This is a genomic window from Tardiphaga sp. 215_C5_N2_1, assembly GCF_052076055.1.
In the GTDB taxonomy this organism is placed as follows: domain Bacteria; phylum Pseudomonadota; class Alphaproteobacteria; order Rhizobiales; family Xanthobacteraceae; genus Tardiphaga; species Tardiphaga robiniae.
This window is the reverse complement of record NZ_CP197240.1, coordinates 3,692,012-3,737,500: the sequence shown is the minus strand read 5'-3', so window position 1 is coordinate 3,737,500 and position 45,489 is coordinate 3,692,012. Positions and strand designations below refer to the sequence as shown.

Annotated in this window: 46 protein-coding genes, 1 tRNA gene and 1 pseudogene (2 of these 48 only partly in view); 27 read left to right on the top strand and 21 right to left on the bottom strand. The window is 61.1% G+C overall.

Annotated features, from left to right (window positions below; translation table 11 throughout):
* The 4 genes from AB7828_RS17810 to AB7828_RS17795 all read left to right on the top strand — a co-directional run.
* Window positions 1-408, top strand: the 3' portion of a protein-coding gene (locus AB7828_RS17810) for a hypothetical protein (RefSeq protein ID WP_441230773.1). The gene continues 132 nt to the left of window position 1, outside the view; the window shows 408 of its 540 coding nt (coding positions 133-540); its start codon lies off the left edge, out of view; the stop codon is at window positions 406-408.
* A 222-nt stretch (window positions 409-630) separates the two neighbouring features.
* Entirely contained in the window at window positions 631-1,239 is a 609-nt protein-coding gene (locus AB7828_RS17805; protein WP_441230772.1) for a hypothetical protein, read from the top strand.
* A 177-nt stretch (window positions 1,240-1,416) separates the two neighbouring features.
* Window positions 1,417-1,620: a hypothetical protein gene (locus AB7828_RS17800; protein WP_068729147.1), complete on the top strand. Its 204-nt coding sequence runs from the start codon at window positions 1,417-1,419 to the stop codon at window positions 1,618-1,620.
* A 105-nt stretch (window positions 1,621-1,725) separates the two neighbouring features.
* Window positions 1,726-2,268 (top strand): methylated-DNA--[protein]-cysteine S-methyltransferase, encoded by a 543-nt coding sequence (locus AB7828_RS17795; protein ID WP_093757381.1) that lies wholly within the window; start codon window positions 1,726-1,728, stop codon window positions 2,266-2,268.
* Between the two features lie 79 nt (window positions 2,269-2,347).
* Here AB7828_RS17795 and AB7828_RS17790 read toward each other — a convergent pair whose 3' ends face one another.
* From AB7828_RS17790 to AB7828_RS17780, 3 genes are all read right to left on the bottom strand, one after another.
* Complete coding sequence (locus tag AB7828_RS17790) at window positions 2,348-2,965, bottom strand: glutathione S-transferase family protein (RefSeq protein WP_441230771.1); 618 nt, start codon at window positions 2,963-2,965, stop codon at window positions 2,348-2,350.
* Window positions 2,966-3,094: 129 nt separating this feature from the next.
* Entirely contained in the window at window positions 3,095-3,937 is an 843-nt protein-coding gene (locus AB7828_RS17785) for a fumarylacetoacetate hydrolase family protein (protein WP_441230770.1), read from the bottom strand.
* Window positions 3,938-4,026: 89 nt separating this feature from the next.
* Complete coding sequence (locus AB7828_RS17780) at window positions 4,027-4,878, bottom strand: MBL fold metallo-hydrolase (protein ID WP_175367644.1); 852 nt, start codon at window positions 4,876-4,878, stop codon at window positions 4,027-4,029.
* Between the two features lie 127 nt (window positions 4,879-5,005).
* Between AB7828_RS17780 and AB7828_RS17775 the strand changes: the two genes are divergently transcribed.
* Window positions 5,006-5,419 (top strand): DUF3775 domain-containing protein, encoded by a 414-nt coding sequence (locus AB7828_RS17775; RefSeq protein ID WP_175367645.1) that lies wholly within the window; start codon window positions 5,006-5,008, stop codon window positions 5,417-5,419.
* A 72-nt stretch (window positions 5,420-5,491) separates the two neighbouring features.
* Here AB7828_RS17775 and AB7828_RS17770 read toward each other — a convergent pair whose 3' ends face one another.
* Together AB7828_RS17770 and AB7828_RS17765 are read right to left on the bottom strand one after the other, a co-directional pair.
* The gene (locus AB7828_RS17770; protein WP_441230769.1) at window positions 5,492-6,274 is read right to left on the bottom strand and encodes an SDR family oxidoreductase; all 783 of its coding nucleotides are present in this window, start codon (window positions 6,272-6,274) and stop codon (window positions 5,492-5,494) included.
* 85 nt (window positions 6,275-6,359) lie between these two features.
* Window positions 6,360-6,875 (bottom strand): CvpA family protein, encoded by a 516-nt coding sequence (locus tag AB7828_RS17765; RefSeq protein ID WP_441230768.1) that lies wholly within the window; start codon window positions 6,873-6,875, stop codon window positions 6,360-6,362.
* 111 nt (window positions 6,876-6,986) lie between these two features.
* On the opposite strand from AB7828_RS17765, the gene AB7828_RS17760 reads away from it, so the two are divergent.
* Window positions 6,987-7,748, top strand: coding sequence for an SDR family NAD(P)-dependent oxidoreductase (locus AB7828_RS17760; RefSeq protein WP_441230767.1), 762 nt, complete (start codon window positions 6,987-6,989; stop codon window positions 7,746-7,748).
* A 285-nt stretch (window positions 7,749-8,033) separates the two neighbouring features.
* Window positions 8,034-8,110 (top strand) — tRNA-Met (locus AB7828_RS17755).
* Between the two features lie 273 nt (window positions 8,111-8,383).
* On the opposite strand, the gene AB7828_RS17750 is transcribed toward AB7828_RS17755, so the two are convergent.
* The gene (locus tag AB7828_RS17750) at window positions 8,384-8,716 is read right to left on the bottom strand and encodes a hypothetical protein (RefSeq protein WP_441230766.1); all 333 of its coding nucleotides are present in this window, start codon (window positions 8,714-8,716) and stop codon (window positions 8,384-8,386) included.
* A gap of 428 nt (window positions 8,717-9,144) precedes the next feature.
* Here AB7828_RS17750 and AB7828_RS17745 point away from each other — a divergent pair, with 428 nt between their 5' ends.
* From AB7828_RS17745 to AB7828_RS17710, 8 genes and pseudogenes are all read left to right on the top strand, one after another.
* The gene (locus AB7828_RS17745) at window positions 9,145-10,182 is read left to right on the top strand and encodes a class 1 fructose-bisphosphatase (RefSeq protein ID WP_441230765.1); all 1,038 of its coding nucleotides are present in this window, start codon (window positions 9,145-9,147) and stop codon (window positions 10,180-10,182) included.
* Between the two features lie 18 nt (window positions 10,183-10,200).
* On the top strand, window positions 10,201-11,076 hold the full coding sequence (locus AB7828_RS17740; protein ID WP_441230764.1) for a phosphoribulokinase: 876 nt from the start codon (window positions 10,201-10,203) through the stop codon (window positions 11,074-11,076).
* The gene (gene tkt / locus AB7828_RS17735) at window positions 11,073-13,109 is read left to right on the top strand and encodes a transketolase (protein ID WP_441230763.1); all 2,037 of its coding nucleotides are present in this window, start codon (window positions 11,073-11,075) and stop codon (window positions 13,107-13,109) included. The genes AB7828_RS17740 and tkt overlap by 4 nt, the downstream gene beginning before the upstream one ends.
* A 34-nt stretch (window positions 13,110-13,143) precedes the next feature.
* Window positions 13,144-14,229 carry a class II fructose-bisphosphate aldolase gene (fba, locus tag AB7828_RS17730; protein WP_184511863.1) on the top strand — a complete coding sequence of 362 codons (1,086 nt, stop codon included), beginning with the start codon at window positions 13,144-13,146 and terminating at the stop codon, window positions 14,227-14,229.
* Window positions 14,230-14,278: 49 nt separating this feature from the next.
* Window positions 14,279-15,742 carry a form I ribulose bisphosphate carboxylase large subunit gene (locus tag AB7828_RS17725; RefSeq protein WP_089266271.1) on the top strand — a complete coding sequence of 488 codons (1,464 nt, stop codon included), beginning with the start codon at window positions 14,279-14,281 and terminating at the stop codon, window positions 15,740-15,742.
* Between the two features lie 11 nt (window positions 15,743-15,753).
* Window positions 15,754-16,179: a ribulose bisphosphate carboxylase small subunit gene (locus AB7828_RS17720; protein WP_115033522.1), complete on the top strand. Its 426-nt coding sequence runs from the start codon at window positions 15,754-15,756 to the stop codon at window positions 16,177-16,179.
* A 5-nt stretch (window positions 16,180-16,184) separates the two neighbouring features.
* Window positions 16,185-17,099: a CbbX protein gene (gene cbbX / locus AB7828_RS17715; RefSeq protein WP_441232262.1), complete on the top strand. Its 915-nt coding sequence runs from the start codon at window positions 16,185-16,187 to the stop codon at window positions 17,097-17,099.
* Window positions 17,100-17,141: 42 nt separating this feature from the next.
* Window positions 17,142-17,302: pseudogene (locus tag AB7828_RS17710) on the top strand (IS30 family transposase); the annotation flags it as partial.
* A 447-nt stretch (window positions 17,303-17,749) separates the two neighbouring features.
* On the opposite strand, the gene AB7828_RS17705 reads toward AB7828_RS17710, so the two are convergent.
* The 10 genes from AB7828_RS17705 to AB7828_RS17660 form a co-directional block, all read right to left on the bottom strand.
* Window positions 17,750-18,535, bottom strand: a complete 786-nt coding sequence (locus tag AB7828_RS17705) for an amino acid ABC transporter ATP-binding protein (RefSeq protein WP_199712029.1) — start codon at window positions 18,533-18,535, stop codon at window positions 17,750-17,752.
* Window positions 18,532-19,308 (bottom strand): SDR family NAD(P)-dependent oxidoreductase, encoded by a 777-nt coding sequence (locus tag AB7828_RS17700; protein WP_441230762.1) that lies wholly within the window; start codon window positions 19,306-19,308, stop codon window positions 18,532-18,534. The genes AB7828_RS17705 and AB7828_RS17700 overlap by 4 nt, the downstream gene beginning before the upstream one ends.
* Complete coding sequence (locus AB7828_RS17695; protein ID WP_441230761.1) at window positions 19,305-20,288, bottom strand: NAD-dependent epimerase/dehydratase family protein; 984 nt, start codon at window positions 20,286-20,288, stop codon at window positions 19,305-19,307. Before AB7828_RS17695 ends, AB7828_RS17700 begins: the two co-directional genes overlap by 4 nt.
* 1 nt (window position 20,289) lies before the next feature.
* Window positions 20,290-20,961 carry an amino acid ABC transporter permease gene (locus AB7828_RS17690; RefSeq protein WP_231077840.1) on the bottom strand — a complete coding sequence of 224 codons (672 nt, stop codon included), beginning with the start codon at window positions 20,959-20,961 and terminating at the stop codon, window positions 20,290-20,292.
* Window positions 20,962-20,970: 9 nt separating this feature from the next.
* Window positions 20,971-21,642, bottom strand: coding sequence for an amino acid ABC transporter permease (locus AB7828_RS17685; protein WP_441230760.1), 672 nt, complete (start codon window positions 21,640-21,642; stop codon window positions 20,971-20,973).
* 75 nt (window positions 21,643-21,717) lie between these two features.
* A complete protein-coding gene (locus AB7828_RS17680; protein ID WP_231077838.1) occupies window positions 21,718-22,581 on the bottom strand; it encodes a substrate-binding periplasmic protein in 864 nt (287 codons plus the stop codon).
* A gap of 34 nt (window positions 22,582-22,615) precedes the next feature.
* Complete coding sequence (locus AB7828_RS17675) at window positions 22,616-23,527, bottom strand: allantoinase PuuE (protein WP_231077837.1); 912 nt, start codon at window positions 23,525-23,527, stop codon at window positions 22,616-22,618.
* Between the two features lie 11 nt (window positions 23,528-23,538).
* Window positions 23,539-24,048 carry an ureidoglycolate lyase gene (locus tag AB7828_RS17670; RefSeq protein ID WP_439062522.1) on the bottom strand — a complete coding sequence of 170 codons (510 nt, stop codon included), beginning with the start codon at window positions 24,046-24,048 and terminating at the stop codon, window positions 23,539-23,541.
* A 199-nt stretch (window positions 24,049-24,247) separates the two neighbouring features.
* Window positions 24,248-24,868: a GntR family transcriptional regulator gene (locus tag AB7828_RS17665; RefSeq protein WP_439062523.1), complete on the bottom strand. Its 621-nt coding sequence runs from the start codon at window positions 24,866-24,868 to the stop codon at window positions 24,248-24,250.
* A 468-nt stretch (window positions 24,869-25,336) separates the two neighbouring features.
* Window positions 25,337-26,740 (bottom strand): hypothetical protein, encoded by a 1,404-nt coding sequence (locus AB7828_RS17660; RefSeq protein WP_441230759.1) that lies wholly within the window; start codon window positions 26,738-26,740, stop codon window positions 25,337-25,339.
* Between the two features lie 648 nt (window positions 26,741-27,388).
* Here AB7828_RS17660 and AB7828_RS17655 point away from each other — a divergent pair.
* The 11 genes from AB7828_RS17655 to AB7828_RS17605 all read left to right on the top strand — a co-directional run bounded on the left by AB7828_RS17655 (window position 27,389) and on the right by AB7828_RS17605 (window position 37,384).
* Entirely contained in the window at window positions 27,389-28,051 is a 663-nt protein-coding gene (locus AB7828_RS17655; protein WP_231078494.1) for an RNA polymerase sigma factor, read from the top strand.
* 136 nt (window positions 28,052-28,187) lie between these two features.
* Entirely contained in the window at window positions 28,188-29,012 is an 825-nt protein-coding gene (locus AB7828_RS17650; RefSeq protein WP_089266590.1) for a flagellin, read from the top strand.
* Between the two features lie 62 nt (window positions 29,013-29,074).
* Window positions 29,075-30,760, top strand: coding sequence for a flagellar filament capping protein FliD (gene fliD / locus AB7828_RS17645; protein WP_441230758.1), 1,686 nt, complete (start codon window positions 29,075-29,077; stop codon window positions 30,758-30,760).
* A 2-nt stretch (window positions 30,761-30,762) separates the two neighbouring features.
* Complete coding sequence (locus AB7828_RS17640) at window positions 30,763-31,158, top strand: flagellar export chaperone FliS (protein ID WP_120287833.1); 396 nt, start codon at window positions 30,763-30,765, stop codon at window positions 31,156-31,158.
* Window positions 31,159-31,351: 193 nt separating this feature from the next.
* A complete protein-coding gene (locus AB7828_RS17635; RefSeq protein ID WP_439065552.1) occupies window positions 31,352-31,618 on the top strand; it encodes a hypothetical protein in 267 nt (88 codons plus the stop codon).
* A gap of 346 nt (window positions 31,619-31,964) precedes the next feature.
* Window positions 31,965-32,627 (top strand): flagellar hook assembly protein FlgD, encoded by a 663-nt coding sequence (locus AB7828_RS17630; protein WP_441230757.1) that lies wholly within the window; start codon window positions 31,965-31,967, stop codon window positions 32,625-32,627.
* 21 nt (window positions 32,628-32,648) lie between these two features.
* Window positions 32,649-33,917: a flagellar hook protein FlgE gene (flgE, locus tag AB7828_RS17625; protein WP_441230756.1), complete on the top strand. Its 1,269-nt coding sequence runs from the start codon at window positions 32,649-32,651 to the stop codon at window positions 33,915-33,917.
* Entirely contained in the window at window positions 33,914-34,198 is a 285-nt protein-coding gene (locus tag AB7828_RS17620) for a hypothetical protein (RefSeq protein WP_439065555.1), read from the top strand. Before flgE ends, AB7828_RS17620 begins: the two co-directional genes overlap by 4 nt.
* A gap of 4 nt (window positions 34,199-34,202) precedes the next feature.
* Window positions 34,203-34,661 carry a flagellar protein FlgN gene (locus AB7828_RS17615; protein WP_441230755.1) on the top strand — a complete coding sequence of 153 codons (459 nt, stop codon included), beginning with the start codon at window positions 34,203-34,205 and terminating at the stop codon, window positions 34,659-34,661.
* A 27-nt stretch (window positions 34,662-34,688) separates the two neighbouring features.
* Entirely contained in the window at window positions 34,689-36,458 is a 1,770-nt protein-coding gene (gene flgK / locus AB7828_RS17610; protein ID WP_441230754.1) for a flagellar hook-associated protein FlgK, read from the top strand.
* Between the two features lie 14 nt (window positions 36,459-36,472).
* Window positions 36,473-37,384 (top strand): flagellin, encoded by a 912-nt coding sequence (locus tag AB7828_RS17605; RefSeq protein ID WP_441230753.1) that lies wholly within the window; start codon window positions 36,473-36,475, stop codon window positions 37,382-37,384.
* Window positions 37,385-37,585: 201 nt separating this feature from the next.
* Here AB7828_RS17605 and AB7828_RS17600 read toward each other — a convergent pair whose 3' ends face one another.
* The 5 genes from AB7828_RS17600 to AB7828_RS17580 form a co-directional block, all read right to left on the bottom strand.
* Window positions 37,586-39,304, bottom strand: coding sequence for a protein kinase domain-containing protein (locus AB7828_RS17600; RefSeq protein ID WP_441230752.1), 1,719 nt, complete (start codon window positions 39,302-39,304; stop codon window positions 37,586-37,588).
* Window positions 39,305-39,375: 71 nt separating this feature from the next.
* On the bottom strand, window positions 39,376-40,197 hold the full coding sequence (locus tag AB7828_RS17595; RefSeq protein WP_089265759.1) for a formate/nitrite transporter family protein: 822 nt from the start codon (window positions 40,195-40,197) through the stop codon (window positions 39,376-39,378).
* Between the two features lie 48 nt (window positions 40,198-40,245).
* Complete coding sequence (gene nirD / locus AB7828_RS17590) at window positions 40,246-40,590, bottom strand: nitrite reductase small subunit NirD (protein ID WP_374725601.1); 345 nt, start codon at window positions 40,588-40,590, stop codon at window positions 40,246-40,248.
* Between the two features lie 2 nt (window positions 40,591-40,592).
* Window positions 40,593-43,070, bottom strand: coding sequence for a nitrite reductase large subunit NirB (gene nirB, locus AB7828_RS17585; RefSeq protein ID WP_441230751.1), 2,478 nt, complete (start codon window positions 43,068-43,070; stop codon window positions 40,593-40,595).
* A 411-nt stretch (window positions 43,071-43,481) separates the two neighbouring features.
* Complete coding sequence (locus AB7828_RS17580) at window positions 43,482-45,032, bottom strand: methyltransferase domain-containing protein (protein WP_441230750.1); 1,551 nt, start codon at window positions 45,030-45,032, stop codon at window positions 43,482-43,484.
* Window positions 45,033-45,266: 234 nt separating this feature from the next.
* Here AB7828_RS17580 and AB7828_RS17575 point away from each other — a divergent pair, with 234 nt between their 5' ends.
* Window positions 45,267-45,489, top strand: partial view of a ribbon-helix-helix domain-containing protein gene (locus AB7828_RS17575; protein ID WP_089265762.1) — the 5' portion only. Its footprint extends 14 nt past the window's final position; the window shows 223 of its 237 coding nt (coding positions 1-223); it begins with the start codon at window positions 45,267-45,269; the stop codon falls past the right edge of the window.

The following is a 45,489-nucleotide window of genomic DNA, read 5'->3' as shown; positions in this document are numbered from 1 at the left end:
CTCAGTGAAAAGCAGGTGGTGGCGTTGCTCGCAGCGCAGAAAGATCTCGACGGCTTTGTCGCCACTCCCGGAACGAACGCAGCGGTCCTTGCCCAGATCGATGGTGTCGCCAAGAAGCATGGTTTTGCAAATTACGCCGAGTATACGATCCTTTTCGACAATATCGGTCTCGCAATGGCGGGCATCGATCCGAAGACGAAGACCTATGTGGGGCCGGTTGCCGTGATCAAGCAGAAGATCGCCACCGTTCAGGCGGACAAGAGCCTCTCAGCCGAAGACAGGAAGGAGGCGATCGACGATCTCAATGCCAAGATGGCGTCGCCACCGCCAGCTGTCGAAAACAAGGGCAATATCGATCTCGCGATCAAGTATTACGACAAGCTCGCCGTCGCGCTGAAGGACGACTGATCGTCGGAATGGCGACCTGCGTTGTTGGTCGTACATGCACCATAATCGGGTAATGGGCGGAAGATCGGCAACCGAGCAGCCGGGGAAGGGACGACCGGCCGCTGCGATCATTCAGCCACGATTCAGCTGCAGCATTCCATCCTCTGCCCACCGGGCTCGTTGAACCGGTTTCGCTCCGCGATCGACTTTCCCTGGTCGCTCCAATTTGCCGAGGAGATCTTCATGCGTTCCATCCTTCGCCCCGTCATCGCCGCCCTGACCATCGCAGGCTTTGCAACGATTCCCGTTGCTGGCGCTGCATATGCGCAGGCGCAGAAACAGCCCGCCGCAAAACAGACGCCGCCCACACCGGCACCCACCGCAGCTCCCGCGCAAAATGCGCCGGCGCCAAAGCAGATTGCGCTGACTGACAAGCAGATCGAGCAGGTGCTGGCTGCGCAGAAGGATCTTGATGCGGTGACCGCCAAGCTGCCGCAGCAGGAGCCTGACAAGCCGGATCCCAAAGTGGTCGCGCAGCTCGATGACGTCGCCAAGAAAAACGGCTTTGCGAACTACGGCGACTACAACGACGTCGTCGAAAACATCATGCTGGTGCTGGGCGGCTTCGATCCGCAGACCAAGAAATATGTCGGCCCCGAAGTGGTCTTCAAGCAGCAGATCGCGGCCGTGCAGGCCGATAAGAAAATGCCGGCCAAGGACAAGAAGGCCGCGCTCGCCGATCTCAACGCCGCGCTCAAATCGCCGCCGCCAGCAGTCGAGAACAAGGGCAATATCGACCTCGTCGGCAAATATTACGACAAGCTGGCCGCAGCGATGCAGAACGACGAGTAAGTCCGCCATTTCCATCGCGCGGCTTGGACTTCTGAAGATCGGGGCCGCTATGCGGTCCCGATTGTCGTTGGAGGCCTGGCCAACGCTACGAAATAACGCCTTGGCGTGCTCCGAATTGTTGTCTAAGCCCTCGTTGTTCCGGCTTTCACGAGCCTTTCATTGACGCGGGAGACCGACATGTCGAATCCGAAAGAAGTTCCCGCCCTCCCGCTGAAGGGCTACAGCCTGTTGGACTTCCAGCCCGATCCGACCGTGGTCGGCATCTCCTTCGACACCGAGGCGGGTGTGTTCATGTTCGTGGCCACCAAGGAAATCCTCGACATGCTCGGCCAGGCTTTTATCCACAAGGCCGCCTCAATGCCGTCGCGCGAGCAGAGTTGAGACAAAGCTGTTTGCCGCTCCGGAATCGGGTGGCGAATGGCTGAAGATCGTCGCAAACTCCGGACCTCACCACATCGGATGCTGATGCGATCGATGGAGGCTCATATGACCGACGTTCAGTTCACTCTCTTCGACACCGCCATCGGCCGCTGCGGCATCGCATGGGCCGATCGCGGCATCGTTGCTGTGCAATTGCCGCAGCCAGACGAAAAACAGACCCGTGTGCGCATCAAGCAGCGCCATGCGGAGGTCGTCGAGGCCGCGCCGCCGCCTGCGGTACAGGCAGCCATCGACGGTATCGTCGAACTGATGACCGGCAAGCCGGTCGATCTTCTCGATATCGATCTCGATCTCACCGACGTCCCCGAATTTAATCGCAACGTCTATGCGATTGCCCGCCAGATCCCGCCGGGCGCAACGCTGACTTATGGCGATATCGCCAAGAAGCTCGGCGGTGTCGAACTGTCACGCAATGTCGGGCAGGCGATGGGGCAAAATCCGTGTCCGGTGATCGTGCCGTGTCATCGGGTGCTGGCTGCCGGCGGTAAGCCGGGCGGATTTTCGGCCAATGGCGGCGTCGAGACCAAGCTCAAGATGCTCGCCATCGAGGGCGCGTATGTGAATCACACGCCCTCGCTGTTCGACTAGATCTGCCGCAAGATCGCCGCAGGCCTGACGCAGGATTTTCGCAAGCTGACGTGAAATTGCGTCAGGTCGCTTTTCGGTTCTAACCCTTTGGCGGAACGGAGATCTTCACCGATTCCCGCTGCAACATCTTGTTGTGGAAAGCGTCGAGTTTCGGAAACGCCTTGCGCCATCCGCAATCCGGGAAGCGGAAGTCGGCATAACCGAGCACGCAGACGAGCGCGATCTGCGCCGCATCCATCGGACGCGTCAGAATGTCCGGATGATTTTCGAAACGTGTGAGCCCCTGCCATGCGCGATCCCACTGATCGTCATACCAGGCCTGCCACAACAGCTCTTTCGGGCGCACGCCGACTTCGTAGCGGCACAGCAGCATCGCATCCGTCATGCCCTGCAGCATCGAATGCTCGCTCTTCACTTTCCAGCGCGCCGGACCCGCGGCCGGGATCAGCTTGTTGCCGCCGGCGAGCTCGTCGAGATATTCGGTGATGACATATGAATCCACGATGACATTGCCGTCATCGAGGATCAGCGCCGGCAATTTCCTGACTGGGCTGATGTCATGCGAATAGGCTTCGTTTTTCTGGGTGGGGGCGACAGCGGCAGGCGTCAGTTCGATCTTGTCGATCAGTCCGAGTTCGATCGCCGCGATGCGCACCTTGCGTGCAAAGGGCGAACCCGGAGAAAAAGTCAGCTTCATTTTTGGTCCTTTACTCAGTTCTATTGGTCGTCATTGCGAGCGCAGCGAAGCAATCCAGTCCTTGCTTTGTGGCCTTCTGGATTGCTTCGTCGCTTTCGCTCCTCGCAATGACGAGGAGAGTGATGCGCCTTAAGCCGCAACCACTTTCTGTTTCTGCTCGCCGAGCTTCTCGATGCCGAGCGTCATGACGTCGCCGACCTCGAGGAATTTCGGCGGCTTCATGCCGAGGCCGACGCCGGGTGGCGTGCCTGTGGTGATGATGTCGCCGGGCATCAGCGTCATCATGCCGGACAGATACGAGACGATCTGCGGCACATTGAAGATCATGGTCGCAGTCGAACCCGTCTGGCAGCGCTTGCCGTTGACGTCGAGATACATGCTGAGCTTGTGCACGTCGCCGACTTCGTCTGGCGTCACCAGCCACGGGCCGAGCGGGCCGAACGTGTCATGCGACTTGCCCTTGGTCCACTGGCCGCCGCGCTCGATCTGGAAGAAGCGTTCCGAGACGTCGTTGCAGACGCTGTAGCCGGCGACATATTTCAGCGCATCGGCTTCGGTCACATATTTGGCTTTGGTGCCGATGACGATGGCGAGTTCGACTTCCCAGTCGAGCTTGGTCGAGCCGCGGGGCTTTTCCACATCGTCATTGGGGCCGCACAGGCTGTTCAGCGCCTTCATGAAGACGATCGGCTCCGACGGAATCGGCATGCCGGATTCGGCGGCGTGGTCGGCATAGTTCAGGCCAATGGCGATGAATTTCGGCTTGCCGCCAACGGGCGAGCCAATGCGCGGCGAGCCGCTTACGGCAGGCAGCGACGCCGGGTCGAGCGCAGCGAGCTTGGCAAGATTGGCAGGCGCAAATGCATCGTCAGCCAGATCCTTCACCTGGCCGGAGAGGTCACGCAGCTTGCCGTCCTTGTCGATCAGTCCCGGCTTTTCGCTGCCGAACGCGCCGTATCTTACGAGCTTCATTGTCGTCTCCCTTGGGGCTTGCCTGAAAGGTTGTGGAACAGGGCGCGGGGAAATTCAACCGCGCGACAGAAAGGTCAGAGCCGCAAAAATCAGTGCTGCAGCGCGGCAAATCTGAAAGCATCGCCCTCGCGCATGATGTGGCCGGCGCCGAAGTGACCGCCGATCACCAGTGTCGGCGTATCTGTGAAACGTGAGAACAGTGCGCGCCGCGATACGGCGGATTGCAGGGGATCGGCATCCGCCGTGGACGACCAGTCCAGATGCGCCATCTGCACCGGATGATGTGCAGCGTCGCCCGTTAGCAGCGCTTCCTCGCCTGCGGATTTAATGTGCACGCTCATATGGCCGGGGCTGTGGCCTGGCGTCGGGATCAGCGAGATCTCGTCCGAGAGCTGTGCGTCACTGGCAACGAGATCCATCAGCCCGGCATCGGCGATCGGCTTTACGGAATCGTTGAACACGGCGAGATGCGACGCCGTATCGCTATGCGCCGCCCAGTAGTTGTATTCGTGCTGCCCGAACACATAGCGTGCATTAGGGAATGTCGGCGTCCATTGGCCAGCGACCAGTTTTGTATTCCAGCCGACGTGATCGACATGCAGATGCGTGCACAGCACCGTGTCGATACTGTCCGGCGCGAAGCCCGCCGCCGTCATGTTTTCGAGGAACGGCGTGTGCAGATTATTCCAGGTCGGCACCGAACGGCCCTGCTTGTCGTTGCCGAGACACGTATCGACTATGATCCTTTGCGTCGGCGTTTCCACCACCAGCGCATGGATCGACATTTTCAGCCGGCCTTCAGGAGTTGCAAATTCCGGCATCAGCCACGGCAGCGCATGGACCTCATCGGGGCCGACCTGCGGGAGAATGAAGCGTGTGCTGCCAATCGTCTCGCCTTCGATGATCTGCGTGATCCTGACTTTGCCGACCGTCCATTGCATCAGGCGTTCACCCTATTGTTTTTTCGGGCTGGAAGATGCGGGTTTCCGCCTTTGCGTGCAATGGATCATCTCGCGGGGCTGCGCGTTGTCTGGGTGGAACATCAAGCCCTGCAGGGAGGAGCATGCGATGCCAGAACTAGCGATTTCATCCGAGAAAGTGGGCTTCCTGATCGAGAAGGCCCGGCAGTTCGATGCCAAGGATATCGCCTCGGATCCCGATTCCGGCTCCAATGGTGCGGACGACGACATGATCGATGTGTTGGAGGACAATGGCGAAGATCCCGTGGCGCGGGAAATCGCGGGCTTCATCAGCGCGCTCACCGAGGACGAGCAGATCGACCTCGTCGCCCTGATGCGGCTGGGACGCGGCGACGCCACCATCGATGAATGGAGTGACTTGCGCCGCGAGGCCGCAGAGGGCCGCAACGGGCGCACAGCGCGCTATCTGCTCGGCGAGCCATTGCTCGGCGATCTCCTCGCCGAAGGCCTGGAAGAATTCGGCGTCGATTGGTCCAGCGAACGCACCACGCCGGTCCATTGAGCGCGTAACACAAAAGCAAAAGGCGGTCGGCATGCGAGCCGATCGCCTTTTCGCGTCTTGAGATATCGCCGCTTACATCGTGCCGGGGAAAGCGCCGCCATCGAGCACGATGTTCTGGCCGGTGATGAAGCCGGATTTAGCGCCGCACAGCCAGGCACATGCCTGACCGAATTCATCGGCTTCACCGAAGCGGCCCGACGGATTTTCAGCCGCGCGCTTGGTCAGGATCTCGTCGACCGAAAGACCTGTCGCCTTGACCTGACCGGCGGCAACGCCCTTCAGGCGATCGGTGTTGAACGGGCCGGGCAGCAGGCCGTTGATGGTGACATTCGCACGCACGGTCTTGCGCGACAGGCCGGCGATGAAGCCGGTCAGGCCGCTGCGTGCGCCGTTCGACAGGCCGAGCACATCGATCGGCGCCTTCACGGCGGCCGAGGTGATGTTGACGATGCGGCCGAACTTGCGCTCCATCATGCCGTCCACCGTCGCCTTGATCAGCTCGATCGGGGTCAGCATGTTGGCGTCGATGGCCTTGATCCAGTCGTCGCGGGTCCAGTTGCGGAAATCGCCGGGCGGCGGGCCGCCGGCATTGTTGATGAGGATGTCGATCTGGCCGGCTGCCTTCAGTGCAGCTTCGCGGCCTTCGACCGTGGTGATGTCACCGACGACTTCGGTGACCTCGACGCCCGGATAGGCCTTGCGGATATCGGCAGCGGCTGCCGCCAGCACGTCGCCGCCGCGTGCAGTCATCGTGACATGCACGCCTTCTGCGGCCAGCGCTTCGGCGCAGCCACGGCCGAGGCCCTTGCTGGATGCGCAGACAAGCGCGCGGCGGCCTTTGATTCCAAGATCCACGATATCACTCCTGAAGTTGTCGAATTGGCGAAGAAAAGAGGGGCCAGTCTAGCTCGTCGCAAGCGGCCTGATAAGGGCACCGACGTCAGAGCCGGTGCGCGCGTTTCCATTGCTCGATGGTGGCAGTCACGTCCGGCGGCAGCGATTTGACGCCCTTCTGCCCGGCCAGCGACAGCAGGGGCCGCAGCTGTGAGCCGGTCATATAGGCTGGCTGCCTGTCGGCCGGCACAAGCTGGTCGAAGATCAGCACCAGCGTCACCGCGATCAGGCCGACGCGAATGGCGCCGAGCAAAGCGCCGCCGAGCCTGTCGCCGATGCCGATCTCGTGGCCGATCATGTCGTTGATCGCCATGCGCAGCAGCGAGCCGAGCACGATGCCTGACACGAGAAAGATCGCGAAGAACAGCAGTGAATTTTGCGTGGTCGAAGCGGCGGCGGCGCCGGACAGTTGCGGAGCGATCAGCCCGGTGATCCAGACAGCCATCGGCATGGCGATCAGATAGCCCAGGATGGTGACCGCACTGCGCAACAATCCGGCGCGAAAGCCGATGACCATGGCGACGATCAGGCCGACATAAACGACGACATCGAAACTGTTCATCGCGGCTTCGTCCCCATGCGGCAATTCCGCGTCAAAGAAATCGGCGGAGCGCGGCGGTTTGCGATCGCGGCAAGGCCGGGTATCACTAGGGCAAAATCAAAGGGAAATGCCATGTCCGGGATATTCGACGTCAGTAAAGAAACCATCCTCATCACCGGAGCCTCGCAGGGCCTCGGCCGGCAATTTGCGCGCGTGCTGTCCGCGCATGGTGCAGCTGTGGTGCTCGCAGCGCGGCAGATGGGCAAGCTAGAGAGCCTGCAGAAGGAAATCACGGACAAGGGGGGCCGCGCTGTCGCGGTGTCGATGGATGTCACCGACAATGCCTCGATCGCAAGCGCGTTCGATGCCGCTGAAGCTGCGCTCGGGCCGGTCAGCGTGCTGATCAACAATGCCGGCATCGCGGTGGAGAAGATGGCCATCGATCAGACTGAGGCGGATTGGGACGCGGTCATCGGGGCCAATCTCAAGGGCGCCTATTTCGCGGCGACCGAAGCCGCGCGCCGCATGATCGCGCATAAAGTGGAGGGCAATATCGTCAATATCGCTTCGGTCCTCGGATTCGGGCTGACCAAGGCGGTGTCGCCTTATGCAATCTCGAAAGCCGGCATCGTGCAGGCGACCAGGGCACTGGCACTGGAACTCGCCGCTCACCGCATTCGCGTCAATGCGCTGGCGCCAGGCTACATCGATACCGACATCAACCACGCCGCCTGGGACACGCCCGTGGGCGAGAAGCTGATCAAGCGCATCGCGCAGCGCCGGGTCGGTCATGAGAGCGACCTCGACGGTGCCATTCTGTTGCTGGCCTCGCAGGCCTCGCGCTACATGACCGGCAGCACCGTGACTGTGGATGGTGGCTTTCTGCTGAACTAGGCCGCCAGAGGGCGTCCAGCGGGTCTTTGAAGGCTGTTTGGCTCTGTGCGGTCCGTCACTGGGTCGGACTGTGCCGAAACAAGGCAGATTGGCGCGTTTCCGGACCGTCATAAAAGCGCAAAAAGATCGCCGCAGCCCCTTTCCAAAGCAGGCTGGCATTGGTACATACCCCTCGCACCGAGGGCTTTGCCCCGGTTGCCTTCTCAGGAAGCCTCCGGACTGGGATCGATCGACGCCTTGGCGTTGGCCGACTTCGTTTCGTCTCTGGTTTTCCGAAAGGTTTGGCGCGGGGTGGAGCAGCCCGGTAGCTCGTCAGGCTCATAACCTGAAGGTCATAGGTTCAAATCCTATCCCCGCAACCAAACCAAAAAACAAAGCCCAGCAATCTCAATGGATTGCTGGGCTTTGTTTTTTGATGCTGGAATTGGCACCAGTAACATCAATCATTAGCCTGTAGGCTCAGGTCACCCCGCAACCAATTGCGGAATGCAAAAACGCTACGCGAACGGCGATGATGGCGTAGTCCTGCGTGTCAGGGAGGCGGGCTCGAGAAATGCTTGGCCTTACGGATCGTTGACGCGCAATCCGATCATCCCTGGCGTCGAACAGCGGGGGAGGCCACCCTCTGCTGATTATCATATGCGGCTTGAATATGGTCCTATGGCTTCGTCTTCCTCCAACGGTAGCGATCGTGAAGGTCGGCAAGCAGCTAGATTTCTGTGATCCCAGCGGTCGAGCTCCTCCATGTCGATGTCGGGCGGGCGGCCCATAATCGGAAAGTCGAGATTGTCGCCGCTGAGTGCGTTGCCGATTTCCTGCTGGTTGCTGGTTGCTGGTTGCTGGTTGCTGGTTGACAGCTTGACGCCGACGTTCGGGTAGAGCTTCGAAAATTCGGAGATCGTGAATGGTGCAGAATATTTCGAGGTGTTGACAGCGCCGATCGAGATCCGGCCGGCGATCTTGCCCATCATCATTTCCAGTGAGGTTTTGCAGTCCGCGATCGCGGCCTGGATACGCTCGGAGAGCGACTAGCACCTCGCGCCCGGCGTCGGTCAGTATGCCGTCGCTGCGGCGCTGAAATCAGCGGCAGGCCTTCCAATGCCGGCAGATTGCGCATTTGCGGCGTGACCGCGGCGGGCTGCGTCAGATGCAGTTTTGAGCCGCAGCCGTGACCGAGCGATCGCGGTGAACGGCGGTCAGCGCGCAACTGGCGAAGGGTCAATTCCCGCAGAAACCGGCCCACCATCGTCAACACCTCTATAAGGAAAACTTTGTCCCGGCCAAAGATAAGAATATTTTACTAATTTTGCAAACTGGGATGTTGTTGGTGCGCGGACGGCCGAACGGCACGACGCTTTGAAATGGCCCCGCAGAGGGCAGCGACGAGGGAACGGCCATGGATGAACGCGTGACATTGCGTTCGCATCTCGATTGTGCGGGGGCAAAGACGCCGAACCGGCTTGCGATTGCCGCCGTGATCGAGGGAATCGCCGCCGCATCCATCGACCTCGCCGACGTCATCGCCGACGGCCCGCTGGCCGGCATTACCGGTCGTCTCAGCGGCGTGAATTCCGACGGCGACGCGCAGAAGGACATCGATCTTGTCGCGGACAGGATGATGCGCCGCGCGCTGCTCGTGACCCCCGTCGCCGCGATTCTGTCGGAAGAGGCAGAATTGCCCGAAATCCTCGATGTCGCTGCGCCGCTCTGTGTCGCGATCGATCCGCTGGATGGCTCTGCCAATCTTGAGAACAACATTTCGGTCGGCACCATCTTCTCGATCCGCCCGCGCGGCAACGATGCGGTTTCCACCTTCTTCGAGCCCGGCACAGCCCAATGCGCCGCGGGCTTCGTGGTCTACGGTCCCCAGACCACGCTGGTGCTGGCGCACAACGGGCGTGTCGACATCTTCATCCTGGACCGCCGCGCGCGTGAATTCCTGCTCGTCGCACAAGGCGTCAGGATTGCGCCCAATACGCCGGAATTCGCCATCAACGCGTCGAACCGGCGGCACTGGCACGGTCCGGTGCGGACCTATATCGACGAATGCCTGGCCGGCATTGGCGGCGACGGCGGTGCCGATTTCAACATGCGCTGGATCGGCTCGCTGGTCGCCGAGTCACTCCGCATTCTCGTCCGCGGCGGCGTGTTCCTTTATCCGGCCGACGCGCGCCCCGGATACCGCGAAGGGCGCCTACGCCTTTTATACGAAGCACACCCGATGGCGTTGGTCATGGAGTGGGCCGGAGGCTCCGCAACCACCGGCCGTCGCCGCATCCTCGAAGTCTCGGCGCGAACACCGCACCAGCGCGTGCCGCTGATCATGGGCTCGATGCGCGGCGTTCGCGACGTCGCCGCCATTCACGAAGGGATCGAACCGATGTTCGACAATAGCGACGCGCCGCTGTTTGCGCGGCGCGGCCTGTTTCGCTGAGCCGGAGATAGAGCAAAAATGTCGCGCAGCTATCCCATTATATCGATCACTGGTTCGTCGGGCGCTGGCACCACCTCGGTGAAAAAGACGTTCGAGAACATTTTCCGTCGCGAGAAAGTCGCCGCCGCCTATATCGAGGGCGATGCGTTTCATCGCTACAACCGCGTCGAGATGCGCACGAAGATGCTGGAGGAAGGCGAGAAGGGCAACAAGCATTTCAGCCACTTCAGCCCGGAAACCAACCTGTTCGAGGAGCTGGAGAAAGTCTTCCGCGACTACGGCGAATCCGGCACCGGCACCGCCCGTCATTACGTGCACGACGAGGACGAAGCCAAATTATACGGGGTGGCACCGGGGACCTTTACCGAATGGGGCCCGCTGCCGGAAAAGTCCGACCTGCTATTTTACGAAGGTCTGCATGGCGCTGTGGTGACCGACAAGGTCAATATCGCCCAGCATGCTGACCTCAAGGTCGGCGTCGTTCCCGTCATCAATCTGGAGTGGATCCAGAAGCTGCATCGCGACCGCAAGGATCGCGGTTACACGCAGGAAGCCGTCACCGACACCATCCTGCGGCGGATGCCGGACTATGTGAACTACATCTGCCCGCAATTTGCCGAGACCGACATCAACTTCCAGCGTGTGCCGACGGTCGATACCTCGAACCCCTTCATCGCGCGGTGGATCCCGACGCCGGATGAATCGATGGTGGTGATCCGGTTGAAGAATCCGCGCGGCATCGATTTCCCCTATCTGCTGTCGATGATCCCCAACAGCTTCATGTCGCGCGCCAACTCGATCGTGATTCACGGCTCGAAACTGGATCTGGCGATGCAGCTCATCCTCACCCCGCTGATCCTGCAATTGATGGAACGCAAAAGGCGCACGGTATGAATATTCAGAGTCCCGCTCCCCAGATGGATCAAGCGACCGTTCCGCACGCGGATATGGCGAATGCGATTCGCTTTCTCGCGATCGACGCGGTGGAAAAGGCGAAGTCGGGCCATCCCGGCATGCCGATGGGTATGGCCGACGCGGCGACAGTGCTGTTCTCACGCTTCCTCAAATTCGATGCCGCCGATCCGGCCTGGCCAGACCGCGACCGCTTCATCTTGTCCGCCGGCCACGGCTCGATGTTGCTCTACGCGCTGCTGCATCTGACCGGATCGGCGGAGGTGACGCTCGATCAGTTGCAGTCGTTCCGGCAATGGGGCTCGAAGACACCCGGCCATCCCGAATACGGCCACACCGCGGGCGTCGAGACAACCACCGGCCCGCTCGGCCAGGGTATCGCCACAGCGGTCGGCATGGCCTTGGCCGAACGCCTGATGAATGCTCGTTTCGGCGACGGTCTCGTCGATCACTACACTTACGTGATCGCCGGCGACGGCTGCTTGATGGAGGGGCTCAGCCACGAGGCGATCTCGCTGGCGGGACATCTGCGGCTCAATCGTCTGATCGTGCTGTTCGACGATAACCAGATATCGATCGACGGCGCGACCTCGCTGTCGTGTTCGGACGATCAGCTTGCGCGCTTCGCTGCATCGGGATGGTCGGCCAGCCGCGTCAACGGCCATGATCCCGAGGCCGTGGCCGCGGCCATTGCACGGGCGCGCGACAACGACCGCCCATCGCTGATCGCGTGCCGCACGGTGATTGGCTTCGGCGCGCCAAATCGGCAAGGTAGTGAGAAGGCGCATGGCGCGCCGCTGGGTGCGGACGAGATCGCGAAGACGCGCGACGCGCTGCACTGGCCACACGCACCGTTCCACGTTCCCGATGCGGTGGCGGGACAGTGGCGCGCGGTCGGCGCGCGCGGACAGACGGCGCATGCGGAATGGGCGGGGCGCGTTGCGCGTCTGGACGGCGCTGTGCGGGACTACTTCCAGGCCGCGCTGAAGGGCCAGCTTTCCGGCGGATACGACAATGCGCTGGCCAAGATTAGCGCCCACTTCTTGCAGGAGCGGCCGAAGATCGCCACCCGGCAGGCCTCGCAACTCGTCATCGATGTCATTGCCGATGTCCTGCCGAATCTGCTCGGCGGATCGGCTGACCTCACCCATTCGAACCTCACGCGCGCCAGGATGCAGGCGCCGATCCAGCACGATGCCTTCGACGGCAGCTACGTTCATTACGGCGTGCGCGAGCACGCCATGGCGGCAGCGATGAACGGCGTTGCTTTGCATGGGGGCCTCATTCCCTATGGCGGCACCTTCCTGTGCTTTGCCGATTACAGCCGCCCCGCGATCCGACTGGCCGCGTTGATGGGCATCCGCGTCATTCACGTGATGACGCATGACTCGATCGGGCTTGGCGAGGACGGCCCGACCCATCAGCCGGTCGAGCACCTGGCTTCCCTGCGCGCGATTCCAAATCTGCTGGTGTTCCGTCCCGGCGACGCCGTCGAGACCGCCGAGGCCTGGGATTGCGCGTTGCGGACGCCCCATGCGCCGTCGGTGCTCTGCCTGTCGCGTCAGGCGCTGCCTGTGTTCCGCGATGGCATCGATTCCACTAACCGGGTCGCGCGCGGTGCCTATGCCGTCATCGAGCCGGAAGGTGGCCGCGACGTCACCCTGATCGCGACCGGCTCCGAAGTGTCGATTGCGATTGTTGCGGCAAAGCTGCTTGCCGATGACGGCATCCGCGCCGCGGTGGTGTCGGCGCCGTGTTTCGATCTGTTCCGGCAACAGCCCGGCGACTATCGGGCGGCAATTCTCGGCAGTGCTCCGCGCGTCGGTGTCGAGGCCGCGATCGAAGGCGATTGGGCGCGCTGGCTTGGCGATGGCGGTGAGTTCGTCGGCATGACCGGATTCGGCGCCTCGGCGCCTGCGGATGATCTGTATCGCGAATTCGGTATCACCGCCGCGGCGGTCGCAACGGCGGCGATGCGCTGCATTGCCCGCTCGCGCATCGCTGCCGCCGAATGAGTTGTTCGGGACAAGACAACGGAATGGAGGACCTATGGCACGCATTACACTGAGGCAACTGCTCGATCACGCCGCCGAACATGGCTACGGCGTGCCGGCCTTCAACATCAACAACATGGAGCAGGGCCTAGCGATCATGGAGGCCGCCGCCGAGGTCGATGCGCCGGTCATCATCCAGGCCTCGCGCGGCGCGCGCTCCTACGCCAACGACTTCATGCTGGCGAGGATGATCGATGCGCTGGAAGAGATGCATCCGCAGATCCCGCTGTGCCTGCACCAGGACCACGGCAACGAAGAGTCCACCTGCGCCACCGCGCTACAGCACGGCTTTACCTCGGTCATGATGGACGGCTCGCTGAAGGCCGACGCCAAGACTGCTGCTGACTACGATTATAATGTCGACATCACGCGTCGCGTGGTCGATATCGCGCACTGGATCGGCGCCTCTGTCGAAGGCGAACTCGGCGTACTCGGTTCATTGGAGCATGGCGGTGGCGAGCAGGAGGACGGCCACGGTGTCGAGGGCAAGGTCAGCCACGACCAGTTGCTCACCGATCCGGATCAAGCGGTCGATTTCGTCCGTGCCACCAAGGTTGACGCGCTGGCGATCGCGATGGGGACTTCGCACGGCGCCTACAAGTTCTCGCGCAAGCCGGACGGCGACATTCTCGCCATGACGGTCGTCGAAGAAATTCACCGCCGGCTGCCGAATACGCATCTGGTGATGCACGGATCGTCATCAGTGCCGCAGCCTCTGCAGGATATCTTCAATCAATTTGGCGGCGAGATGCCGCAGACTTGGGGCGTGCCGGTCGAGGAAATTGTGCGCGGCATCAAACACGGCGTCCGCAAGGTCAATATCGACACCGACTGCCGCCTCGCAATGACCTCTGCCTTCCGGAAGGTTGCCGCGCAAACCAGAGGCGAATTCGATCCGCGAAAATTCCTGAAACCGGCGATGGACGCGATGCGCGACCTCTGCCGCGAACGCTTCGAACAATTCGGCACCGCGGGTCACGCCGCACAGATCAAGGTGATTCCGCTGGCCGAAATGGCGAAGCGTTATCGCAGTGGCGCGCTCGACCCGAAGATCGGCAACATCGCGCAAGCTGCCGAGTGAACAGACCTTATTCCATCCGGTGACGCCGGATCCAAACGAGGAGGCCAACATGAATGAACATGCTTCGATCACGATCCGCGGCAAGGATCGCTACAAGTCCGGCGTCATGGAATACAAGAAGATGGGCTATTGGGAGCCCGATTATGTACCCAAGGACACCGACATCATCGCATTGTTCCGGGTGACGCCGCAGGACGGCGTCGATCCGATCGAGGCTTCGGCAGCAGTGGCCGGCGAATCCTCGACCGCGACCTGGACCGTGGTGTGGACCGACCGCCTCACGGCTGCGGAAAAATACCGCGCCAAGTGTTTTCGGGTCGATCCGGTGCCGAATTCGCCCGGCCAGTACTTTGCCTATATCGCCTACGATCTCGACCTGTTCGAGAACGGCTCGATCGCCAACCTATCGGCCTCGATCATTGGCAACGTGTTCGGCTTCAAGCCGCTGAAGGCTCTGCGGTTGGAAGACATGCGGCTTCCGGTCGCCTACGTGAAGACGTTCCAGGGCCCGGCCACCGGCATCGTGGTCGAGCGAGAGCGTATGGATAAGTTCGGCCGCCCACTGCTTGGCGCGACTGTGAAGCCGAAGTTGGGTCTGTCCGGTCGTAACTACGGCCGCGTCGTCTATGAGGCGCTGAAGGGCGGGCTCGACTTCACCAAGGACGACGAGAACATCAACTCGCAGCCCTTCATGCATTGGCGCGAACGTTTTCTCTATTGCATGGAGGCGGTCAACAAGGCGCAGGCGGCGTCCGGCGAGATCAAGGGCACATATCTCAACGTCACCGCCGGTACCATGGAGGACATGTACGAACGCGCCGAATTCGCCAAGCAGCTCGGTTCCGTCATCATCATGATCGACCTCGTCATCGGCTACACTGCGATCCAGTCGATGGCGAAATGGGCGCGCAAGAACGACATGATCCTGCATCTGCACCGCGCGGGACACTCGACCTATACGCGGCAGCGCAATCACGGCGTCTCGTTCCGCGTCATCGCCAAATGGATGCGGCTCGCCGGCGTCGATCACATCCATGCCGGGACGGTCGTCGGCAAGCTCGAAGGCGATCCGGCTACGACGCGCGGCTATTACGACATCTGCCGCGAAGACTACAATCCGATGCGGCTCGAACACGGCGTGTTCTTCGAGCAGAACTGGGCCAGCCTCAACAAGATGATGCCGGTCGCATCGGGCGGAATCCATGCCGGCCAGATGCATCAGTTGCTCGATCACCTCGGCGAAGACGTCATCCTGCAATTCGGTGGCGGCACCATCGGCCATCCGATGGGTATCCAGGCCGGCGCCACCGCCAACCGCGTCGCGTTGGAAGCGATGATCCTCGCTCGCAACGAAGGCCGCGACTACCTGCATGAAGGCGAGGAGATTCTTGCCAAGGCGGCGATGACCTGCACACCGCTGAAGGCGGCGCTCGAGACATGGAAGAACGTCACCTTCAATTATGAATCCACTGACATGCCCGACTACGCCCCCACCGCCAGCGTCTCGCTGTAAGGAGTACGATCATGCGCATTACCCAGGGCTGCTTCTCGTTCCTGCCCGATCTCACTGATGAACAGATTTCAAAACAGGTGCAGTATTGCCTCGCCAATGGCTGGGCCGTGAACATCGAATTCACCGACGATCCGCATCCCCGCAACAATTTCTGGGAAATGTGGGGCCTGCCGATGTTCGATCTGCGCGACGCCGCTGGCGTGCTGATGGAACTGACCGAATGCCGCAAGGTGTATGGCGATCGCTACATCCGGCTGTCGGCGTTCGACTCGAGCCATGGCTGGGAATCGGTGCGGCTCTCCTTCATCGTCAACCGTCCGAAGGAAGAGCCAGGCTTCCGGCTCGAGCGGCATGAAATGGAAGGCCGCAACATCCGCTATACGACCAAATCCTATGCCGTCGATCGACCCGAAGGCCAACGCTACGGTGGGTCGTGAACACGCTGACGGTGGTTGATAGCGCCGGCGACGTGTCGCCCACGACGCAGGTCGATCTGCGCCGTGAGTTCGACGAGGTCGGCATCGGCGAGGTGCTCGATCAGCTCGATCGTGAATTGATCGGGCTGAAGCCGGTGAAAACGCGGATTCGCGAGATTGCTTCGCTGCTGCTGATTGAACGCATCCGCAAGCGCATGGACTTGGCGTCGGGCAACCCGACGCTGCACATGTCGTTCACCGGCAATCCTGGCACCGGCAAGACTACGGTGGCGCTGCGCATCGCCAGCATCCTGCATAAACTGGGTTTCGTGCGGCGAGGGCAGGTAGTGTCGGTGACGCGCGACGAACTGGTTGGGCAATATATCGGCCATACCGCGCCGAAGACGAAGGAGATCCTGAAGAAGGCGATGGGCGGCGTGTTGTTCATTGACGAGGCCTATTACTTGCATCGGCCTGATAATGAGCGCGATTACGGCCAGGAAGCGATCGAGATCCTGCTGCAGGTGATGGAATCGCAGCGCGAGGATCTGGTGGTGATCCTCGCCGGCTATGGCGACCGCATGGACAAGTTCTTCGGCAGCAATCCCGGTTTCCGCTCGCGCATCGCCCACCACATCGATTTCCCCGACTATGCCGACGACGAATTGCTCGCCATTTCCGAATTGATGCTCGGGGATATGAACTACAAATTTAGCGCCGATGCGCGCGCAGCGTTCGTCCGCTACATCGCGCTGCGCAAGACCCAGTCGCTGTTCTCCAACGCCCGTTCGATCCGCAACGCGCTCGACCGCATGCGACTGCGCCAGGCCAATCGGCTTGTCGCCGATCTCGACCGCGTGCTGAGCGTCGATGACATCATGTCACTGGAGGCTTCGGATGTGCTCGCGAGCCGAGTGTTCTCGAACGGTTCTGGTGGGTAATGGTACCCGACCGAACATGCTGCGAATTGGTCGAGGTCTATCTTTTGTGACCCTCGGTCTTCCTAGCAGCACGGCTCAAACGAAAACACCAACAGATTTCTGCGCCAATGTCTTCCGCGTGGCACTGATCTGTCCCTGCATAGCCAGACCAGGCTCAGCGCAATAGCATGGCAGCTCAATGAAACGCCGTGAAAGAGACATAGCTCTATCAAACCCCAGCTGAGAAGTTTGCAGAATGTGTTGCAGCGATTTTCGAGGAAGGCAAGATCGACCTAAGGGAGAGCCGGCGACATTCTGAGCGACACGGTGGTGGCAACGAGCATCTCGTTTCGCGAGACCAGATCGGGAGGGGATTTCGCGCCCCACAATGCGTCGATGCAGCAGTTGGTGATTACTCTAGAGGTATGCTCGCATTCAATACTGCGACTGGCACGATCCTCACAATAATGACAGATAACGTTGTGACCGCATCAACTATTCTCCTGGCGATGTCGGCAGGACTAATCGCACCAAAAATGCTTTTCGACAGCGCGGTTAGCATGTTGCTCAAGGAGAGAAGCGGCCGTTGATTGCTGGCGCGATATCAACTGGATACTTATGCTGGCTAGAGCGCTTTAGTGACGGATTCTGGCGCAAAGCGGACGCTTCGGTCATCGATGCATAATTTGTTTGAGGAATGCACGGGTTCGATCCTGTTTCGGATCCGAAAAAAAACCGGCCGGCGGGCCTTCTTCGATGATCCGGCCGGCGTCCATGAACACCACGCGGTCGGCGACCGTGCGTGCGAAGCCCATCTCGTGGGTGACGCAGACCATGGTCATCCCTTCGCGGGCGAGGCCGACCATGACGTCGAGTACCTCCTGGATCATTTCCGGATCAAGCGCGGAGGTAGGCTCGTCGAATAGCATGATCTGCGGTTTCATGCACAGCGCACGCGCGATGGCGACGCGCTGCTGCTGGCCGCCGGAGAGCTGGCTCGGATATTTATCGGCCTGTTCGGAGATCCGTACGCGCTCAAGAAAATAGCGCGCGACCTCGTCGGCTTCCTGCCTCGTTGCGCCGCGGATCTTGCGTGGCGCGATGGTGAGGTTCTGCAGCACGGTCAGATGCGGAAACAGGTTGAACTGCTGGAATACCATGCCGACATCGCGGCGGACCACGTCGACATTGCGCGTCGAGTGATCCAGCTCGACGCCATTGACCATGATGCGGCCGTCGCGATGTTCTTCCAACCGGTTAATGCAACGGATCATGGTCGACTTGCCGGACCCCGAAGGCCCGCAGATCACGACGCGCTCGCCGCGCGCCACCGTGAAGTCGATGCCCTTGAGCACCTGGACGTCGCCATACCATTTGGTGACGCCGGACATCTGGATGATCGGCGCGGATGTATCCGCAGGCGCTTGCTCCATGGTGCTCTCCGAAACGTTACTCATGACGCCATCCAGCCGCCATCGACGAGAATGTTTTCGCCCGTCATGAAAGTTGCCTCGTCTGAGGCCAGAAATAGCGCTGCATTGGCGACGTCGTCGGGACGGCCCAGCCGCGGCATCGGCGTGCGGCTGGTGGAGTAGTCCATCCAGCGCGGCTCCGCGGCGCGGCCTGGTTTGCCGGTGACGATCTTGCCGGGCGCGACTGCATTGCAGATGATGTGATCCTTCGCGTAGTCCGCCGCGATCTGCCGCGTCATGTAGACGACCCCGGATTTGGAGGTGCCATAGGCGATGTCTTCCGGGCAGGCGATCATGCCGTGTTGCGAGGAGATGTTGACGAGGCGGCCGCGGGTCTCATTGCGAATATCCTGCGTCAGCATCTGGTTGACGGCGGCGCGCGACATCAGGAATACGCCAGTGAGATTGACCGCCAGCGTCCTGTCCCATTCGGCGAGGCTGGTGTCGGTCAGACGCTTGCCGGTGCCGATGGCGGCGTCGTTGACGAGCACGTCGAGGCGGCCGTAGCGCGCAACGGTCTGTTGGACGGCGCGGACGGTGTCGTCCTCCGAGGCGACGTCGATCTGGATGAAATCGACCTCATAACCGTCTGCACGCAGCAGCTCCAATGTCGGAGTGCCGCCTTCGCGCACGTCCATGGTGAGATCCGCGAGCATGAGCTTCGCGCCCTCGGCAGCAAACCGGCGGGCGATGGCGCGGCCGATGCCCGAGGAGGCGCCGGTGATCAGAACCGACTTTCCAGCCAGACGTTTGCTCAAGCGGGTTCTCCTGCCTGCGGCAACCAGCCGAGATAGTCGCGCGCCGCATCTTCCAGATGATACTGAGGCGTGAAGCCGGCATCCGCGGCCAGTCGCGCAATGTTCAGCGGCGCACGGTCCTTCGGCAGGCCGTAGATCACGTTGCCCTCCGCCTCGATCTCCGCCATCCGCCAGCGGAATCCGGGCATGTGCGTCGCTATGATCTCGCACCATTGTGGCAGATCGGACAGCACACCGCCGCTGACGTGATAGGTGTGGTGCTTCAGCGCGTCGGAGGCGCTCACCCTCGCGACGCCGAGGGCAGCGTCACGGGAATAGATCCAATCGCCGGCCATGCTGCGCGGGAGAATCGCTTCACGGCCGTCGAAGGCCATACGGAGCACCTGATAATGCGGGCTCAGCGCATCGCGGACACCGGTCTGCAACTCCCATGGGCCAAAGACCGGCCCGAGCCGAATCACGCGCACATCGAGCTTGTGGAGGTCGGCGATCCGCAGCGCCGCCTGTTCCGATGCAAGCTTTGTGATGCCGTAGAGCGCGGCTGGCGCCGGCGGCGACAAATCCTCCTCGAACAGGCCCGACGCGGCCGGTTGCGAGAAGCCGTACACTGCGACCGAACTGAGCACGGTGACGCGCTTGATGGCGGCCCGCAATGTTACGCGTTCGAGCAGATTGACGGTGCCGCCGATATTGACGTCGACGATCTGGCGCGCAGCGTCATGCTCGCGCTGGGCATTCGGCGTCATCGCGGCGGTGTGGATCACGCGGTCGATGCCGGCCGTGTTCAACGCGCGGTCGACGTCGTCGGCGCTTGTGACATCGCCGGTGACCAGCGTAGCGCCGGCAAGCTCGGCGCGCATCAGCATGTCGTGGCCGGGGGCTGAGAGGTCGAACAAGATAACGGTCTCGCCGTCGGCGATCAGGCGTTCGGCGAGCGCGAGCCCGATGAAACCGCTGCCGCCGGTGATCAGTGTGGCCATGTCAGCGGGCTTTCAGTGCTTGCCGCTCCAGCCGCGCCACCCAGCGCGCGAACGGATACAGGATGACGAAGAAGATCACGGCGGCGGCCATCAGCGGCGTCGGGTTGTAGGTCTGCTCCTGGGCGACGCGGGCTGAGCGCAGCAGTTCAGGCAGCGCGACCAAGGCGGCAATTGGTGTCGCCTTGACGAGTTCCAGCGAATTGCTGGCGAGCGGCGCCAGCACGTTGCGGATCGCCTGCGGCAGCACGATGGAGAACACCACATGCAGCGGCTTGAAACCGAGCGCCCGGGCAGCCTCGGTCTGGCCGTGGGGCACGGACAGGATGCCGGCGCGGAAGATCTCGCCATAGTAGCCGGAATTGTTGAGAACGATGGCCAGCACCGCCGCGGTGAAGCTGCCGAGCGTCAGGCCGAGAAACGGCATGCCGTAGAAGATCAGGATCAGCAGTACCACCACGGGAAACGATCTGAACAGGTCGATATAAATCAGCAGCGCGATATTCACCCAGCGGTTCTTGAAGCTGTACAGCACGGCGATGGCGAGGCCGGCGAGAATGCCGAGCGGCAGCGCCACCACCGCGAGCCAGACTGTATAGAGCAGCCCCTGCAGCAGCAGCGGATAGACCCGCAATAGCGACTCCCAGTTGGCGAAATTGTCCAGGAAATCCTGCATGCGATCCGCTCAACGCCCCGTGCTGGTACGATATTCGATCCACCGGCTGGCGATCACCAGCGGCAGGAAGAAGGTGAGGTAGAACGCCGCGGCCAGCGTCAGCGGTGAGGGATTGGCGACCAGCGCCATCACGCTCTGCGCCTGTCCTAGCGTTTCCGGGAGCGATACGGCGGTGCCGAGCGCAGTACCCTTGCTGATGGAGATGGCGCGGTTGGTCAGAAGCGGAATCGCGAGGCGAACGGCCTGCGGCAGGATGATCGTGATCAGCGTCCGTAGCCGGCTGAAGCCGAGCGCGCTCGCGGCATCCCATTGCCCGCGCGGCAGTGCCATGATCGCGGACCAGAAGATCTCGGTGGAAAAGGCCGACAGCACCATGCCGAGCGCCAGCACAGTGGTTGCGAAGGGGGACAGCGTCGGGCCCAGATAAGGCAGGCCAAAATAGATGAAGACGATCACGACCAGCTGCGGCAGCGTGCGCAGCACGTCGACATAAGCGGTGATGATGAAATTGACGGGACGCAGGTTGGCGCAGCGCAGCAGTGCCAGCAACAGGCCGAACAGCGTGCCGCAGAAAATAATCAAAAGCGATACGATGACCGTCGTGCGAAAGCCCGCGAGCACCTGGGGGAAGGCGCCCGCGATGACTTCTGTATTGAAGTAGTATTCGACTATCCGCTCCATCGGGTGTCCATCAACCGCGGTCGGACCGGCTCGGGCCGGTCCGGTGTTCGCAGCTATCTTGTCAGAGCAAGCGTGCTACTTGCACGCCGGAACGTGCGAGGTGGGCTCGAAACCCTTGAAGCCGGGAGGACCATAGCCGAAATACACAGTGTCGATGGCCGAGCCGGCATCGGGCGTTGCGCCATACCATTTCTCGTGCAGCTTGCGCAGGCGGCCGTCCAACTTCATGCATTCGATGACTGCCTCGACCTTGTTGCGATACTCAGTATCTTCCAGGCGGAATGCATAGGCGAAGTTTCGCCCGTTGAAGTCCTTGAAACCGACCTTGATCGCCTTGTTCTGGCTGGCGGCATAGACGGTCGTCGGGATCTCATTTAGCGCTGTGAAGGCGCGGCGCGTCAGCACGGCCTGTACCGTGTCGGGGAATACATCGTAGCGCTGCACTTCGAAGCCGTATTTCTCGGCATTGGTGGTGGCCCAGGTATCCGAGATGGTGCCGCGGTTGACGGCGACGGCCTTGCCCTTGAGATCCTCGAAGCCCTTCATCTCGTCGGCGGCGCGGACGATGAAGCCGTTGCCGGTGGAGAATAGCGGCTCGGTATAGAGCATGCGCTCGGAGCGTTCGGCAGTGAGGTTGAGCGGGTTGACGAGGAATTCGGCGCGCTTGGCGAACAGCGCCGCGAATAGGCCGGAGAAATTGATGTCGACGATCTCGACCTTCGGGCGGCCGAGATCTTTACCGATCTCGTTGATCAGGTCCGCACCGAAACCCTCGGGGCCGTTGGGGCCGCGCACCATCCATGGCGCGACGCCGAAGTCGGACGCGACCACCATCGGTTTGTCGGAGGGATGATCGGCTTCCTGCGCGCTGGCGCCGCCGGCGAATGCCGCAGTCGACAGCATCAGCGCGAACATCCAATGCGTGGGTTTCAGTTTCATGGGAACGTCCTTTCGGGTGCGGATGTGGTGGAGATCAGGGCGTGGGGGGATGAGTGGCCTGCCAGTGACGGGCGATGTCGCCGCGCCGGCAGACCCAGGTGTTGTCGTGCTTGGCGACGTGATCGAGGAAGCGCTGCAGGCCGGCGGCGCGGCCGGGATGGCCGATCAGGCGGGTGTGCAGTCCGACCGACATCATCTTCGGCGCGGTGGCGCCTTCCGCGTAGAGCATGTCGAAGGCGTCGCGCAGATAGACGAAGAAATCATCCGCCGTTGCCATCGCGCCGCGGCTGAACTTTGCGTCGTTGTTGGCAAGGCCGTAAGGCACCACGAGATGCGGCTTGCCGAGCACACGTGTCCAGTACGGCAATTCGTCGTTATAGGCGTCGGAGTCGTAGAGGAAACCGCCTTCCTCGACCACGAGGCGCCGCGTGTTCACGCTCGGCCCATAGCGACAATACCAGCCGAGCGGACGCTCGCCGGTGGTGCGCGTGAGGCTCTCGACGGTCTTGCGTATGCGCTCGCGTTCGTCGGCCTCGGACAGCAACGGATGCCGCTCCCAGCGCCAGCCATGGGCGCAGACGTCGTAGCCATATTCCTGAATGGCGGCGCAGGCCTCGTTGTTGCGTTCCAACGCCAGCGCGCAGCCCATGACGGTGGCGATCATGCCGCGCTCGGACAGAAGGCGCAGCACGCGCCAGAAGCCTATGCGGCTGCCATATTCGAACATCGACTCGGCGGCGAGGTCGCGGCCCTCGAAGCCGCCACCGCCACCTTCGGTCAGGGCTGCTTCGGTGACGCCGTCGCCATCGGCGAACGACGGCTCGGAGCCTTCTTCGTAGTTGATGCAGAAGTTGAGTGCGATTCTTGCTGCGCCCGGCCATTGCGGATGCGGGGGGGTGCGGCCGTAGCCGACGAAGTCGCGGGTGAGGTGATCATCATGCGGCATCGTTGCGATCCCTATGCGCTCTGCGGCATCACGGCGCGAACGTCGCCAGCGATATCGACGAACACGTCGTCGTCCTGCCGGCCGGTCATGCCCATGGCGACAGCGAATTCCATGGCCGCGCCGAGAACGGTCATGGGATGATGCCAGACATTCCGGGCGAAGGTGATGCTTTGATGCGCTCCGGCGATGAAGCACCGCAGGGTGGCCACATCAGGCAGGCCATCCGGGCCGGCATCGCACACGATCGCCAGGTATTGGCTGCTGCCGAGCGGGATGAAGGTCTGGGCGGAGAACGGATGACGCTCCAGCGTCGTGATTGGCAGGGGCAGACTGCCGAGCCTGGCGGCGCTGCTGATCCAGAAGGAAAAGGTGGCGGCGTCCTCGGTGCGATCGTCCGATGTCGGAAGATAGCGCCGGCGCACGTCGATCGGTCGCTCGGCTACATCGCCGAAGGCGGCAAAGGCTGCTGGGGACAGCGATTCGGCCGCGACGGTGTGGGAAGCAATGTGGTTTGGCGTCATTCAGGCGGGACATCTGGTTGGTCGGTCTGCTGCGAAGCGGTCTGATATTCCACTGGTATACCAGTGAACCGCCCATGCTGATTTCAGTCAAGCTGCGAAGCCCGGGAAGCTGCGTCAAATTTGGACGGAGTCCGACAAAATTGCGGGCAGCTGCAGAATTTTCGGACATGCACCCGCAGGGATTCTGCCTGATCTCGACCTAGCCGTGAGGCTCGGGCAGGAAGATCCCGAACCGTTCGAGCAATCCCTGCCGCACATTAGTGAGATGCAGGATCATCGCCTGACGGGCTGCGGCGGCATCACGATCGATGATGGCATCGATAATCGCCAGATGCTCGCGGGTGGCGGGCAGCAGCCGGCCAGGCTGGCGCTCTACATTGCACATCCGGATCTTCTGCCGGATTTCTCCAATCAGCTTCTCAAGCGAGCGATTGCCGCAATGCCGCGCGATCTGGTCATGAATTTCATCGTCGAGGGTCCAGTGAACCGTCCCGGACACTGTCGACGCAGCAATGATCTTCTCCAGCGCAGCCCTGATCGGTGCAAGGATATCCAGCGCGATGCGGGTCGCCGCAATGAACGTCGCTTCGCTCTCCAGCACCATGCGGAGATGGACCAATTCGAGCAATTCCGCCATCTCGATTGTGCGAACCACCACAGTGCCGTTGGACAATTGCTCGAGCCTGCCTTCACCCAGCAACCGGCTGATGCCAGCCCGCAGCGGTGTCCGCGAGACTTTCAGCCGCAGTGCAAGCCGGCGCTCTTCAATCACCTCGCCGGGCTGCAGCTGTCGCGACTCGATCAGGTTGTGCAGCTTCAAATAGGTTGCGTCTGTTATGCTGCCATTGGTTCTTGCCGGGCGTTTGCTGGTTGATTTCTTTGCTTTGTTGACAGAGGGCACGGACGTTGCTTTCGACGATTGGATAGAAATGCCGCCATATCGGTAGACGTACGGTACGTTCTCGCCGCTGGCCGAGCCGAAGCTCTGGATGAGCCATCCATTCTCAATTGGTGTCACCTTTTATGCAAGACTTCGCGAAATTCCGCTGTCTTTGGATCTCCACATGACCGCTTCTGGCGCAAAGCGACGTCCGACTGCTGCTGCTGCGATGTCTCACAAGGATGCAAAATCCGGAGGGGCGATCTCGTTGATCCGGTGGCACGCGACGAAGTGCTCGTCATTAGCCTGTCCTCATGGAGCCCGACGATCAGGTTGCGCATACGCGGCGATATCTCCTCCTCTCGGTTCTTCAGAATCTCAGATAGTGAGGCGCGCAAGGCGCGCGAGCTAGTTCGTACGGCAGCGCCTTGTTCGGTCAGGAAGGCCCGAATCTGGCTGATGGTCGCTATCCAGCGCGAGACCAATCGGGAATGAATCCGATGACAGGCTTGATTCTGGCGCATGCAAATCATGCCTGGCGCGTCGGCGCTTGAGCGAGCTGAAGCAGTTCGGCCGCAGACGTTCCGATACGTCGGTCATCAGTGTCCACGCGTAGTCCTCGATCTGGAGAACGGACCTGACTTCGTCGTCCCAGCCGCAGAGCACAATCTCCATCTGCGAAAACCCGCCGTTGTCGGCGGCAAACGCTGCTGCTGCTGCTTCCACCGACTCGGCGATGTCCGTCGTGCTACCTGCAAGGATGTCCCTGATCACGACTGTGATCAGCCCGCGACCGCCGGCGGCACCTTTCATGACGAGGTGAGCTTCCGGAGCTTGATGGCGTTCGAACCTGCGCCCCAACTGCATTTGTTCAGCGAATTTTTCCAATGGATGATCATCATTGTTACAGGCATGAGCGAGGATCGTGCCGTCGACGCGCGGCCTCACATCATCTTTTTGCCAGTAGGTGTCCGGCAGCCAGGCGGTTTCGATCTCCCGCTGCGCATTTGTGAGCGCCCATGCCTGATCCAGCAGGAAGGATTCCGGCAGATTGGGGTGGCTGCAGGTGAGGCGCCGCCAGATGTCGAGCAGCGCTTCGGCGCGCTCGGTCTGATGGAAGAACAGCGCGCCAGTATTCATCACGCCATTCGGGCGACGGTTGACTGCGAAGTCACAGCCCAGCGCGTGCGGAAGCAGCGGAAGATTGGCGAGCCGCGCCTGAGCGTCGATCCAGAACACCGGGCGGCATGCCTGGCTCCACTGCTCGATGATGAAATCGACTTTCGACATGCCTTGCCGGGCATTGCCGGTGTCCGGTGATAACCGCGTTACGATGTGACCGAGGCCCAGCCGCTTCAGATCTACGGTAAGGCCGACATCCTCGGCCCGAGTGGCTGAGCTCTCGAATGACGAGAGGAAAAGCGTATCCTGCTTTCGATATAATCCGGTTGGCACCGCGAGCGGTTTGACGCCGCCCCACCACACCTGATGCGGTGCATCCGCGCCCTCGGCGCCAAGTGACCCGTATGCGTGTAGTTTCGACTTCAGGCCGTCGAAGGCTGGGTTCTCACCAACGAGCAAAATGACGATTGCATTCTCGTGCAGGGATTCGATCAGCGCCTGAACGCGCACAGCATGCGTCGCTTCGAACACAATGACCGCAGCGCCAGGCTGGGATACGGCACTGACGCCATCCCAGTCGACAATGCCATGGCACCGGCTCGTTACCTGACGTAAGCGTGCACGTTGAAGCGCGCCCAGTCGCGGGGCGCGCGCATGCTGCCGGAGGATATCGTCCAAGCTATCGTTCATCGCCGCTGTCTCGTTCGTTTGAATGCTTTGACTGATACGAACGAGTCGACGTCGTCAGGCGGATATCTCTGCGATGCGTCGGCACAATATGCTTCTATATGTTTCAGCTCGGTGCGGTTTGTTTCTACTGTGTGTATCTTCATTGCGCGTGCACGTTGGATGCACGCGGTCAATGTTCTGAAACAAAAAAGATCGCGATGCGCCGCAGATGAGCGCCGCATGCAAGCGTTTTTTCTTTTTCCGACGACGCAGTCCGCTATTTTCAAATTGCGATTCGGCAAGAATTTCCCAGTGAAGGTGTGACGTTGCCCACTGCCGGATCTATCGCTGCAAAGTAGCCAGCATCGGTCTTCGATTGCTGAGTGATGTCGTATCGCTGCAGGTGTTGTCGTTGTGTGCGTAAGAATTCTTTGCATCACTCGCCGCAGTCGATGCGATTTCTCGAGATGCTTTGATGAGTCGTTCCCATCAGGCCCGACGTGGCCGTAACAGCCAGTGTAGAAATTTCTGCCTAGTTCTAGGCAGCTTTTTCCCATCAAGTATTTGTAAAATAAGCAAAATTCATCGCCTGATCGTCGCGCGTCACCCGTTCAAGAGTGAGAGGTCGACCAGAACGACCGTTTGTCGGCGGAGAAATGGGAGAAGGGCATGACGTACGCGCTCCAGATTGCAGACGCTGTCGAAACAATGCCGGTGCAGCTTGAAGCTGCGGAGGATTCTCTGATGCTCGACGCGTGCGAGCCCGCGGGCGATAGTGACGAAGAGCTGCTGGACAGATTAGCCGCAAATGACGAGATGGCATTCAGATGTCTTGTCGAGCGTCATATCGATCGTGCGTTTGGCGTTGCGCTTCGGCTTCTCGGCAGTCGCGCCGATGCCGAGGATGTGGTGCAGGACACGATGCTGAAGGTCTGGACGCATCGCGGGCAATGGGAGCACGGCCGCGCAAAATTCTCGACGTGGCTCTACCGCGTTGTCACCAATCGCTGCATCGACCTGCATCGTCGGCCACGTACCGACAATGTCGATGCCGTGCCGGAGCCAGCCGACATCAAGCCCGATGCGTTCAGCACGATGCAGCGCGATGAGGTGGCGAAATTGCTGGAGACGGCGATGCAACGTCTGCCTGAGCAGCAACGTGTCGCAGTGATCCTGTCCTACCATGAAAACATGTGCAATGGCGACATCGCCGAAGTCATGAACACGACTGTGTCCGCGGTCGAGTCGCTGCTCAAGCGCGGGCGGCAGCAGCTGCGCGAAATCTTGCGCCGCCACGAGCCGGACATCCTGCACTCGTTAAGCGATTGCTAACCATAAATATCCGGTCTCGAAATAAACCGCGCCTGAATTGTGAGGGCCATTCCGTTTAGCGAATGGACGGGGGCTGGCCTGCGTCCAGAGGTCCCCGATCGGTCCGCATCCGCGGCCACATTCAAGGAGCAATTTAATGCCCGTTATTTCAACCAACACCGCGGCCAATTCTGCAGTCCGTTACCTGAATATCAACTCGTCGCAGATGTCGAGCTCACTCTCAAAGCTGTCGAGCGGCTCGAAGATCACCCAGGCATCCGACGATGCCGCCGGTCTCGCGATTTCGACGCGCATTTCATCCGACGTCACCACGCTGCAGCAGGCCGCAACCAACGCCTCACAGGCGACCTCTATCCTGCAGACAGCGGATGGCGGCGCCTCGAACATCAGCGACATTCTCTCGCGTATGAAGTCGCTGGCATCGCAGTCCTCCTCGGCGACGGTGACCGACAGTAGTCGCGCCTATCTCAATTCGGAATTTACCGCATTGAGCGATCAGATTGACAGTATCGCGACCGGCACGCGCTATAGCGGGCAGAGCCTGCTGGATGGTACCAGCGCATTCGCCGCGGGTGCGTCCGTTCTGGTCGGCTCGACGTCGGCCGATACGATCACCGTGAAACTCGACGATCTCACCTCTGCCACGTTGGGTGTCGATACGCTCGATGTCAGCACGCAGGCCGGCGCTACTGCAGCCATCGACGCGCTCGACACTGCCATCGATACGGTCTCCGCCGCCCGCGCGACGATCGGTGCGCAGGAATCGCGCTTCAATTTCAGCGCCAGCTCGATCTCGACGCAGTCCCAGAACCTGCAGGCGGCCAATTCTGCGATCACCGACGTCGACATCGCAGCCGAGCAGGCAAAGCTGTCGTCGTCGCAGGTCAAGGTGCAGGCCGCGGTCGCCGCGGAATCGTCGGCGAACCAGATGCCGCAATATCTGCTGAAGCTACTCGGCTAAGCCGCAAAACGCGGGCCAGCGGCAACGCTGGCCCGCACCCTCGTGCAGGAAAGTAAGGTGGCATGGCGACGGTGACGAGCTCGACTTCCGCAGCGGCAACTGCGGCCTTGGCGACGACCACCTCAGGCACGAAGACGACAACCAGCGTCGATTGGGACGCCTTGATCGAGGCGCAGGTTGCCACCAAGACGGCAGCCGCGACCACGATCCAGACCAGCGTCACCGCGAATGAGGCCAAGATCTCGGCCTATCAGCAGTTGCAGACGCTGCTTACGACGCTGACGACCGACACGACTTCGCTGTCCAAGTCGATCGTCAATTCACTGTCGTCGAGTGCCTATGGAGCGCGATCGGCGACCATTACATCCACTGGCGACGTCAGCGCCAGTTCTGCCGTCTCGATGGCCATCAGCAACGGCGCGGCGACTGGCGATCACACGCTCACGGTGACCCAGATCGCCACAGCCCACAAGGTGATCGGCACCGCCGTCGCCGACAAGAGCGCGGATCTCGGTCTGACCGGCACTTTCTCGATCGGCCTGGATGGCGGCACCAGTGCCGATATCTCGGTCACCAGCGGGATGACGCTGGAGGATCTCGTCGATACGATCAATGCACAGACGTCCACGACGAACGTCCAGGCCTCGATCATCCAGATCTCGAGCAATCAGTACGAGATGATCCTGTCTGGAACCAAGGATAATGCGGATATCACCACCAGTGTGGTGTCGGGCGACGATGTGCTCACGACTCTGGGCGTGACAGATAGTTCTGGCGCGTTCACCGACGTGCTGCAGGAATCGCAACCCGCAATTTTCAGCGTCGACGGCATTACGCTGACGCGCGACACCAATAACATCACTGACGTACTGAGCGGCGTCTCCTTTAGTCTGCTGCAAAGCACGCCATCGGGATCGACAGTCAAGATCAGCATCGATGTCGATACAAGTTCGATCCAGACTGCATTGCAGCAATTCGTCACGTCCTACAACGCTGTGCGCGACTACGTAACCACGCAGCAGACGCTGTCGTCGAGTGGAACCGCAGACACGAGTGCGGTGCTGTTCGGCGACGGCACCATGCGTAGCGTCACGACGCAGATGGAACAGGTCCTGAACTCCATCGTGGGCGATCTGTCGATGAGCGATCTCGGCCTGTCGTTCTCGGACACGAACGATCTTGTGCTCGATACGAGCACGCTCGCCACAACCCTGGCCGACAATATTGACGGTGTCATCGCGCTCCTCGCCACCAAGACCACGAGTTCGTCGGCGGCGCTCGCGGTTGTCAATACAAGTTCATCCCCGCCATCGTCCTTCGTGATGGATATTGCGGTCGATAGCTCCGGTGCATTGTCGGTCTCGGTGGGGGGAGACAGTTCGCTGTTTACCGTGTCCGGCCGGACGATCATCGGAAAGGCCGGCACGATCTATTCCGGCATGGCCTTCAGCTACAGCAGTACGTCATCGGCATCGGTGACCATCACGTCGACCATCGGGATTGCGGCGCAGATCAACGCGATCGCGAGTGCCGCATCGAATAAGACCAGCGGTTCACTGCAGGACCTGATCACCAATTTGAAGTCTCAGGACGACCGGATGCAGCAGCAGATCGACGACATCAACGAGCGCGCCGCGATCTATCGTACAATGCTGACCACCCAATACGCCAAATATCAGTCGGCGATCTCGTCGGCCAATTCCACCCTGGATTATCTGTCCGCCCTTCTCAACGCGTCGAGTGATTAGTCATGCAGCATCAAGCGAATTTTCAGGCTGCCCAGGCCTATCGACAGGCGGCGGTCGCGGTGCCGCCGTTGCGGGCGGTGGTCATGATGATCGATGGGGCGATTACGGCATTGCAGAAATCGGTGACGGCGTCCGAGGAGAAGAAATTCGAGGAGAGCCACGATCTGATGATCCGGGCGACTGCCATCCTGCGCGGGCTGAGCCATAACCTGAATTTCGATCGCGGAGGCGAGGTCGCGGAGGGCCTGCACACCACTTATCATACGCTGATCATGGCCTGCCTGCGGTCGTTCGGGCAGCCGAACGCGGCGCAGTGCTATGGCCGGATCATTGCGAGCCTGACCGAGCTTCGTGACGCCTGGATTGTCGTCGCCCGGAGTGCCGCGAAGCCCGCCTGATCAGATCGACACCGGCGGGCACGGTGAATTCATTGCACCTGCAGAGTTTAGGATCGTTCGATGTCTTTTTGTGGTTGAAAAGTCGGGGCAGCATTGCCTCGCGGCCCGGTCTGCCTTAGGACGCTGGCGTGCCAGTCCGAGCGAGGGCTGACATGCAGCGTACGATCAGGTGCGTGCCGGGCGAGTTTCCAGAATGGACATTCCCGAGTTTGAAGACCTGTTGGGTCGGCACGGTGAAGACGTGTCAACCTGGCCAGATAACCGGCGGGACGCCGCGCTCGCACTGCTGCGGACGTCGGAACAGGCGCGTGCGGCGATGGCCGAGGCGCAATTGCTGCGCCGTGCCCTGCCGTCGGGCGTCGTGCGCGCGCCGGATGGCCTGGTAGACCGGATCATGCAGAAGGCCCGGCAATCCGATGTGGTTCCCGCGAAGCCGGCAAGCAAGCCTGACAGCAAGTAGCTGACGCTTCCGTTACGGTCGCTCTAATCCCGCCAGTGCCGCGGACAATCCCGTGCGCGACTGCCTCCCGTTTCGGCCTTCTACAAAACCTCCCTCGGCCGTCCCAGCGGGCAATTTTTGCCGCGCCTGAGCGCCAATAGCTCGCGCCAAAAAATTTCAGAAAACCCCCGCGGCACAGCGCTTTCTTGTAACGGGGCGCGATGGCTCGCGGGCAGGAGCGGCCTGCAAAGAATCTTTGCCTGAACGGCCGAGACCACCCGTTTCAATAAGGAACGGACTTCACGAGCACTCTTCTCACTGACGCAATTCCGCAGCGCTGCGCGCGCGGATATCGCCGGAGCGCGCCATGACTGTAGCTGCAACGACGTCAACCACGACCACGACAGCCTCGACGGCGTCGTCTTCGTCGGTGACCTCTGCCATTACGTCGCAGCAATTTCTGAACCTGCTGGTGACCGAGTTGCAGAACCAGAATCCGCTCGACCCAACCAATTCGACCGACTTCATCAATCAGCTCACGTCCTACGCCAATTTCGATCAGCAGCAGACGCTGAACAGCAATATGGGCACGCTGGTGTCGTCGCTCAACAGCCTGCTCGCACTGAATTCGTCGAACTATATCGGCCAGACTGTTACCGCGAAAACCGACACCGGCACGCTGAAAGATGGCCAGATCTCGTTTGGCTATTCGCTCGAGTCCGCCGCCTCCGATGTCACGCTGAGCGTCAAGGATTCATCCGGCAACACGGTGTGGACCGGCAGTGGAACCACGACCTCGGGCACCAACAGCTTCACCTGGGACGGCACGGCGACGGACGGCACCCAGCTGACCGACGGCGGCCAGTACACGCTCAACGTCTCGGCCACCGATAGCACTGGTCAGTCTGTCTACGGCTACACGACCGTCACCGGAAAGGTGACCTCGATCGACAACTCGTCCGGCACCCCGATGCTCAATATCGGGAGCACGTCCGTGAGCACCAGCAACGTCATCGGCGTCACTTCCTGAGTTTACTTTGGAGTACTGATTATGAGTCTATCCGGCGCGCTGTCTTCAGCCATCTCCGCTCTTAACGCCCAGAGCTCGGCTCTGGCGATGATTTCCGACAATATCGCAAACTCATCGACGGTCGGCTACAAGACAAACTCGGCATCGTTCGAGTCGCTGGTGACGGGTTCGTCCAGCGCATCGGCCTATTCGTCCGGCGGCGTGACGACGCTCTCGAAGTCCAATATCACGACGCAGGGCCTGCTGACGACAACATCGACCTCTACCAATATCGCGATCCAGGGCAACGGCTTCTTTCCGGTAACGACGTCGCTGACCGGCGGCTCGACGCTCTACACGCGCAACGGCGGGTTTACGACGGATTCCGACGGCTATCTCGTCAATAACGGTGCCTTTCTTCTGGGTTGGCGCACCGATGCGGCCGGCAATGTGATTGGCAGCGCCAGCAGCGGAAATCTCACGACAATCGATACGAGTGTGGCGCAGACCAGCGGCAGCGCGACGGCGACCACCACCTTCTCGGCCAATTTGCCGGCGGACGCCGCGGTCGGCGATACGTTCACCACGTCGATGTCGGTCTACGATTCGCTGGGAACGTCGAGCTCGATCCAGGTCACCTGGGCTAAGACTGCGGACAATACCTGGAGTGCGAGCTTCGGCCAGCCGACATTGTCGTCGGATTCGACGACGACAACCGCGGCAACCCCGACCAGCACCGTGTCGGTTTCTTTCAATACCGACGGTTCGCTGGCCAGCACCAATCCCAGTCCGGCAACGCTGGCGATCACTGGTTGGACCACAGGGGCGGCGGACAGCAACATTACGCTCAACCTCGGCACCGTAGGCGGCACCGATGGGCTGACGCAATATGCCTCCGGCCTATCTACTCCTGCTGTGAACATCACCCGCATCGAGTCCGACGGTCTCGCATTCGGTAAACTGAGCAACATCTCGGTTGGCGAAAACGGCATCGTCAATGCCACCTACTCGAACGGTCAGACCATTGCGATCTACAAGATCCCGGTGGCGACATTTGCCGCTGCCGATCAGTTGGAAGCCCAGAGCAACGGGCTGTATTCGGCAACGGCAGAATCGGGAACGGCTGCGTTGCAGGAATCCGGCACCAACGGCGCCGGCACCATTTTTGGCAGTGAGCTGGAATCCAGCACCACCGATACCAACGAGCAGTTCAGCAGCATGATCTCCGCGCAGCAGGCCTATTCGGCCGCGTCGCAGGTGATCACCGCCGTCAACAAGATGTTCGATACCCTGATCTCGAGCATGAGATGACCGCGATGGTGGCCGAGGCAGACGATGACGCGCTAATGCGGCGACTTGACCGGTTGCTGGCCGCCGCGCAGCGGATCGATCGTGGCGATCGGCGCATGATCCTGGCGCTGCAAGGCGATCTCAGGACGCTGCGTACCACTTTGCAGCAGCGCCGTGACGCGTTGGCGCAGAAACTCAACATCGCCGGCGCGCGTAGCAAAGCGGCGACGGCATATTCCCGGATAGCCTCGCTCGGGCGGCACGCCACGGCAGCCGCGCCCCATCCATCGATCACGGAGTGACCATATGATGACCCGAAGCCCGCCGCTGCAGCCCGCGAGCGCCGATGACGGATCCCGCCTCGAGGATCTGGTCGAGCTGATCGAACGCCTGATCGACGTCGTCGCCGAAGAGAATATCGCTCTGGCGATGGGGCTGCCGGCCTCGCAGTCGCAGCACACGGCGATCAAGTTGGAGCTTTCGGAGCTGTTCGAGGCCTGGGTCAAGGAAGTAGGTCGCAAGAACATGTTGCTTGGCACTTCCGATCGCCTGTTGCAGGGGCGGGTACTCACCCGGCTCGAACAGCTCAGCGTCGCGATGGACGAGAATGTTACCCGCCTGCGCGCCGCGATCGAGGCCAGCCAGCGCCGCATCGACGCCGTGATGGCCGCGATTCGGGAGCAGATATCCGACAGCGCGCCCTACGGCGCCAATGGTCGCATCAGTGCGCAGTCGGCATCCTACGCACGCAACGTGCGAATCTAAACCAAGCCATAATATGAGGTCGCCATCGTGTCGCTGGAGATAGCCCGCAGCATCGCCGTCAGTAGCCTGATGGCCAGTCAGGTCCAGATCAGCGTCGCCTCGTCGAATATTTCGAATGCTGACACCACCGGCTACACGGTCAAGACCGCCAATCAGGTCGCGACCACCAGTGGCGGCGCCGGGACCGGCGTGTCGATCACCGGGATCACCAGCAGCGTCGACAAATTGCTGTTCAAGTCCCTGATCTCCGCAACCTCGGAAGTCGGCGCAGCCAACACCAACAACGACTATCTCAACCGGCTGCAGGCACTGTATGGCAGCACGACCAGTGCAGAAGACACCGGAACTTCGATCGCGAACACGCTGGCATCGCTCGAATCCGCCATCTCGTCGCTCGCCGGCACCACCAGCAGTGCCTCGCTGCAAGCCAATGTCGTGAGTGCGCTTGACGACCTCGCGTCGCAACTGCGCGAGACGTCGTCTGGAATTCAGCAACTGCGCGGCACTGCCGATGCTGCGATTTCCTCCGATGTCGATCAAGTCAATGCCAGCCTGCAGGCCATCGCCGGTCTAAATGCCCAGATCAAGCAGGCAGCGGCTGCGGGGCAATCGACGGGTGATCTCGAGGATCAGCGTAATGTCGCGCTGCAGACCGTCGCGTCGAAGATGAATGTCAGCTATTTCATCTCATCGACGGGGGACATGCAGGTTTATACTGCGTCAGGCCAGGCGCTCGTGGACAGCAGCGCGCATCTGCTCAGCTTCACGGCGGCATCATCCGTTACGGCCAATGCCAGCTACTCGGCCGGTTCGTCCAGCGGGCTCAGCGGCATTTCGGTCAACGGCGTCGATGTCAGTGCGCAGATCACATCTGGTGAAATCGGCTCGCTGTTCAGCCTGCGCGATAGCGTCTTGCCCGCAGCGCAGTCGCAGCTCGACCAGCTTGCCAATACGTTGGCAGACAGCCTGAATGCCGCGAGCAACCAGGGCACGTCGTTGCCGCCGCCAACGACGCTGACCGGCACCACGACGGTCACGGCGGCGACTGCGCTGGATGCGACCGGCACGGTCCGCATTGCCGTTGCCGACCAGTCGGGAAGTCTGGTGTCCTATGCCGATCTCGATCTGTCGACTTATGCGACGGTGGGCGACCTGGTCTCGGCCATCAATGGCATTTCCGGCCTGAGCGCATCGATCAATGGCAGCGGGAAGGTAGTGATTGCCAGCTCCAGCAGCAGCAACGGGGTCGCCATCAATGAGATGACAAGCGCCGTCGGCAGCAGCGGAATCGGCCTGTCCGACTATCTCGGCCTCAATGACCTCGTTACCGGAACCGGGGCATCCAACATCGCCGTGCGCAGCGACATCCTGGCCAATTCAGGTTTGTTCGCCGTCTCGACTCTCGATGCATCGGCAACGCTGATGACGGGCACCAAGGTGCTCACCGCCGGCGCGACCGACGTGGTCGATGCGATCTACGCGGCACTCACGGATTCCCGTACCTTTGGCGCGTCTGGTGGGCTCGGGTCATCGACTGGTTCGTTTGCGGATTACGCGGCCACGGTCATCGCCAATGTCGCGTCGAAGGCGACGCTCGCGGCCACGACCTATACATCCAAGTCGACGGCACAATCGTCATTTACCAATGCGCTGGCGTCGCAGTCGGGCGTCAATCTCGACGAAGAAACCGCGAAGATCAGCACATTGCAGAATCAGTATACGGCCGCGTCCCAGCTCATGCAGGTCATCAACGAGATGTTCTCATCGCTGCTGACCGCCGTGCAGAGCGCGAGCTGACGGGAACCGACTTGATGCAGATGCGCGTTGCCACCTTTGCGATTAACGACCAGATGATCGCATCCGCTTTGCGCACGCAAAGCACCATGGCCAATCAGCAGATCCAGGAGGCTTCGGGGCTGATCTCGTCGGATTTTGGCGGGTTGGGGTCATCGGCGCAGCAGGTGCTCAATCTTCAGGTCTCGGTGACCCGGGCGCAGTCCTATATCGATGCCGCCACGCAGACCAACAGCAAGATCCAGGTGATGTACTCGGCCGTCAATTCGGTGTCTGATCTGGTGACACAGTTCCGCACTCTGCTGACGGGTGCATCGAGCGCTTCGAGCGCGGATGCGGCCAGCGTCACGGAGAGCGCCAAGAACATGCTGGAGCAGATGGCGTCACTACTCAACACGCAATACAATGGCGGCTACCTGTTCGGCGGTTCTTCCACCAAGAACGCGCCGGTGAATCTCTCAAGCTCGGTCTATGCCGCTGCATCGTCTCCATCGACCACCGACACCAGCTACTATCAGGGGAACAGCCAGCTCGCGACGGTGCGTGTTTCCGATAGCCAGACGGTGTCCTACGGTGTCACCGCGGACAATACGGCGTTCGAGCAGATCATGCGGGCGATGAATCTGGCGGCCAGCAATTCACCGCTCTCGACCGACTCGCTCAATGAGGCGCTCGACCTGGCGGTCGATTCCATCGACAAGCTTGGCGTGGTGCAGACGCGAATATCCAATGCATCTGCCTCGATCGAGCGGGCCAGCGCCTATCAGACCGAGTATCAATCCTATGCCCAGACGCTCGGTAGCGATCTCACCAGTGTCGACGTTGCAGCGGTCACCGCCAAACTATCGACTTATCAGGCACAGCTTACGGCATCCTACGCCGCGATTGCCAAGGTTCAGAGCCTGAACCTGGCGAGCTATCTGCGATGATTTGGACGCGAGCGCGTGCGACTTCGACAGCGAGCCTTGTGCGTTATGCAATCCGGAACATGCTCATCGAGTCATGAGTATTGGGCCGAGATGAAGTGTGGTGACTATCCGACTGGATATCGCGGAGCCGGTGTTCCAAGTGTTTTCGTGGGGAAAAATGTGAGTCTTCCAAGAGAGGTGCGGGCCTGGCTAGCTACGCCATTAGTGCCTCGCCAGCAATACCACGACAGCTATGGCGAGCAGCAACGATAGGCCCTTCCAGACCATGTTCGGATTGCGCTCAAGTAGCGGCGCGGTCGGAAGGTTGAGAAACTCCGCCTTCGGATTGCGCAGGTCGTAAACATATTCGGAGAGTTCGTCGTAGCGCTTCGCCGGGTCGGCGTGCACGGCCTTGCGCAACACGCCGTCGATCCATTCCGGGATATCGCTGGCATCGTTGAGTAGAGATCGATAGCGCAGCTTGCGGTGCTGTGCGGCCGTCGTCGCCTTCGCGACCTCCGCTCCGTAAGGCAGCGTCCCGGACAGCATCTGATAGGTGAGGGTCCCAAGCGCATAGAGGTCGGATTGCGATGTGGCGCGCTTGCCGAAAAACAACTCGGGTGCGGTGTATTGCGGCGTGCCGAGAATGTCGCTGTGCTTGCCGGGTGAATCAGCTTCGGCGACGCCGTTGACGCGGGTCGAACCAAAATCGATGATCTTCACCGTGCCCGTCTTGTCGATCATGATATTGTCTGGCCGAATGTCCTGATGGATCATCTCCATCCGATGGAACGCCTGCAAGCCGCGTGCGATCTGCTCGGTGATGCCGCGCACGGTTTCCAAATCCGGCTTCGGATTGTCGAGCATCCACTGCTTCAGTGTCTGGCCTTCGATGAATTCGGCGACGATATAGAGGTAGTTGCGCTTGCGCGACTGTCGGCACGGCTTCAGCACATGCCCGCTGTCGATACGCCGCGCTACCCATTCCTCGATCATGAACCGCTTGAGATAGACCGGGTCGTCGCGCAGATCGATTGACGGAATCTTGATGACGACCTGTTCGTCGCTCTCCACATCGATCGCGAGATAGATGTGGCTGCGGCTGCTGCCGTGCAGTTCGCGTATGATCCTGTAGCCGTCGAAGGCCATGCGGGCTTCAAGCAGCGGTGGCAGCGGCAATTGCGACATCAGAATGTCGCTGGCCTCGCCGTCCGGCACCGCATCGATCCGCACGATCTGCACGGTGAGGTTGTCCGGGCTGTTCTGTGCATAGGCCTCGTCGACGATCAGCTTCGCGGCGGCGTCGAGATCGTCCGCGTGATCGGCGATCGCCGAAGTGATGAAGCGCGCCCCGACGAAATCATAGACGCCGTCGGTGGCAAGGATGTAGACGTCGCCGTCGTCGATCTGCAGCGCCTGATAGTCGATCTCGATTTGCGGGTTCACGCCAAGCGCGCGGGCGAGGTAGCTCTGCTCGGATGAGATTACGACGCGATGGTCGGTGGTAAGTTGCTCGAGTGCGCGGTCCGATACGCGATAGATGCGGGAATCGCCGACATGAAAGAGGTGCGCTGCGCGTGCGCGTATCACCATTGCACTCAGGGTGCAGACATAGCCGCGATCCTTGTCGTAATGGTAGCGGCCGCGCTGGGTCTGGGATTGCAGCCACGAATTGGTCGCAGCGATGACGCGTTGCGCCGATGTCTTCACCGACCAGGATTCGGATGTGCAATAATAGTCGGTGAGAAACGATTTGACCGCAGATTCGCTGGCTTCGCCGCTGACCGCGCTGCTGCTGATGCCGTCGGCGATGACGACGGCAATGCCTTTGAGGCTCAACAGCGGCTCGGTCGGAATCAGGGCGCCGTGGAAATCCTGATTGGTGTCTTTGCGGCCCCTGTCCGAATGCTGGCCGATCGAAATCGTCAATTCACGCGGCATGGGTCACACTAATAAAATGACGCCCCAGCTGGAGAAGCCGGGGCGTCGTGTTGCGAGGATTGCGGGGCGGCCTAGCGGGCGAGACTAGCAACGCGCTTCGGAGCTGTCTTGATGTGTGTTGCATACAGCGTCAGGCCGGTGAAGGTAAGACCGCCAATGAGGTTGCCGAGCACGGTCGGAATCTCGTTCCAGATGATGTAATCCATGATCGTGAACTTGCCGCCGAGCATCAGGCCGGCAGGGAACAGGAACATGTTGACGATCGAATGCTCGAACGTCATCGCGAAGAAGACCATAACCGGCATCCACATCGCGATGACTTTGCCGCTGACGGTCGTTGAGATCATCGCGCCGACCACGCCGGTTGAGACCATCCAGTTGCAGAGCATGCCGCGGATGAACAGCGTCAGCATGCCGGCTGCGCCGTACTGCGCATAGCCGAGCGTCCGGCCTTCGCCGATATGGCCGATCACCTGACCCACCTTGTCCGGCGGCGTCGAGAAACCGAAGGTGAACACGATTGACATCATGATGGCGACGATGATCGCACCCATGAAGTTGCCAACGAAGACGAGCCCCCAATTGCGCAGCACGCCGCCGACAGTGACGCCGGGGCGCTTGTCAAGCAATGCGAGGGGCGTCAGCACGAAGACGCCGGTGAGCAGGTCGAAACCCAGCAGATAGAGCATGCAGAAACCGACCGGGAAGAGGATCGCGCCGATAATCGGATAGCCTGTTTGCACCGTGACGGTGACGGCGAACACCGCAGCGAGTGCCAGGATAGCGCCGGCCATGAAGGCGCGGATGATGGTGTCGCGCGTGGACATGAAGATCTTGGATTCGCCGGCATCCACCATCTTGGTCACGAATTCCGAAGGGACTAGATAGGCCATTACTTGAAAACTTTCTTTGGAGCGGGGTTCGGTTGACGTGGCGTGCGCCTATGGGGCGGCGGCGACGCTCATGTTGAGATAGATGCGGCCGTTCTCGAGCTTGACCGGGAAGCTGCGCGCGCAGCCCTTGTCAGCGCCTGAGGCTTCGCCGTCATCGAGATTGATGATCCAGTTATGCAGCGGGCAGGCGACCTTGCGACCGTGCACGATGCCTTCACTAAGTGGACCGCCCTTGTGCGGGCAGCGATTTTCCAGCGCAAACACCTCGTCGCTGGCGGTGCGGAATACCGCGATCTCGCGCCGCGGAGTCTTCACCGTGCGCGCGCCGCGTTGCGGGATCGCGCGCAGTGGACCGACGTCGAACCAGAAGTCGTTGGATGGGACCATTGTCATGTTCATTCTGCCGGGACGGCTATAATCGAGTTGAGTGTTGCGAGCGGCGTAAACTCATGCTGTTCGCGGCCGGCGGCGCGTTCGGCCCAGGGATCCTTGCGGACCGCGCGCTGTGATTTCTCGAAGCGCGCCAGCAGCGCGCGGCGGTTGTCGGCGTCATCCATGATCGCCGCGCGTACCTTGTCGAGGCCGGCGTTTTCGACCCACTTCCAGACGCGTTCGAGATAGCCCGCTTCCTCGCGGTACATCTGCATGAAGGCAGCGATGTATTCGATCGCCTCATCCTCGGTATCGACATGGCCAAGCAGATCGGTCTGGCGGACATGCAGGCCTGCCGCACCGGCGATGTGGATGTCGTAGCCGGATTCGACGCAGATCACGCCGATGTCCTTCACCGTGGATTCCGCGCAGTTGCGCGGGCAGCCGGAGACGCCGAGCTTCACTTTCGCAGGCGCCCATGAGCCGCACATGAAGCGCTCGAGCTTGACGCCGAGACCGGTCGAATCCTGCGTGCCGAAGCGGCACCATTCGGAGCCGACGCAGGTCTTCACCGTGCGCAGGCCCTTGGCATAGGCCGCGCCGGAGACGAGGCCCGCACTGTTGAGTTGCGCCCACACCGCGGGCAGATCTTCCTTCCGCACGCCCAGCAGATCGATGCGTTGGCCGCCAGTGACTTTCACCGTCGGAATCTTGAAGCGGTCGGCGACGTCGGCGATGGCGCGTAGTTCGTCAGGGGTGGTCAGGCCGCCCCACATGCGCGGCACAACGGAGAAGGTGCCGTCCTTCTGGATGTTGGCGTGGACGCGCTCGTTGATGTAGCGCGATTGCGCATCGTCGGCATATTCGCCTGGCCACGCGCAGAGTAGATAATAGTTCAGCGCCGGGCGGCAGGACGGACAGCCGCAGGAGGTTTTCCACGCCAGTTCCTGCATCACGGCGGGAACGGACTTCAACTCCTTCGAGAGAATGAAGCCACGGACTTCGCTGTGGGTGAGGTCGGTGCATTTGCACATCGGCTTGCGGCCGGCGGCGGAGTAATTGTCGCCAAGCGTGGCCGCGAGCAGCGATTCCACCTTCGCCGTGCACTGGCCACAGGAGGCCGATGCCTTGGTGCGGGCGCGCACGTCATCGAGGGTGGTGAGGCCGTGGGCGGTGATCGCCTGCGTGATCGCGCCCTTGCACACGCCGTTGCAGCCGCAGATTTCGGCATCGTCCGGCAACGCTGCGACAGCAGCGATCGGATCGAGTGCAACGCCGCCCTGATAGGCCTGACCGAGGATCAGCGCGTTGCGCATGGCGCCGATATCGACGTTCTTTTTGAGGAGGTCGAAATACCAGGAGCCGTCGGCCGTATCGCCATAGAGCACCGCGCCGATGATGCGGTCGTCGCGCAAGACGACACGCTTGTAGATGCCTCGGGCAGGATCGCGCAGCACGATCTCATCCTTGACGTCGCCTTCGGCGAAATCGCCGGCCGAGAACAGGTCTACGCCGGTGACTTTCAGCTTGGTCGAGGTGGTCGAGCCGATATAGCCGTCCACGGTTTCGCCGGCGAGGGTCGCCGCGAGGGTCTTCGCCATGTCATACAGGGGCGCGACAAGGCCGTAGCACTGGCCGCGATGCTCGACGCACTCGCCGACCGCATAGATGTTGTCGTCGCTGGTCCGCAGATGATCGTCCACGACGATGCCGCGCTTGACGTTGAGGTCGGCTAGCTTGGCGAGTGCGGTGTTCGGGCGGATGCCGACCGCCATCACGACGAGATCGGCCGGTAGGGTCCGACCATCGTCGAGCCGGACTGACTCGACACATGTGTCACCGAGGATGGCTGCTGTGTTGGCTCCGGTCAGCACCTCGATGCCGCGCGCCTCGATCGCCTTTTGCAACAGATAAGCGGCATTGGGATCGAGTTGGCGCTCCATCAGTGTTGGCATCAGATGGACAACGGTCGTTGTCATGCCGCGCATGGCGAGGCCGGCTGCAGCCTCGAGGCCGAGCAAACCACCGCCGATGACGACAGCGTGGCCGCCCTTGCCAGCTGCATCGAGCATCAAGTTGACGTCGTCGAGATCGCGATAGGTGACGACGCCGGGCAGTTCCGCGCCGGGTACCGGAATGAGGACCGGCTTCGAGCCGGTTGCGATAATCAGCGTGTCATAAGCTTCGACCGCGCCGGACTGTGTGGTGACGGTTTTCGCAACGCGATCGATCGCGACGACGAGTTCGCCGCGCCTGAGATCAACCTTGTTGGTCGCGTACCACTCATCGGTGTGGATCAGAATGTCGTCATATGCCTTCTCGCCGGAGAGCACCGGCGACAGCATGATGCGGTCGTAATTAACACGCGGCTCCGCGCCGAACACCACTACGTCGTAGCGGTCTGGTGCGCGTGCGAACAGCTCGTCCATGACGCGGCCGGCGGCCATGCCGTTGCCGAGGATGACGAGCTTCAGCTTCTTTGCATTCGGTTGATCGAGCATGTGCAAACCTGTTTGGACCGCTGTCGATCGGAAACAGGAACTCGCACACCAAACCCGGTAGGGATGGAGTCACGATGACCGCTTCGCACCTGACAATCAGGAAGCGAGCTGTGTCCCTGCGCTTGAAACCAGCAGCGGTTTCAGCATCCGGCGGACGGCGGTCATCATTGACGTAGATATTATTAGCAAATGGCGTGCCAACGTACCTGTCGTCTAACATTCTGATTTTTCGACTATTTCTAAATGAGCTCGGCTGTCGCAGATTAGTCGTGCCATTAAAACGAGCGGCATTACTGATTTCCTAGGCAGGTGATTAAATCTTGTGCGGTGCGCTTCAGGTTCGAGGTGGCTCCCGATCTGTGCAGACAACAGGTTCGAAGGCGGACGCGCGCCGGCGAAGATCTCGTCAATTTATTGGTGGATTGTTGCGGTAGTGAGCTGGCCGTTCTCGGTGCTCGGCCGGGCACGGCGACGCAGCAGGTAAAGCGTGCCGAGGGCAGGGCGCCCTGCTTCGAGGCGCAGCTCGGAATTCTCCTTGCATGCGATTTCGAAGTCCTTCGCGGCGCAGGTTTCGAAATATGTCTCGCTATGGGCGAACCTGCCTGACGAGAGCAACGTGAAGTCGCCGTGACCCGCGTCCTCGATGCTTGCTGCGAAGAGGCCACCCGCAGGGAGCACGCGCGCAATCAGGCCGATGAGTTCTTCCAGCCGGCCGAGATAGATCAGAAGATCGGCAGCGAAGACGAGGTCGAAGCTGCGCGGGCTGTCCGCGAGATAGCTCACGACATCGGCCTTGATAAGGTCGTGATAGGCGTTCCGCCGTGTTGCGATGGCGAGCATCTTCCCCGACAGGTCGATGCCGGTCAGTCGCGCGCCGAACCGCCCGAGTGGCTCTGCAGCCAACCCCGTTCCGCAGCCGAGATCCAGAATGGTCGCAAGTGTCGGTCGGCGGGACGCAATCATATCGGCGAGTTGCTGCGGCACCTTGTAGCCAAGAATGTCCACAAGCTTGCTGTCGAAGCCTGCGGCGAATTCGTCGAAGTGCGCTTCGACATAGGCTGCCGGTGCGCGATCATGTGTCTGTCCACCGACGGCATCCAGCAAGTAGCGCTGCACGGGATCGTCCGGCTGGCCTTCCAGTCGCAGATGTCCGACCGTGGCAGCGGCTTCATGCATGCCATAGGCGCTGAACAGCGCGAATGCGGTGCGCAAGACCTCATCCAATGGCTCGGTCTCCTGTCCCGCAAGTGTCGGGTAGCGGTCGATGGCGCCCTGAATGTCGCCGTCCAGCATCGAAGCAAAGGTACGCGCGCGGGCGTAGAGACGCAGTGTCACGCCTTCCAGCGGCACAAAGCCGTTTGCGGTTGCCAAGGCATCGGCGCTCTCGCCAAACCGGCCGGCCATGTAGAAGGCCTGTCCGAGGCAAAGATGCGTGACCGCGTCGATGCCGCCCCAAGATAGTGCGCGTTGCAGATGCACGATCGCTTGCTCGGGACGGCGGGAGCCGAGATACAGCACGCCCAGGCCGAGATGAGCGTCGCCAAGCGAGGCATCGCCGGACAGAGCGCGCAGATAGGCCGCTTCAGCATCATTGATACGCTGCAGCCGGTAGGCGAGGCTCGCATATTGCAGCCATGTCGTTGCGTGGTCCGGATCGATGGCGAGCGCCTGTCGCGCGCATGCTTCAGCCAGTTCGTCGCGCCCACTCAACTGGTAGTCCGAAGCAAGCGCGCGCCAGGCGACAACATCCGTCGGCATCAACGCTAGTGCAGCCAGCAGCGCGTCGATCGCTGTATTGCGCTGACCAAGATTGCGGCTCATCGCCGCAAACTGTCGCAGCGCCGAACTTGCACTGTCGGATTGTTCCATCAGCAGCGCAAAAGCGGCGTGCTCGCGCATCCAGCGATCGATCTGATCGGCGACGTATCGGGCGTCCGGAAGTGCGAGCGTAGTGGAATCCATCGAGTCAGTCAGGAAAGTCGAATCCGAAGTTGTGCGCTATGCTGCTTCTGCTCAATGCGCGCCGCGAAAACAAGGTGGCGATTGTGCCGCAGAGGTTGTGTTTCTGATATCAGGTTGCGCGATGCGTAGTCGTCTAAGGTCGCATCATCTGATCTGTTGCCGCGGGTTCCAATCCGTATAAGCTGTCCTGAAAGAAAAACGACCACTGGGCGGAAATGAAATGGAGAAGGCGCGGTGAAATCACCCGTCGTAAAGCGATCGATCGTCGTCGCCGGACACAAGACGAGCGTCAGTCTCGAAGAGGCGTTCTGGACGGCGCTGAAGGAGATCGCCGGCATGCGCCGGATCACGATGTCGCAGCTCGTCGGCGAGATCGACAAGAACCGACAGCAGAACAACCTGTCCTCGGCGATCAGGCTTTACGCGCTGGCCCATTACCAGGCCCTCGTCCCGCAGT

Bases quoted from the DNA above. Each gene is read 5' to 3' on its own strand.
- AB7828_RS17805 (WP_441230772.1), top strand. From the start codon at position 631: ATGCGTTCCATCCTTCGCCCCGTCATCGCCGCCCTGACCATCGCAGGC.
- AB7828_RS17800 (WP_068729147.1), top strand. From the start codon at position 1,417: ATGTCGAATCCGAAAGAAGTTCCCGCCCTCCCGCTGAAGGGCTACAGC.
- AB7828_RS17795 (WP_093757381.1), top strand. From the start codon at position 1,726: ATGACCGACGTTCAGTTCACTCTCTTCGACACCGCCATCGGCCGCTGC.
- AB7828_RS17790 (WP_441230771.1), bottom strand. From the start codon at position 2,965: ATGAAGCTGACTTTTTCTCCGGGTTCGCCCTTTGCACGCAAGGTGCGC.
- AB7828_RS17785 (WP_441230770.1), bottom strand. From the start codon at position 3,937: ATGAAGCTCGTAAGATACGGCGCGTTCGGCAGCGAAAAGCCGGGACTG.
- AB7828_RS17780 (WP_175367644.1), bottom strand. From the start codon at position 4,878: ATGCAATGGACGGTCGGCAAAGTCAGGATCACGCAGATCATCGAAGGC.
- AB7828_RS17775 (WP_175367645.1), top strand. From the start codon at position 5,006: ATGCCAGAACTAGCGATTTCATCCGAGAAAGTGGGCTTCCTGATCGAG.
- AB7828_RS17765 (WP_441230768.1), bottom strand. From the start codon at position 6,875: ATGAACAGTTTCGATGTCGTCGTTTATGTCGGCCTGATCGTCGCCATG.
- AB7828_RS17760 (WP_441230767.1), top strand. From the start codon at position 6,987: ATGTCCGGGATATTCGACGTCAGTAAAGAAACCATCCTCATCACCGGA.
- AB7828_RS17750 (WP_441230766.1), bottom strand. From the start codon at position 8,716: ATGGGCAAGATCGCCGGCCGGATCTCGATCGGCGCTGTCAACACCTCG.
- AB7828_RS17745 (WP_441230765.1), top strand. From the start codon at position 9,145: ATGGATGAACGCGTGACATTGCGTTCGCATCTCGATTGTGCGGGGGCA.
- AB7828_RS17740 (WP_441230764.1), top strand. From the start codon at position 10,201: ATGTCGCGCAGCTATCCCATTATATCGATCACTGGTTCGTCGGGCGCT.
- tkt (WP_441230763.1), top strand. From the start codon at position 11,073: ATGAATATTCAGAGTCCCGCTCCCCAGATGGATCAAGCGACCGTTCCG.
- fba (WP_184511863.1), top strand. From the start codon at position 13,144: ATGGCACGCATTACACTGAGGCAACTGCTCGATCACGCCGCCGAACAT.
- AB7828_RS17725 (WP_089266271.1), top strand. From the start codon at position 14,279: ATGAATGAACATGCTTCGATCACGATCCGCGGCAAGGATCGCTACAAG.
- AB7828_RS17720 (WP_115033522.1), top strand. From the start codon at position 15,754: ATGCGCATTACCCAGGGCTGCTTCTCGTTCCTGCCCGATCTCACTGAT.
- AB7828_RS17705 (WP_199712029.1), bottom strand. From the start codon at position 18,535: ATGAGTAACGTTTCGGAGAGCACCATGGAGCAAGCGCCTGCGGATACA.
- AB7828_RS17695 (WP_441230761.1), bottom strand. From the start codon at position 20,288: ATGGCCACACTGATCACCGGCGGCAGCGGTTTCATCGGGCTCGCGCTC.
- AB7828_RS17690 (WP_231077840.1), bottom strand. From the start codon at position 20,961: ATGCAGGATTTCCTGGACAATTTCGCCAACTGGGAGTCGCTATTGCGG.
- AB7828_RS17685 (WP_441230760.1), bottom strand. From the start codon at position 21,642: ATGGAGCGGATAGTCGAATACTACTTCAATACAGAAGTCATCGCGGGC.
- AB7828_RS17680 (WP_231077838.1), bottom strand. From the start codon at position 22,581: ATGAAACTGAAACCCACGCATTGGATGTTCGCGCTGATGCTGTCGACT.
- AB7828_RS17675 (WP_231077837.1), bottom strand. From the start codon at position 23,527: ATGCCGCATGATGATCACCTCACCCGCGACTTCGTCGGCTACGGCCGC.
- AB7828_RS17670 (WP_439062522.1), bottom strand. From the start codon at position 24,048: ATGACGCCAAACCACATTGCTTCCCACACCGTCGCGGCCGAATCGCTG.
- AB7828_RS17660 (WP_441230759.1), bottom strand. From the start codon at position 26,740: ATGAACGATAGCTTGGACGATATCCTCCGGCAGCATGCGCGCGCCCCG.
- AB7828_RS17655 (WP_231078494.1), top strand. From the start codon at position 27,389: ATGACGTACGCGCTCCAGATTGCAGACGCTGTCGAAACAATGCCGGTG.
- AB7828_RS17650 (WP_089266590.1), top strand. From the start codon at position 28,188: ATGCCCGTTATTTCAACCAACACCGCGGCCAATTCTGCAGTCCGTTAC.
- fliD (WP_441230758.1), top strand. From the start codon at position 29,075: ATGGCGACGGTGACGAGCTCGACTTCCGCAGCGGCAACTGCGGCCTTG.
- AB7828_RS17640 (WP_120287833.1), top strand. From the start codon at position 30,763: ATGCAGCATCAAGCGAATTTTCAGGCTGCCCAGGCCTATCGACAGGCG.
- AB7828_RS17635 (WP_439065552.1), top strand. From the start codon at position 31,352: ATGGACATTCCCGAGTTTGAAGACCTGTTGGGTCGGCACGGTGAAGAC.
- AB7828_RS17630 (WP_441230757.1), top strand. From the start codon at position 31,965: ATGACTGTAGCTGCAACGACGTCAACCACGACCACGACAGCCTCGACG.
- flgE (WP_441230756.1), top strand. From the start codon at position 32,649: ATGAGTCTATCCGGCGCGCTGTCTTCAGCCATCTCCGCTCTTAACGCC.
- AB7828_RS17620 (WP_439065555.1), top strand. From the start codon at position 33,914: ATGACCGCGATGGTGGCCGAGGCAGACGATGACGCGCTAATGCGGCGA.
- AB7828_RS17615 (WP_441230755.1), top strand. From the start codon at position 34,203: ATGATGACCCGAAGCCCGCCGCTGCAGCCCGCGAGCGCCGATGACGGA.
- AB7828_RS17605 (WP_441230753.1), top strand. From the start codon at position 36,473: ATGCAGATGCGCGTTGCCACCTTTGCGATTAACGACCAGATGATCGCA.
- AB7828_RS17600 (WP_441230752.1), bottom strand. From the start codon at position 39,304: ATGCCGCGTGAATTGACGATTTCGATCGGCCAGCATTCGGACAGGGGC.
- AB7828_RS17595 (WP_089265759.1), bottom strand. From the start codon at position 40,197: ATGGCCTATCTAGTCCCTTCGGAATTCGTGACCAAGATGGTGGATGCC.
- nirD (WP_374725601.1), bottom strand. From the start codon at position 40,590: ATGACAATGGTCCCATCCAACGACTTCTGGTTCGACGTCGGTCCACTG.
- nirB (WP_441230751.1), bottom strand. From the start codon at position 43,070: ATGCTCGATCAACCGAATGCAAAGAAGCTGAAGCTCGTCATCCTCGGC.
- AB7828_RS17580 (WP_441230750.1), bottom strand. From the start codon at position 45,032: ATGGATTCCACTACGCTCGCACTTCCGGACGCCCGATACGTCGCCGAT.